Origin of the sequence: Flavivirga eckloniae (assembly GCF_002886045.1) — a bacterium.
Taxonomy (GTDB): Bacteria; Bacteroidota; Bacteroidia; order Flavobacteriales; family Flavobacteriaceae; genus Flavivirga; species Flavivirga eckloniae.
This window is the reverse complement of record NZ_CP025791.1, coordinates 1409043-1466713: the sequence shown is the minus strand read 5'-3', so window position 1 is coordinate 1466713 and position 57671 is coordinate 1409043. Positions and strand designations below refer to the sequence as shown.

General features: G+C 32.8%; 45 protein-coding genes, 5 tRNA genes and 1 pseudogene (2 of these 51 cut by a window edge). 40 read left to right on the top strand and 11 right to left on the bottom strand.

Going from position 1 to position 57671, the window contains the following annotated elements; all coding sequences use genetic code 11:
* Positions 1-635, top strand: partial view of a glycosyltransferase family 2 protein gene (locus tag C1H87_RS06045; protein WP_233783364.1) — the 3' portion only. The gene continues 481 nt to the left of window position 1, outside the view; only the last 635 of its 1116 coding nucleotides appear in the window; the start codon falls outside the window, past its left edge; its stop codon occupies positions 633-635.
* A gap of 111 nt (positions 636-746) precedes the next feature.
* Here C1H87_RS06045 and C1H87_RS06040 read toward each other — a convergent pair whose 3' ends face one another.
* Genes C1H87_RS06040 through C1H87_RS06030 form a run of 3 tightly spaced genes read right to left on the bottom strand, consistent with a single transcriptional unit; the run spans position 747 to position 3258 of the window.
* Positions 747-1685, bottom strand: a complete 939-nt coding sequence (locus tag C1H87_RS06040) for a glycosyltransferase family 2 protein (RefSeq protein ID WP_158655138.1) — start codon at positions 1683-1685, stop codon at positions 747-749.
* Entirely contained in the window at positions 1682-2572 is an 891-nt protein-coding gene (locus C1H87_RS06035; RefSeq protein WP_102754953.1) for a glycosyltransferase family 2 protein, read from the bottom strand. The genes C1H87_RS06040 and C1H87_RS06035 overlap by 4 nt, the downstream gene beginning before the upstream one ends.
* A gap of 2 nt (positions 2573-2574) precedes the next feature.
* Positions 2575-3258, bottom strand: a complete 684-nt coding sequence (locus C1H87_RS06030; RefSeq protein WP_102754952.1) for a cell division ATP-binding protein FtsE — start codon at positions 3256-3258, stop codon at positions 2575-2577.
* A 356-nt stretch (positions 3259-3614) separates the two neighbouring features.
* Between C1H87_RS06030 and C1H87_RS06025 the strand changes: the two genes are divergently transcribed.
* Together C1H87_RS06025 and C1H87_RS06020 are read left to right on the top strand one after the other, a co-directional pair.
* Complete coding sequence (locus C1H87_RS06025; RefSeq protein WP_102754951.1) at positions 3615-6635, top strand: tetratricopeptide repeat protein; 3021 nt, start codon at positions 3615-3617, stop codon at positions 6633-6635.
* 72 nt (positions 6636-6707) lie between these two features.
* Complete coding sequence (locus tag C1H87_RS06020; protein ID WP_102754950.1) at positions 6708-8447, top strand: TonB-dependent receptor; 1740 nt, start codon at positions 6708-6710, stop codon at positions 8445-8447.
* Positions 8448-8533: 86 nt separating this feature from the next.
* Here C1H87_RS06020 and C1H87_RS06015 read toward each other — a convergent pair whose 3' ends face one another.
* Entirely contained in the window at positions 8534-9235 is a 702-nt protein-coding gene (locus tag C1H87_RS06015; protein WP_102754949.1) for a class I SAM-dependent methyltransferase, read from the bottom strand.
* A gap of 124 nt (positions 9236-9359) precedes the next feature.
* Here C1H87_RS06015 and C1H87_RS06010 point away from each other — a divergent pair, with 124 nt between their 5' ends.
* The 5 genes from C1H87_RS06010 to C1H87_RS05990 all read left to right on the top strand — a co-directional run bounded on the left by C1H87_RS06010 (position 9360) and on the right by C1H87_RS05990 (position 13120).
* Complete coding sequence (locus C1H87_RS06010) at positions 9360-9851, top strand: YkgJ family cysteine cluster protein (RefSeq protein WP_102754948.1); 492 nt, start codon at positions 9360-9362, stop codon at positions 9849-9851.
* 23 nt (positions 9852-9874) lie between these two features.
* Complete coding sequence (locus tag C1H87_RS06005) at positions 9875-10711, top strand: sterol desaturase family protein (RefSeq protein ID WP_102754947.1); 837 nt, start codon at positions 9875-9877, stop codon at positions 10709-10711.
* Positions 10712-10833: 122 nt separating this feature from the next.
* On the top strand, positions 10834-11322 hold the full coding sequence (locus C1H87_RS06000; RefSeq protein ID WP_158655137.1) for a DinB family protein: 489 nt from the start codon (positions 10834-10836) through the stop codon (positions 11320-11322).
* Between the two features lie 4 nt (positions 11323-11326).
* Positions 11327-12235: a hypothetical protein gene (locus C1H87_RS05995; protein WP_102754945.1), complete on the top strand. Its 909-nt coding sequence runs from the start codon at positions 11327-11329 to the stop codon at positions 12233-12235.
* A 57-nt stretch (positions 12236-12292) separates the two neighbouring features.
* The gene (locus C1H87_RS05990; protein WP_102754944.1) at positions 12293-13120 is read left to right on the top strand and encodes a glycerophosphodiester phosphodiesterase family protein; all 828 of its coding nucleotides are present in this window, start codon (positions 12293-12295) and stop codon (positions 13118-13120) included.
* Here C1H87_RS05990 and C1H87_RS05985 read toward each other — a convergent pair.
* Positions 13117-14370 (bottom strand): exo-beta-N-acetylmuramidase NamZ family protein, encoded by a 1254-nt coding sequence (locus tag C1H87_RS05985; protein WP_102754943.1) that lies wholly within the window; start codon positions 14368-14370, stop codon positions 13117-13119. The two genes, C1H87_RS05990 and C1H87_RS05985, sit on opposite strands and share 4 nt — an antisense overlap.
* Before the next feature lie 8 nt (positions 14371-14378).
* Here C1H87_RS05985 and C1H87_RS05980 point away from each other — a divergent pair, with 8 nt between their 5' ends.
* From C1H87_RS05980 to C1H87_RS05955, 5 genes are all read left to right on the top strand, one after another.
* A complete protein-coding gene (locus C1H87_RS05980) occupies positions 14379-15614 on the top strand; it encodes an ABC transporter permease (protein WP_102754942.1) in 1236 nt (411 codons plus the stop codon).
* A 1172-nt stretch (positions 15615-16786) separates the two neighbouring features.
* Positions 16787-17836 (top strand): hypothetical protein, encoded by a 1050-nt coding sequence (locus C1H87_RS05970; protein WP_158655136.1) that lies wholly within the window; start codon positions 16787-16789, stop codon positions 17834-17836.
* A 408-nt stretch (positions 17837-18244) separates the two neighbouring features.
* Positions 18245-21577, top strand: coding sequence for a SusC/RagA family TonB-linked outer membrane protein (locus C1H87_RS05965; RefSeq protein ID WP_102754939.1), 3333 nt, complete (start codon positions 18245-18247; stop codon positions 21575-21577).
* Positions 21578-21610: 33 nt separating this feature from the next.
* On the top strand, positions 21611-23017 hold the full coding sequence (locus C1H87_RS05960; protein ID WP_102758187.1) for a RagB/SusD family nutrient uptake outer membrane protein: 1407 nt from the start codon (positions 21611-21613) through the stop codon (positions 23015-23017).
* 139 nt (positions 23018-23156) lie between these two features.
* Positions 23157-25505 carry a zinc-dependent metalloprotease gene (locus C1H87_RS05955; RefSeq protein WP_102754938.1) on the top strand — a complete coding sequence of 783 codons (2349 nt, stop codon included), beginning with the start codon at positions 23157-23159 and terminating at the stop codon, positions 25503-25505.
* Between the two features lie 585 nt (positions 25506-26090).
* On the opposite strand, the gene C1H87_RS05950 is transcribed toward C1H87_RS05955, so the two are convergent.
* The 3 genes from C1H87_RS05950 to C1H87_RS05940 form a co-directional block, all read right to left on the bottom strand.
* Positions 26091-26363: a DUF6520 family protein gene (locus C1H87_RS05950; protein ID WP_102754937.1), complete on the bottom strand. Its 273-nt coding sequence runs from the start codon at positions 26361-26363 to the stop codon at positions 26091-26093.
* 204 nt (positions 26364-26567) lie between these two features.
* Complete coding sequence (locus C1H87_RS05945; RefSeq protein WP_102754936.1) at positions 26568-26834, bottom strand: DUF6520 family protein; 267 nt, start codon at positions 26832-26834, stop codon at positions 26568-26570.
* Positions 26835-26953: 119 nt separating this feature from the next.
* Positions 26954-28492, bottom strand: coding sequence for a MauE/DoxX family redox-associated membrane protein (locus C1H87_RS05940; RefSeq protein WP_102754935.1), 1539 nt, complete (start codon positions 28490-28492; stop codon positions 26954-26956).
* Between the two features lie 197 nt (positions 28493-28689).
* Here C1H87_RS05940 and C1H87_RS05935 point away from each other — a divergent pair, with 197 nt between their 5' ends.
* The 11 genes from C1H87_RS05935 (at position 28690) to rpsU (ending at position 42103) form a co-directional block, all read left to right on the top strand.
* Positions 28690-30051, top strand: coding sequence for a pyridoxal-phosphate dependent enzyme (locus C1H87_RS05935; RefSeq protein ID WP_102754934.1), 1362 nt, complete (start codon positions 28690-28692; stop codon positions 30049-30051).
* 293 nt (positions 30052-30344) lie between these two features.
* Positions 30345-31472 (top strand): FIST signal transduction protein, encoded by a 1128-nt coding sequence (locus tag C1H87_RS05930; RefSeq protein ID WP_102754933.1) that lies wholly within the window; start codon positions 30345-30347, stop codon positions 31470-31472.
* Positions 31466-33205, top strand: a complete 1740-nt coding sequence (locus tag C1H87_RS05925) for a PAS domain-containing sensor histidine kinase (RefSeq protein ID WP_102754932.1) — start codon at positions 31466-31468, stop codon at positions 33203-33205. The genes C1H87_RS05930 and C1H87_RS05925 overlap by 7 nt, the downstream gene beginning before the upstream one ends.
* Before the next feature lie 192 nt (positions 33206-33397).
* Positions 33398-34672, top strand: coding sequence for a DUF2851 family protein (locus C1H87_RS05920; RefSeq protein ID WP_102754931.1), 1275 nt, complete (start codon positions 33398-33400; stop codon positions 34670-34672).
* A gap of 151 nt (positions 34673-34823) precedes the next feature.
* A complete protein-coding gene (locus C1H87_RS05915; protein ID WP_102754930.1) occupies positions 34824-35051 on the top strand; it encodes a PspC domain-containing protein in 228 nt (75 codons plus the stop codon).
* Positions 35052-35141: 90 nt separating this feature from the next.
* Positions 35142-36182: a potassium channel family protein gene (locus tag C1H87_RS05910; RefSeq protein ID WP_102754929.1), complete on the top strand. Its 1041-nt coding sequence runs from the start codon at positions 35142-35144 to the stop codon at positions 36180-36182.
* Positions 36183-36290: 108 nt separating this feature from the next.
* Positions 36291-37892, top strand: coding sequence for an alanine/glycine:cation symporter family protein (locus C1H87_RS05905; RefSeq protein WP_102754928.1), 1602 nt, complete (start codon positions 36291-36293; stop codon positions 37890-37892).
* 9 nt (positions 37893-37901) lie between these two features.
* Entirely contained in the window at positions 37902-38780 is an 879-nt protein-coding gene (locus C1H87_RS05900) for a ComEA family DNA-binding protein (RefSeq protein WP_102754927.1), read from the top strand.
* A gap of 181 nt (positions 38781-38961) precedes the next feature.
* Positions 38962-40131 carry an acyl-CoA dehydrogenase family protein gene (locus tag C1H87_RS05895; protein ID WP_102754926.1) on the top strand — a complete coding sequence of 390 codons (1170 nt, stop codon included), beginning with the start codon at positions 38962-38964 and terminating at the stop codon, positions 40129-40131.
* Positions 40132-40419: 288 nt separating this feature from the next.
* Positions 40420-41826, top strand: coding sequence for an alpha-amylase (locus C1H87_RS05890; RefSeq protein WP_102754925.1), 1407 nt, complete (start codon positions 40420-40422; stop codon positions 41824-41826).
* Between the two features lie 82 nt (positions 41827-41908).
* A complete protein-coding gene (gene rpsU / locus C1H87_RS05885) occupies positions 41909-42103 on the top strand; it encodes a 30S ribosomal protein S21 (RefSeq protein WP_102754924.1) in 195 nt (64 codons plus the stop codon).
* Between the two features lie 161 nt (positions 42104-42264).
* Here the strand turns inward: rpsU and C1H87_RS23725 are convergent, their stop codons facing one another.
* The 3 genes and pseudogenes from C1H87_RS23725 to C1H87_RS05875 all read right to left on the bottom strand — a co-directional run bounded on the left by C1H87_RS23725 (position 42265) and on the right by C1H87_RS05875 (position 43862).
* The gene (locus C1H87_RS23725) at positions 42265-42783 is read right to left on the bottom strand and encodes a T9SS type A sorting domain-containing protein (RefSeq protein WP_394337962.1); all 519 of its coding nucleotides are present in this window, start codon (positions 42781-42783) and stop codon (positions 42265-42267) included.
* A gap of 276 nt (positions 42784-43059) precedes the next feature.
* Positions 43060-43146 (bottom strand): annotated as a pseudogene (locus tag C1H87_RS23720) (thrombospondin type 3 repeat-containing protein); the annotation flags it as partial.
* A gap of 401 nt (positions 43147-43547) precedes the next feature.
* Positions 43548-43862 carry a hypothetical protein gene (locus C1H87_RS05875; protein ID WP_102754923.1) on the bottom strand — a complete coding sequence of 105 codons (315 nt, stop codon included), beginning with the start codon at positions 43860-43862 and terminating at the stop codon, positions 43548-43550.
* 494 nt (positions 43863-44356) lie between these two features.
* Here C1H87_RS05875 and C1H87_RS05870 point away from each other — a divergent pair, with 494 nt between their 5' ends.
* The 16 genes from C1H87_RS05870 to rpoC form a co-directional block, all read left to right on the top strand.
* Complete coding sequence (locus tag C1H87_RS05870) at positions 44357-45247, top strand: tyrosine-type recombinase/integrase (protein ID WP_102754922.1); 891 nt, start codon at positions 44357-44359, stop codon at positions 45245-45247.
* A gap of 34 nt (positions 45248-45281) precedes the next feature.
* Complete coding sequence (hpf, locus tag C1H87_RS05865) at positions 45282-45584, top strand: ribosome hibernation-promoting factor, HPF/YfiA family (RefSeq protein WP_102754921.1); 303 nt, start codon at positions 45282-45284, stop codon at positions 45582-45584.
* Positions 45585-45685: 101 nt separating this feature from the next.
* Positions 45686-45759: transfer RNA gene (locus C1H87_RS05860), tRNA-Thr, on the top strand.
* A gap of 320 nt (positions 45760-46079) precedes the next feature.
* Positions 46080-46161, top strand: a tRNA-Tyr gene (locus C1H87_RS05855).
* A gap of 42 nt (positions 46162-46203) precedes the next feature.
* Positions 46204-46276 (top strand) — tRNA-Gly (locus tag C1H87_RS05850).
* Between the two features lie 140 nt (positions 46277-46416).
* Positions 46417-46488: transfer RNA gene (locus tag C1H87_RS05845), tRNA-Thr, on the top strand.
* A gap of 71 nt (positions 46489-46559) precedes the next feature.
* Positions 46560-47747 carry an elongation factor Tu gene (tuf, locus tag C1H87_RS05840; RefSeq protein WP_102754920.1) on the top strand — a complete coding sequence of 396 codons (1188 nt, stop codon included), beginning with the start codon at positions 46560-46562 and terminating at the stop codon, positions 47745-47747.
* A gap of 60 nt (positions 47748-47807) precedes the next feature.
* Positions 47808-47880: transfer RNA gene (locus tag C1H87_RS05835), tRNA-Trp, on the top strand.
* Between the two features lie 209 nt (positions 47881-48089).
* Complete coding sequence (gene secE / locus C1H87_RS05830) at positions 48090-48284, top strand: preprotein translocase subunit SecE (protein WP_102754919.1); 195 nt, start codon at positions 48090-48092, stop codon at positions 48282-48284.
* A gap of 19 nt (positions 48285-48303) precedes the next feature.
* Positions 48304-48858 carry a transcription termination/antitermination protein NusG gene (gene nusG / locus C1H87_RS05825; RefSeq protein WP_102754918.1) on the top strand — a complete coding sequence of 185 codons (555 nt, stop codon included), beginning with the start codon at positions 48304-48306 and terminating at the stop codon, positions 48856-48858.
* Between the two features lie 77 nt (positions 48859-48935).
* The gene (rplK, locus tag C1H87_RS05820; RefSeq protein ID WP_102754917.1) at positions 48936-49373 is read left to right on the top strand and encodes a 50S ribosomal protein L11; all 438 of its coding nucleotides are present in this window, start codon (positions 48936-48938) and stop codon (positions 49371-49373) included.
* 20 nt (positions 49374-49393) lie between these two features.
* Positions 49394-50083: a 50S ribosomal protein L1 gene (gene rplA, locus C1H87_RS05815; RefSeq protein ID WP_102754916.1), complete on the top strand. Its 690-nt coding sequence runs from the start codon at positions 49394-49396 to the stop codon at positions 50081-50083.
* A 20-nt stretch (positions 50084-50103) separates the two neighbouring features.
* Complete coding sequence (gene rplJ / locus C1H87_RS05810) at positions 50104-50625, top strand: 50S ribosomal protein L10 (RefSeq protein WP_102754915.1); 522 nt, start codon at positions 50104-50106, stop codon at positions 50623-50625.
* Between the two features lie 64 nt (positions 50626-50689).
* The gene (rplL, locus tag C1H87_RS05805) at positions 50690-51067 is read left to right on the top strand and encodes a 50S ribosomal protein L7/L12 (protein WP_102754914.1); all 378 of its coding nucleotides are present in this window, start codon (positions 50690-50692) and stop codon (positions 51065-51067) included.
* A 130-nt stretch (positions 51068-51197) separates the two neighbouring features.
* Positions 51198-55010, top strand: a complete 3813-nt coding sequence (rpoB, locus tag C1H87_RS05800) for a DNA-directed RNA polymerase subunit beta (RefSeq protein WP_102754913.1) — start codon at positions 51198-51200, stop codon at positions 55008-55010.
* 74 nt (positions 55011-55084) lie between these two features.
* A protein-coding gene (gene rpoC, locus C1H87_RS05795; RefSeq protein WP_102754912.1) for a DNA-directed RNA polymerase subunit beta' crosses the window boundary here: on the top strand, positions 55085-57671 show its 5' portion. It continues 1715 nt past the right edge of the window; only the first 2587 of its 4302 coding nucleotides appear in the window; the start codon lies at positions 55085-55087; the stop codon falls past the right edge of the window.

Below are 57671 nucleotides of genomic sequence, written 5' to 3'. Positions count from 1 at the left end.
CGAGAGAAGCTTATGATAATATGAATTTATCAACCACGGGTATGGAATTTGCTTCAGAGGTAGTAGTAAAAGCTTCCATGTTAAATTTAAGAATCATAGAAGTGCCAACCACTGTATTTCCTGCAGGAAGAAGTAGGAAGGCCCATTTAAGAACGTTTCCGGACGGATGGAGACACTTAAGGTTTCTCTTGTTATATAGTCCAAAGTGGTTATTTTTAATGCCTGGAATATTTTTTATGCTTATTGGAGTTCTTGGGACATTTGCAACCATGATTGGAAACGACATGGAGACTTTAAAATGGGTGCCTCTTTTTGCTGGACTGTTTTTAATAAGTTTTCAGTTTGTTGTTTTTTACGCTCTCACAAAAATTTATGCCACTAATCACGGATTAATACCCAGAAAGAAAAGCTACAATAATTTATTCCTGTATTTTACTTTAGAAAGAGGATTAATTGCGGGAGTATTATTTACCCTATTAGGAGTTGTTTTATATTATTTAGGGTTTAAGGAAGAAGTGAATATAGTTTCAACCATAAAAACAATAGTTCCGGCAACCATAGTGGTAGCTCTAGGAATACAATTAATTTTATTTAGTTTCTTTTTTAGTGTTTTAGGGTTAAAAGAAGATAATTAATCTTTTAAGTATTATTTCGGCAAATTTAATTCTTGTAATATTTTTATCAATAAATACTATAGATAGTATTGTCTTTAAATAAAATAGCTATATAATTATAAAAAGCTTAAATCATTTGTAAGCAGTTAAATAGATTTTCTTATCGATTAGTATTTTTTGAAACCATTTAATCGTTATTAATATAGGTTTAGGAAGCATTAAAAGTATTCTTTGTTTACTATTAAGGTTTTTATAATCAATTTCCTTTTTAAGTTTTTTGTAAAGTGTTTTTTCGTTATTCAAAAAACATCTAATAGCAATTGCATATCTATTAATATCTAGGTATTTTTTTAGAGAATTATTTGTTTCTTCTTCTTCTGCATAATTGTTTACTAGGTTATATCTTTCATAATTATACTCAGTTTTAGAAAGACTATTAATATCGAAATTATGATATCTCATGGAAATTTTTGGGCTAAAAGCAATAGCGTACTTTAGGGCATATCTAATCCATAAATCAATATCTTGTCCAGTTCTTAATTTTAAATTGAATTTACCAATTCTTATAAAAGACTCTTTGGTAAATGCTACTGAAGAAGTCCATGCTATTGAATTTATAATGCTGCTTTTAAAATAATCCTTAATAATCATAGGGTAATTATTGTATTCAAAATTGAAAGTAGCGGGTTTAATGAGTTTATTGTTATAGCTTATTTCATAGTTATTGCAAAACAGACCTGCTTCAGGAAATCTTTTAATAAGCTTTTTTAAATCTGATAAATGATTCTCATACCAAAAATCATCAGCATCTAAGAGGGCTATATAACTGCCTTTAGATTCAGCTATGCCGATATTTCTAGCGTGCGAAACGCCTTGGTTGTCTTGATTTATTATTTTGAATCGATTATCAATTAAAGTCTCAATTTTTTTTAGACTTTCATCTGTAGACCCATCATTAACAATAATAACCTCAAAATCTTTGAATTCTTGATTCAAAACACTTTTTATAGTGCCTTTAATATGGTCTTCTTTATTATAAAGTGGAATAATTACAGAAAAAAAAGGCATCATTTTTTCAAATTTATATGGCAAAAGTAACTTAACCTAAATAGATTAAAAACAAATAATAATGGTCTTTCCGAAGTTAAATTCTTAGAGAAAATAGGATAAAAAACTCTATGTATTATAGCAAAAATATAGTTCAGCTTAATTCTTTTTAATTTCTCAAAAATTCTTAAAAAAGTAACAAAACTTGGGTTTATTAATTTATCATTATAAATTAAGTTTAAGTTCTCTATGGCTTTATGTCTTTTCATGAAAAAAACCTCATTCAAGTCGACATCACCGTGTAATACCGGGTTATCGATATGTTTTATAGATGCTTTTATTTTGCTTAAATTGTAAGCAAATAGAGTGTCTTCATGTCCATATTGTTTGATTTTGCTTTCAAAACCTATATTGTTAAATACACTTTTCTTTATAACGGTATTATTGAAAAGGACACATTTGTATTTGTTTTTTTTTCTTTGATTTGAATTTAAATCTTCTCTATAAATACCATATTTCCACCTTAATTTTCTGTTAGATTCAACAGTTTTTGGGTGAATTCTCCCTCCATAAACGACATCAATATTGTCTTTTATAGAATCTAAATATCTTACAATAAAGTTTTTATCAGGTATTAGTGAATCTCCATCAATAAATAATAAATACTTGTATTTTGCGTCTTTTGCTAAAGCATTACGGTTACTACTTAACCCAATGTTTTTTTTAAGAGCTAAAAAAGTTGAGTTAGTTAGTGTATTTATTTTTTCATTTTCATCATTTGTTTTAGAGAGTGAACCATCATCAAAGCAAACAATTTCAAAATCTATAGCAGCTTTAACGGCTTGTTTTTCTAACTCTCTAGCAAGTGGATAAACATTATAATCATATACAGGTATTAGTATTGAGAGCATAATTAATTTTTTCTTTGCACCACTTCATAAACTTGATTCTCATCACACTTAAGCGTTTTACTTGGGTACTTCAACAGCAAAGCATAATCGTGAGTAGCCATTAAAATGGTGTTACCATTTTTATTAATGTCTTGCAAAACCTCCATAACCTCTACACTGGTTTGCGGATCTAAATTTCCAGTTGGCTCATCGGCAAGAATAAGTTCAGGATTATTAAGCAAAGCTCTAGCTATAGCCACACGCTGTTGCTCACCACCAGATAGCTCATGCGGATATTTAAAGCCTTTCGTTTTCATATCTACTTTTGCCAAAACTTCCTCAACCCGGGCATCCATTTTCATTTTATCTTTCCAACCAGTAGCTTTTAAAACAAACAATAGATTATCGTTAATCGTTCTATCTGTAAGGAGTTTAAAATCTTGAAAAACAACTCCCAATTTTCGTCTTAAAAAAGGAATATCTTTTTCTTTAAGGTGTTTTAAATCGTAATCCACAATATTTCCCTCACCCTCAGTTAAAGGTAAATCACCATAAAGTGTTTTCATAAAGCTACTTTTTCCAGTACCAGTTTTTCCAATTAAGTAAACAAAATCCCCTTTGTTAATTTCTACATTAACATTTGAAAGAACAAGGCTGTCACCTTGAAAAATAGAAGCGTTTTTTAATTGTAAAATGGGTTTAGACATAAAGGAATACGTTTTAAGTTACAAGTTTAAAGTTTAAAGTTTAACATAACAAACCTTAAGTAATAATTTTTATTGTAGTGAAAGTGTTTTTGTAGTTTTCAAAGACCAATCTATTTTACAGTTTTCTGTTTCTATTTCTCCATATTTTTAACATTTGATAAGACAGTTTATAATTATAGCACGATTGTTGCGTTATAAGGTTTAGATTTAATAAAAAAGAATTCCATGATGTTTTTATCAAGGTTTCCGTTAAGTTTGCCATTTCCTTATGTGTACTGAACTTGTTTCAGTAAAAATGGGAATCCAAAATAAAGAATTCTGTTTTATCTTTGATTTTAATTAAATATAAATTGTTAATGACTAAAAAAAGCATTGTATCCCTCTTAATGGTTATAAGTTTTGGTTTTCAAATTATAGCGCAGCAATCCGCCACTTACACCAGTAATTTAGTTGATTATCAAAAAGCTTTATCCCTTTATAATAACCAGCAGTATCTAGCAGCGCAAACGCTGTTTGGTAATGTAAAGAAAACAGCAAAAGAAGATATCCTACAATCAGATTGTACCTATTACATAGCGAATTGTGCAGTTCGGTTGAATCAGCAAAACGCAGACCAATTAATTGAAGATTTTGTAAAAGATTATCCAACAAGTACCAAACGAAATACAGCTTTTGTTGATGTGGCTGACTATTATTTTGAGAATTCAAAATATCCACACGCAAGAAAATGGTATGACAAGGTAGATGAAAATGCCTTGGGGAGAAAAGAGAAAGAAAAATACAATTTCAATAACGGTTATTCTGCATTTTCAACAAAACAATATAAAGAAGCTAAAAAATATTTAACACGTGTAGAAAGCTCTCAGGAGTATGGTTCGCAAGCCAAGTACTACATAGGTTTTATGGCCTATCAAGGCGATGATTACGATAAGGCCAATGAGTATTTTGACCAGGTGAGTGATCAGGAACGATACAAAGAAAAGTTATCGTATTATCAGGCAGATTTAAACTTTAAGCTAGGAAATTTTGAAAAAGCTATAAAACTAGCAAAAGAAAGGTTAGATGATAGTGATGAAGATGAGGTATCGGAATTATCGAAAATAATAGGAGAGAGTTATTTCAATTTAAAAAAATATAAAGAGGCCATTCCGTATTTAAAAGAATATAAAGGAAAAAAAGGTAAATGGAATAATACGGATTTTTACCAGTTAGGATACGCACATTATAAGCAAAAGGACTATGAAAATGCTATTTCTGAGTTTAATAAAATTGTCGACGGAAATAACTCCATCTCGCAAAACGCCTATTACCATTTAGGAGAAAGTTATATTAATCTTGGTAAAAAGCAAGAAGCATTAAATGCTTTTAGATATGCTTCTCAGATGAATTTTGATTTAAAAATTCAAGAAGATGCCTGGTTGAATTATGCTAAGATTAGTTACGAAATAGGAAACCCGTATCAATCTGCCCCTCAAGTATTGGCTGGCTATTTGGAAAAATACCCAGATACAAGTTATAGGGAAGAAATAGAAACCTTATTGATAGATTCGTATATCACATCAAAAAATTACAAAGAAGCTCTTAAACTTTTAGAAGGAAAAAAGAGTTTCGAAAATAAGGTAGCCTATCAAAAAGTTGCGTTTTATAGAGGTTTGGAACTTTATAATGATAATAATTATTTAGAGGCAAGATCGCTTTTCGATAAATCTTTAAAAGAGCCGAGAGATCCAAAATATACTGCCCGTGCTACATTCTGGAAGGCAGAAACCGATTATAATTTAACTAATTATGACGACGCACTGGTTGGTTTCAAGCAATTTCAGCAAGAACAGTCATCTGCATCTACGCCAGAAATTGAAAACATAGATTATAATTTAGCCTATACCTATTTTAAGTTGAAAAATTATGATCAATCAACTAAGCACTTCAATCAATTTATTTCAAATAGAAAAGAAGACAAAGTAAGATTGAACGATGCGTACTTAAGATTAGGGGATGGACATTTCGTTTCCAGTCAATACAAAAGTGCTATTAATGCCTATAATAAAGCTATTAAGTTAAATGAGATTGATTCCGATTATCCATTTTTTCAAAAAGCCATTAGTGCAGGCTATATTGGGCAAACGTCAAAAAAAATAAAAGAACTTGAGCAATTTATTTCAGAATATCAGAAATCAAAATTACGGGATGATGCCATGTACGAGCTAGGTAATACCTATGTTAAGACAAATGAAACAGATAAAGCTATAACCATTTACAACCGTTTAAATTCTGAGTATAAAATGAGCTCGTTTGTTCCAAAATCGTTATTACGACAAGGATTGGTTTATTACAATGGCAGTGAAAACGAACGCGCACTAACTAAATTTAAAAAAGTTGCAGCCGATTACCCCGGTACACCAGAAGCCGTACAATCTGTGTCAACAGCCAAGTTAATTTATATAGATTTAGGACGTGTAGATGATTATGCAAATTGGGTTCGAACTTTAGACTATGTAGAGGTTACAGATACAGACTTGGATAATGCGACATACGAAGCTGCCGAAAAACAATATTTAGACAATAATACAGATAAGGCAATTAAACAGTTTAACGGTTATTTAAATGAATTCCCTAACGGATTGCATGCCTTGCAAGCTCATTTTTATGTAGCGCAACTATATTATAAAAAGGACTTAACAGTCAATGCAGCACCACATTACAAATATATTGTTGAAGCATCTCGAAATGAATATACCGAAGAAGCCTTGTCGCGTTTATCCCAGCACTTTTTAGAATCCAAAAGCTGGAATAAAGCCATTCCATTATTATCAAGGCTTGAAGAAGAAGCCGATTTTCCTCAAAATGTAATATTTGCGCAGTCCAATTTAATGAAGGCAAATTATCAATTAAAGAATTATAATGAAGCCGTTTCTTATGCCGAAAAAGTACTCGTAAAATCTAAGATTGATAATAAGATAAAAAGTGATGCTCATATTATCATAGCACGTTCTGCTATAAAAACTGGAGATGAAACCAAGGCTAAAACAGCTTATGCCAAAGTAGAAAAAGTGGCTACAGGAGAAACCGCAGCAGAGGCCTTGTATTACAATGCTTATTTTAAAAATAAAGAAGGAAAATTTGAAGCGTCTAACAAATCGGTTCAAAAATTAGCAAAGGATTTTTCAGGATATAAATATTATAGTGCCAAAGGCTTAGTGCTAATGGCGAAGAATTTTTATGCTTTAAACGATGCGTTTCAAGCCACGTACATTTTAGAAAGCGTTATTGAAAACTTTATAGAATTTAATGATGTAGTTACAGAAGCAAAAGACGAGCTAAAAAGTATTAAAGTAGAGGAAGCCAAGACCAATTCATCCATTGAAACAGAAGATTAGTTTTAAAGTTAAAATGCGTCATGTCGAGTACGATAAAAGCATTTCATCAATCATAAATCAAAAAAAGTAAATATGCGAGAGCACATCAATAATATATTAATTGCAGCCATTACACTAAGCGCTGTACCTTCTTTTTCCCAAGATAAAATAAACGATACGATTAATACAGGCGTTATAGATGTAGTAAAACCATATACACCAACAATATCTGATGCCTTTAAGGTAAAAGAAACACCTTCTTTAGAAGATGAAACCACCGAAACAAAAAAAGAAATTAAATACAATATCTTTTCATTTCCGGTAGCTTCTACTTTTACACCAGCTAAGGGAAAAGCCGCAGTAGTAGAAAAAAGAAAACCAACAAAACTATTTGATAACTATGCGACCTTGGGCGTTGGTTCCTATACGACCATTTTAGGAGAAGTGTATTTAAACCATGCCATTAGCAGAACAGAAAGTGTGGGTGGATATGTAAGTCATCATTCATCGCAAGGAGATGTTGAAAATGTAGTACTTGAAGACAATTTTTCAAACTCAAAAATTAATATCAACTATTCATCTCGTTTACGTGATTTAGCATGGAATGTAGAAGCCGGTTTTCAACATCGAACCTATAATTGGTATGGATTACATGAACCCTATGTAAATAATGAACCATTTACAAGTAGTTTAGATGTGGGACATTCCTTTTTTGATGTACATTTTGGTGGAGATATTACTTTCGAGGATACCTATATTAATTCTGGAAGTTTCTTTTTTAGACGCTTTGGTGATAATCAAGGTTCAGGAGAAAACAGATTTAAGGCTAACGCAATTATTGATATTCCCATAAATAGAGAAGAAATATCAACAGAAATAAGGTTTGACTATTTAGGTGGAACTTTCGAGAGAAATTATTTTACGACTGAAGAACTTATATATGGCAATTTTCAAGTTGGGGTTTTACCAACTTATGAAATAAAGCAAGACGATTTAACTGTAAACATTGGTGTTTCCACATTTTATTTAAATGATAGAGAATCCGGAGATAATAAATTTTATATCTATCCTAATATAACAGCTACATACAGATTGGTTAACGATATATTGATAGCCTATGGAGGTATAGAAGGAGATTTAATTCAAAATTCATATTATGGGTTTGCTACTAACAATCCATTTGTGTCGCCTACTTTAGTGGTTATGCCAACAGATCAGCAATACAATGCATATGTGGGTTTAAAAGGAAAACTATCTAGCAATATGAGTTACAATATTAGCGGGCATTATATCGCCGATAGAGACAAAGGATTATTTGTTAATAATATAGTCTCGTTAGATTTGTTAAATGCAGAAGATTACGAGTACGGAAATTCTTTTGGAATTGTATATGATAATGTTGATACTTTTGGTGTAGCAGGAGAAATAAATGTAGATGTAAATAGAAACTTTAAGTTAGGATTAAAAGCAGAGTATTTTTCGTATAATACCGATTTACAATCTGAAGCCTGGAATTTGCCAGACATAAAAGGTTCTTTGTTTTTAGATTATCAAATAAACGAACAATGGTTTATGGGAGCTAATTTGTTTTATGTAGGAAAGCGTAAAGGTTTATTGAGTATTAATAATGGAATAGCAGGAATTTCATCTATGGCTGTAGATTTAGATAGTTATTTTGATGCCAACACGCATTTAGGCTACCATATTAATGACCAATTTTCGGTTTTTGCAAAAGCGAATAACATAGCTAATAAAGCATACCAACGTTGGCAAAATTTCCCTGTTCAGAGTATTCAGTTTTTAGCCGGGGCTACTTATAAGTTTGACTTCTAATCCCGTGAAGACGCGGGATCTCATGATGATATCTCAAACTTGATTTAACATAAGATTCCTGCCTACCGAAGCAAGTTCGGTACAAGTTACACAGAAATTAATCTAGCCAAATAATCAAAGTGTTCCCCCTCTAAAACAAGTTCACATTTTAAACCAACAGTTTCGCAGGCCAGTTTTAAAGTATTGAAATCTAAATAGAGCCATTTCATTGGCACTTCCTTTTCGCCTTTGTAACTTAGAAAGTAATCAAGTTCACCGTAATAATTGGCATTGGTATCAATCCAGAAACCACCATCTTCATCTTCGTACATGTATTTAATGTCTGAAGAATCAATTAAGATTTGTCCGCCGGATTTTAAAAGATTTTTTAAATGTGTTAGGTATTTGGAAACCTGGGATAACTCTTGAAATATTCCCGTACCATTCATTAAGAGCAAAATAGTATTAAAAGATTCAGATTCGTCTAAAACATTCATTTCTACAGCATGTATAACACCACGTTGTTTAGCAACATTTATGGCCCCTTTAGAAATATCAATAGCTTTTACTTTTATGCCTTTTTTTTGCAAATACAAACTATGGCTTCCAGCGCCGCTACCAACATCTAAAACAGAACCATTAGCTAACTTTAAAGCTTTTTGTTCTAATACAGGCATATCTTTAAAATCACGGAACAAATAGGGTAGAGGTAGTTCATCCTCATCAGAAATACTCGTAGAAGTAATTAGGTCTTCCGTATAATTTCCGTTTTGGTAATCTAATAGTGCTTTTCCGAAAAGGTCTTTCAAAAGTTATGTTTTGTGTCATGTTGAATCTTTAGTCTACGCTCAAGAGAGACTAGAGTCGAAACATCTATTAATAAATTAGATGTTTCACTTCGTTCAGAATGACAAGTTTGTTTATTTTTACGCCATGCAAGATAGTATTAAAAACCTTCCAAAGCTCGCCAAAGATAAGCATAACGAAAACAAAAAATTCTTTGCTAAGCTAAAAAAGAAACCACCAAAAAATCTGGATTATGTTATGCAGGAATTGCATGACGAAGAGTTTGAACGTACAGATTGCTTAGAATGTGCTAACTGCTGTAAAACCACAGGACCGCTATTTACAGATAAAGATATAGAGCGAATTTCAAAACATTTCAAACAAAAACCACAGCAGTTTATAAGTCAATATTTACGTATTGATGAAGATAATGATTATGTATTGCAAAGTGTGCCCTGTACGTTTTTAGGTACCGATAACTACTGCTCCATTTATGAAGTACGACCAAAGGCCTGTAGAGAGTTTCCGCATACCGACAGAAAGAAGTTTCAGCAAATATCAAATTTAACGTTAAAAAATGTAGCTATATGCCCTGCAGTTTTTAACATAGTTGAGGATATGAAAAAAAGAATAAAATAGTATATTTAATAAAAATATGTTATTTGGAAGCTATTTTAAACTACTTTGAAACGATTCCTTCCCTGCATAGAGGAATAATTATTGTTGGAGGATTGACCTTCTTCTGGATTATTGAAGGCATCGTGCCACTATTTGGAATTAAGTATAAAAAGTGGAAACATGCTATTCCTAATATATTCTTTACTATTACCACCATATTGGTAAACCTGCCTTTGGCTTTTTTATTTTTAAAATCATCCGATTGGGTAGTCGCTAATAATTTCGGAATCCTTAATTGGCTTCCGGAAATGCCGTTATGGCTTTATGGTATTTTGGGTATCTTTTTAATAGATTTTATAGGAGCCTACTTGCCACATTTAATAGAGCATAAAGTAAAACCACTATGGATGGTGCATTTGGTACACCATTCAGATCATCATGTAGATACTACTACAGCGAATAGGCACCATCCTTTAGAAAGTGTTATTCGTTATGTATTTACACTTATGGGAATATTTATAATTGGTACACCTATAGCATTGGTTTTTTTATATCAATCGCTTTCGGTAATAGCTACTCAATTTAATCACGCTAACATAAAACTTCCTAAAAGAGTAGATAATATACTAAGCTACATTATTGTGTCTCCAAATATGCATAAGGTACACCATCACTATAAATTACCCTATACAGACTCTAACTACGGAAACATTTTTTCTGTTTGGGACCGCCTTTTGGGAACTTATATGAAACTAGATACTGATAAGATTGTTTATGGTGTTGATGTTTTTCCGGATGAAAAGGAAAATAGTAATATCAAAGATTTACTAATACAACCATTTCAGAAATATAGAAAACCTACTTCTTCAGAAGAAGCATAACCCTTTTATCTGTTTCATAACTTATTATTTTCTTCGTCTAAATGTACTATCAAAAAGAACATTTGTTCTGCAAGCTTTTGGTTTTTAGTCGTAATATTGATCGAATAAAATCAATGAATACTATGAAACTTAAAATCATATCAGTTATAGGTTTTGTAAGCGTATTTCTTTTAATGGCGTTTGCAAATATGGATAAACAGCAATCGGATTATCACTATTTAAAAGAGCGTTTGGAAAAAACAAAATCATTTACAATCGAGGTAATTGAAGCTATGCCGGAAAGTGATTTTGATTATAAGCCAACTGAAAAGGTTCGGTCTTACTCGGCATTGGCATCTCATACCGTATACTCTATCGATTGGAATATAGAATTAATGAAAGGGACTCCTGTTAAATGGAACCCCGGAGACGAAGATTGTTTTAGTAAAGCTGAGTTAGTAACATATGCCAACGATGAGTTTGATAGATTAATAACATTTATTAATAATGCTAAAGAAACTCCCAAACTAACAAATCAGCTTATAGATGTGTTAAACCATAATGCACACCATCGAGGACAAATGATAACATATTTGCGTTTAAAAGATATAACGCCACCTAATTATAGATAAGATCGTGGAACGTATAAGATATATTCTATTAGTTTTAATCCTAGTCATTTGGGGGCAAAAGGGATTTGGACAAGATTCAAAGTATTTACATTTATTAGTGGATTCTATACCAAATGGAAAACCTGTTTTAGTCAATTTCGAGATGGAAAAAGGATTTATGGCAACAGAGCGTATAGCAATTTCCAAGGATGGGAAAACCCTATACTATGGAGTTAGAAACGGATATAATTCAATTTCTAAAGCAGACATTATGAAACTTGAATTTAATAAAGGCAAATGGAGCAAACCTCAAGTGGTTTTTGCAGATAGCTCTGGGGCGCCAGCACTTTCAAGGGATGAGAAAACCATGTATTTTCAATACGACGATACCTTGTCTCCAAAAGGCATTTATTCTAGAAAAATTGGGAATGACTGGTCCAAACCCAAACGATTTATAGAGTCTTTAAAGAAGTCACACTATTTACAGGCGCCTAGAGAAAATAGTTTTTATTATTCCTCTGGAATTCAGGGAGATGATAAGATTCAAGACGTTTTCCATGTTATGGTTACTAAATCGGACACTGTTACTAAAAGATTAAATTTTAATGTAAAGGGCGATTTTATGGATCTCTATGTCGCTCCAGATGAATCATTTTTAATATTATTGATTAATAAGAAAAACAACACCAAAAGCTATAAGTTTTATAGTAATGCCGATCTTTTCATATCGTTCAAAAATAAAAATGGAACATGGTCTAAACCATTGAGTTTAGGTACAGAAGTTCATAGCGTTTCCAAATGGAATTGGGGGCCTTATGTTACCCAAGATAAAAAGTATTTGTTTTTTTCTAGTTGGGGGGAAACTGTTGGAACGTATATGATAGATTTTGAACCAATTTATAACAGACTTAAGTTGGAAACAGAAAACAGATAAATTAGAATGTCTACTTGTTTTAGAGGTATAGTATTTTTACTTTTTATTAGTTTGTTTATGAATTGTAAAGAAGAAAAATTTATAGATATTCAAGGACACAGGGGATGTAGGGGACTATTACCAGAAAACACTATTGAGGCTTTTAAAAAAGCCATCGATCTAGGGGTTCATACTCTAGAGCTTGATGTAGCAGTTTCAAAAGACGGTATTGTTGTGGTGTCTCACGAGCCCTATATAAGTAGAACGTACTGTTTGGATACCGATGGAAATGAAATTTTAGAAGCCTTTGATAAAAAGTATAACCTGTATCAAATGACATTCGACAGTATAAAACAGTTTGATTGCGGTACTAAGTTACATCCCAGGTTTCCGGAGCAAAAAAAGATGAAGACCTATAAACCTTCTTTGGAAGAGGTTATCAGGATTTCAAAAAATAAAAACCCAAACATAAAATTTAATATCGAATTAAAATCAAGACCGGAATATGATGGCATTTATACGCCAGAGCCAAATGAGTTTGTAAAGTTGGTTTTAGACGTTGTAAATAAAAACAATGCTTTTAACGAAACAAATTTGCAGAGTTTCGATTTACGGGTTTTAGAGGAAATTAAAGAACAATCCCCAAAAATAACAGTAGCTTTATTAGTAGATGAAGACGAAAGTATTCAAAGTAAAATGAGTAAAATGTCTTACGCTCCCGAAATTATTAGTCCATACTATAAGCTGTTAGATGCCAAAACTGTTAATACATTACAAGCTAATAACTTTTTAATAATCCCTTGGACGGTTAATACCAATGAGGATCTATTAAAAATGATCGATTTAAATGTTAATGGTATTATTACCGATTACCCCAATAGATTGATTCAAATTTTAAAAGATTAATCGTAAAGCAAATACTTTTTTCTAATTAGTTTAAAAGCGTCTAGGTCTTTTTTCCAAGTGGCCTTTATAGTTTCTTCGCTTAAACCTGCTTCAATTTGTTGTTGCAGTTTATCTGTGCCAGCATGTTTGGTAAAATTGTTAGTATTGAAAAATTTGGATGTGTCGGTGGAATTTTGATAAGCTTCAATGACCCATTTCAATGTCATAACACCATTTAGTTCTTCATCCTTTAAATCTTTACCATAACACATGGTGTTTTTATGTTTGGGGTATTTAGCGCCAAAGTTAGAAACAGGTGTGTAGTTAAAATTAAAGACATCCTTATTCAAAAAAGGAGCACCAAATCGTTGGAATTGAAATTCAGTCCCCCGACCAGCATTTATATTCGTACCCTCAAAAAGTCCAAGACTAGGATATAGTTTTATTGATTGATCGTTAGGCAAGTTGGGAGAAGGTCGTATAGGCAGGCTGTAAAACCTATCGTGGGTGTAATGCTTTACAGGAATCACAGTTATTTTGCATTGAGAACCATTCTTTAACCATTTCTCACCATTAATCATTTGGGCATATTCACCAATCGTCATGCCATGCACCAATGGTATAGGGTGCATACCTAAAAAGCTTTTGTTTTCGATTTTTAAGGTCGGGCCATCAATATAATGTCCGTTGGGGTTCGGTCTGTCTAATATTAAAACAGGAATATTTTGTTCGGCACAAGCTTCCATAATATAATGCAACGTAGAAATATAAGTGTAAAACCGAACACCAACATCCTGAATATCAAAAATAACAACATCCAAACCTTCAAGTTGTGCTTTGGTCGGCTTTTTATTCTTTCCATAAAGCGATATAAGCGGTAGGTTGGTTTTGGTATCTATACCATCTTTAACCAATTCGCCGGCATCAACACGACCTCGAAAACCATGTTCTGGAGAAAATACTTTTTTAATATCAATATTTAGAGCTAGCAGAGAATCAACTAAATGAGTAAAATCATTTTTTCCTGTAAGGCTTTTCTTGAAAATAACGCTTGTTTGATTAGCAACAATACCAACACGTTTTTTTTCTAATAACGGTAGGTAATTTTCGGTTTGATTGGCTCCTACTGCAATAGAACTATCCTTTTCTACGTTTTTTATCGAATAATGTGGTTCATTTTTGGTAATTATTTCATTTTTTGTTTTATAAGCACAAGAAATCATTACAATAACAAATAATAAAAATGTATTTTTGAAAATATTAAACCTCATAATATAATTTGAATTACGAATTTTTTATAGCAAAGCGCATTATTGGTAGTAAAGCGTATAAAAGTAGTATATCGGCACCAATTATAAAAATTGGTATTGCAGCAATTGCCATAGGTATTGTTGTTATGATGATTGCCATAGCTACTGGTATAGGCTTACAACAAAAGATACGTGATAAGGTTGTGGCATTTAATGGACATATAACCATTACTAATTACGATAGTAACAATTCGCAAGAAAGTGTTTTTCCCATATCAAAAGGACATGATTTTTATCCAGAGTTTAAAACTGTAGAAGGGATTAGCCACGTACAAGCAATAATAACAAAGTTCGGAGTTATTAGAACCGAAACCGATTTTGAGGGTGTTTATTTAAAGGGAGTAGGTGCCGAATATAAATGGGACTATTTTAAGGATTTTTTGTTAGAAGGGAGACTTCCCGATTTTACAGGTAAGAGAAATGAAGATGTTTTAATGTCTCAGTATTTAGCCAATAGGTTAGAGCTAAAACTTGATGATACATTTCAAATGGTATTTCGTAAAGACGATCCTGAAAAATTACCAAATATCATTACGTATCGCATTGTTGGAATATATAACTCAGGATTTCAGGATTTTGATGCCAATTATATTATAGGCGATCTTCGTCATTTACAAAGAATGAATCGATGGAAACCAGATCAGGTAGGAAATTTTGAAGTGTTTATTGATGATTATAATGAGATTGATAAAAAAGGTGTTGAAATATATGAGGATATCCCATCCATCCTTAACTCTGAAACCATTAAAAATAAGTACACTTCAATTTTTGATTGGATCCAAATATTCGACACAAACATTTATGGAATTATAGGCATCATGATACTGGTGGCCGGTATTAATATGATAACCGCATTGCTGGTTTTAATCCTAGAACGTACCCAAATGATAGGTATATTAAAGGCTTTGGGTAGTAATAATTGGAGTATAAGAAAGCTGTTCTTATATAATGCTACGTATTTAATCCTTTTAGGGTTATTTTGGGGAAATGTAATTGGACTCGGTTTTCTCTTTTCGCAAAAGTATTTTAAATTATTTCCGTTAGATCCGAGTGTATATTACGTTACAGAAGCTCCGGTATATATAAACTTAAGTTACATTGCAGCGCTTAATATTGGTACGCTTATACTTTGTTTGCTTATGCTTTTAATACCGTCTATCATTATTACAAAAATATCTCCTGTAAGAGCTATAAGGTTCGAATAGTTGCGTATGTTTTTTTAAATTTGATAAAAGTATTTTATCAATTCCAAGATTGATTTTTATTCAAGATATTTTTTAATATGAAATATAAGATGTCAAGTTTTATGACGCTTGAACATATTGGTGATATTTATTCCAAGTATTAGTGGAGATAATTTATATGGGCTATTTAAACTCACCAACTCTTTGTACTTAACACCCATCTCTATCACTAGAGTTTTTTTACTTATTATATTCTAATTTACCTTTGTAATATTTTTCTACCACCCATTTTTGTTTTTTTGTTGTTTAGATAATCTAAAGGTTTTAGGGTTAAAAAGTAACAAAATCTCCTACTTAACTATATCTGAATAAAAGAAACAAAGTTTTTAATGAAACTATTTGTGTTGCGTTATATTCTTTTGGTGAATTTTTATAAGATTCAAAAAGAATAAAGAAGCAGAAAAAGTAGTCTTACAGTGTATTGTGAATAGTCAATATTGCATAAAATTCAACAGTTATTAACCTCTTTTGGTTAGTTATAACTTGATGCAAAGTTTTTATTACCAATTATTCCTGTACTAACCATAAGTTTAAAGCATTTGTGAGTTTTTTTCTGGGTAAATACGTTTGAATTTAAAATATAGAAAAATGAAAAGTAAAATCTCACTACAACAAATTCAGATTGAGAATGAGTCTACTCAAAAACGTTTGACTAATTCGCATAATAGAATCATAATCTTTTTACTAGCATCAAGTCTAATTGAGGTTTTCTGGTCAACGACCATATTCGAATTTAGGATCGTTTATAAACTAAAATTATTTATAACGATTCCTCCAATCTTTAATATTTTTTCATGGTCAATTTACGCTATTAAGCATTTAACACCTTTCTTTTTTGACAAATATCGTTTTTTTGAGAAAGAAAAGGAGGATTATAATAGAGTTGAAAAAAGTACCGTGATTAAAGATTATCAGATACTTAAATACTCACTTTATAGACAAGAAAAGGTTGAAAGATTAATTATTTCTCTATTAATTGTTCAATTCATTTCCATGTCAACGATGATTATAATATTGTTCCAAACTAAATACCGATTATGAGGTGTATATATTCGTTTCTCTTTATTGCATTTATTTATAACTTGGGGTATTCCCAATCTTATGTCCAGCTTAACCTAATTGTCAAGGAAAAAATGTATGTTGATATTAATGTTACTATAGTTGATAGTGTTGTTAATAAATCACCTCTTATGCTTTTACCTTTACCTTTTAAATTAACAGATATGTATTCTTTTGAATCTGCTAATGATGTGAAAGTTTCTATATTATCTAAAGGACAAAACTATACTATTTTATCAGTGATTTCTCCAAATAATCACCCTGCAAAGTTTTCCATTATTAATGGATACGAACTTGGGGTCACTCAGGAAGGAAAGTCAGAATTTGAGTTTAATACTTCTTTTCCATTCATTACAAACCCCGAAAGAGAACTCTTTGAACGTCCAATAACGATAGATACGATTAATATTGCTATTACATTTCCTCAAGAATTTGATGATAAAGAGATTGGAATGTCTGACTTTCTTTTTGAAAAGGTAAGCAAACAAACTTATCAAACTAAGCACTTAAAACTTCATGATAAGGAAAGCAATGAAGAATGGATTGTTTTTCCAAACCCTTTTAAGTCTAAGATAGATATCTATAAACTTATTTTTGCTTTAATAGCTGGATTTATAACTCTTATAATTCACTTAAAAGCTATAAGAAAAAAAAACATTATATGGGCGTTGTCAATATTTATTCTTTCATCAATACTTGTGGGTTTATTTATTTACTTTATTATAACTATTCCAAAACCATTAGAGATAATGATATGGACAGCAACAGCTATACCCCATGCTATATTTGGTTTATTGGCTAGTATTTACATTTTTACTGCAAGTAAACTTCAATGCACACTAACGGGGCAAGTAACAATAGATGCACGTCCTGCACAAATTGCTAATATTATGCTTTATAAAATAGAAAGTAGTGGGACTAGAAAAATGGTCGCAAAAAAACATCAATTAGATGATAGTGGAAGATATACTTTTTCTAAATGGCTAAAAAGGGGTACTCACAAGTTTATAGTCCAAGCGAATATGGACATATCAGATGAAGTTGAAAGTAGTCTTATGGAAATAAGTAGAGGAAAGAGAAAAGAAATAACACCTATAAATTTAACAAGTTTAGAAGTGAAATAAAGAGAATAAAGAATTCATTCCAGATTTTGATTGTTCTGTATTTGGTTTCTATTTAGTCCCTTCTAATTAATTATAATAAAAAAACAAACTGATAATGTACCAACTTTGTTGATTGCAGAGATTAAGAATTTTAGAGGTAAACTATTGGTAATCAGATTTGTGTTTATAGAAAACAATGCTGAAAATTTTAGGTTATAGTTGACTTATGTATTATATGTTACTACCCGGTTTAATGGTTTAGGTGTTATTAGTTTAACGTTGTTTATTGTTTTTATAAAAACAATAATAATATCCCTTAAAAAATGTGTAATGATGTTTCAATGCAAATTGTATTACTAAACGTTTGCGAAAATTATTTTTTATAGGGAGATAATAATTGAAAAAGTTTCCCTCTTAATAAAACTAAAAATGACCACTAGATTTAATGAAATTAAATTAAAACACACAAAATATGTCTTGCTTATAATTACTGTGTTCGCTTTTTGCAATTCGGTGATTGGCTTACCATCAAAATATCATATATCACAAAACGATAAAATTGTTATAAAAAAGGATGCTTCTGTATCTTTAGATGAGGTCTTTGAGATCGTTAAAAAACAAACAAATTATATGTTCGTGTATCACCATAGTTTGTTTAAAGACTTTCCCGATATAAATCTTAGAAAAGGAGTTTTTAGTTTAAAGAAGTTATTGAGTCATGTTTTGACTGGAAAAAATGTCAGCGTGGTTTTTTCGACTAATAATACCATCCTTATAAAAGAAAAAATAAATAATTTAAAAAGACAACAGTTTAGTGTATCAGGAATCGTTACAGATGAATCGGGTGTGCCAATATCTGGTGTTACGGTTTTAATTAAAGTAGCTAATAAAGGTACGATCACAGATTTTGATGGACAATACACCATCTCAGTTACAGATTCGGCTAATGTATTGGTCTTTTCATATTTGGGTTATAAGGAGCAAGAAATCGTAGTAGGTAATCAAACCATAATTAATGTAACTCTTAAAGAAGAAATAGATCAACTAAAAGCAATAACTATTAACGCTGGTTATTACAATACTAACGAACGAGAACGAACAGGGAGTATCAGTAAAATTGATGCAAAAAACATAGAAAAACAACCTGTTAATAATCCATTAGCAGCGATGCAAGGACATTTGCCTGGTGTAAATATTACGCAAAGCACGGGGCTTCCTGGAGGAGGGTTTCGAGTTAGAATTAGGGGGCAAAATTTTATCGATATAAACAAGGGCGGTAGTAATGGTAGTACTAATGACCCTTTGTATGTGGTAGATGGAATACCCTATGATTCCTCTACATTAGAATCAACTGCCGTAGGTGATCAAATTATCAATTCTAGAGGGGTAAGCCCTCTAAATGCCATCAACCCTACGGATATTGAGAGTATTGAAGTATTAAAGGATGCAGACGCTACAGCAATTTATGGCTCCAGAGGAGCTAATGGTGTGATACTTATTTCAACCAAAAAAGGTAAAGAAGGTAAAACGCAGATTAAATTCAATGTTAGTACAACATTAGGACAAGTTGCTAATTTTATTGAGCTTTTGAATACCGAACAATATTTGGAAATACGTAATGAAACCTTTGTCAATGATGGCTATACCCTTGAAACTCTCCCCGATCTTTATAGTTCTCAAGTACGTGATTTAAACTTCTGGGATCAAAGTAGATATACAGATTGGCAAAAGGTATTATTAGGAGGAACTGCTTACCGACAAAATGCACAATTATCGTTTTCAAGAGGGAATAAACAAACCCAGTTTTTGTTAAGTGGTGGGTATCTGGTAGAGACTACGGTATTTCCAGGAGATTCTAAATATAGTAAAGCATCGATGCGTGTTAATATTAATCATCAATCTGAAGACAGTCGTTTTAAGTTGAATTTTTCAGGTAGTTACAATGCAGATATAAATAATTTGCCAACAATAGATTTCACAGGAAATGCAAGGAGATTGGCCCCCATCGCACCCGTACTTTACGATGATCAAGGGAACTTAAACTGGGAAAACTTAACGTTTCAAAATCCTTTGGCTTTATTAGAAACGAAATATCGAGCTAATTCTAGAGGTCTTATTGCAAATACTACCTCGTCCTATCAGCCTATTCCACAAAAGCTAGAGTTTAAAGTTAACCTAGGTTATACGAATTACAATTTGGATTCATATAAAGCAGAACCGCATACTGCACTGAATCCGGGAATAGCTTTTTATGATAGTCGTCATTCCAATATTGTTATTAACAATGGAGTTCGAGAATCCTGGATCGTGGAACCTCAAATTAATTGGCAGTATGATGGGGAAAATACAGTTTTAAAATTACTAGTTGGTGCTACTTTTCAACACACTAAAGAGCAACAACTGGTTCTGTATGGGAAGGGTTTTCCAAGCAATGATGTGTTACTTGATATATCACAAGCAGATGTCCGCAGTACCGTTCAAGATATAGTATCAGAATATAAATATCAGTCTTTCTTTAGTAGAATCAACATTAACTATCGAGACAAGTATATTTTAAACCTTACAGGCCGTCGTGATGGTTCTTCCCGTTTTGGACCTGGAAAGCAATTTGGTTATTTTGGAGCTATAGGGAGTGCCTGGTTATTTTCAGAAGAAACGTTTTTAGAAGATAACAATATTTTAATTTTTGGTAAATTACGGGCTAGTTATGGTATTACAGGAAGTGATAATATTGGGAATTATAACTTTTTTGACACTTACGAATACAAGCTAAATGGTATCTATAATGGTTTAAGTTTAGCACCCACTCGATTGTTTAACCCGGATTTTGCTTGGGAAGAAACCAAGAAATTGGAAGTTGCATTAGAGTTGGGGTTTTTTAAGAAACGTATCTTACTTTCAACCGCTTGGTATCGTAACAGGTCTTCCAATCAGTTGATTAATATGCCCTTGCCGGCTATTACGGGTTTTGTAGGGGTTAACAGCAATTTTGATGCTATTGTAGAGAATACCGGAATAGAGATCGACTTGAATACTATAAATATTCAAAATGACCATTTTACATGGAGTACTACCTTCAATATCTCAGCTAATAGAAATAAATTGGTGTCATTTCCAGGGCTGAAAGGTTCTACTTTTCAGAGTCGTCTGGTTATAGGACAACCTTTAATAGTAAGCCAACTATACCATTTTATTGGCGTAAATCAGGAGACCGGGATGGCTCAGTTTGAAGACTATAATAATGATGGATTTTTAGATTTTAATGACCGTAGAAGGTTTGAGGATCTCACTCCAAAATATTTTGGAGGTTTGGGTAATACATTCCAGTATAAAAACTTACAATTGGAGATGTTTTTCCAATTTACAAAACAAAAAGCTTTCAGTTATTTAAGTCGGGTTACTTACCCAGGAAGGTCTGTGAGCAATCTGCCTGTATCGGTATTAAACCGTTGGCAACAAGTTGGAGATATAAGTCCTATCCAGCGTTATTCTATCACAGATAATAATGTGTTTGATGCTTGGGATGATTATAAGAGAAGTGATGCTGCTATAGTGGACGCCTCATTTATTCGATTGAGGAATGTATCATTGAGTTATATAATTCCTAAAACTGTAACAAAAGAAGTAGATTTAAGTATTTATTTACAGGGGCAGAACCTATTTACTTTTACCTCATACGACGGAGCAGATCCAGATGTACAGGTTTCTAATAAATTTCCTACATTACGTCAGTTTACATTAGGACTGAGTTTAAGTTTTTAAAAAATAATGATATCGCTTAATAAAAATATAAAAATGAGATACACAATTGAAACTTTAATTAGTTGTAGGTGCTATTCTATAAAAGTATTACATGCATTTTTATTCATCCTACTTTTTAGTAATTGTGATGATTTTGTTGAGGTGGATCTTCCCCAAAATCAATTAACATCATCAGATGTTTTTCAAGATGCTGCAACAGCTACAGCAGCTATAAGAAATATATACGTTGAAATGCGAGATGGAGGTTTGATGTCTGGATATGAAGGAGGAAATAGTTCTGAATTGGGTCTGTATGCTGATGAAATGGATCAATTTAATATTCAGAATCCATTTTTTGATCATTCAATATCTGCAACAAATTCAAGAATATCTGGTTGGTGGAATCATACCTACAATTTGATTTATACTGCAAATGCAATTATAGAAGGTGTTGAGAATTCCGCGACTTTATCTTTAGAAGATCACAATCAATTAAAGGGAGAAGCTTTATTTATTAGAGGGTATCTCCACTTTTTGCTAGTAGAACTTTATGGTCCTGTTCCCTATATCAGGACAACCGATTACACAGTAAATGTAATAGCGTTTCGTGATCCTATAAATAAAGTATATGATTACATTATAAAAGATTTAATAGAGGCAGCCAATCTGTTAAGTGAAGATATATCAGGTGAACGCATACGCGTATATAAAGGTGTTGTGAAGGCATTACTAGCTAGGGTATACCTGTATACACACCAGTGGCATCTTGCAGAAACTATGGCAAGCAACATAATTAATAGTTTTGTATTAGAACCAGACTTAAATAAGGTGTTTTTAAAAAACGCATCAAGCACTATATGGCAATTTAGACCTTCTGTAGAAGGTGAAAACGCAAGCTATGGCGGCAGTTTTATTTTTACAGTTAATCCAGGTATTAAACCCACCTTAAGTGAATCAATGGTAAAAACCTTTCAGCCTAATGATTTACGTAAGTATAGTTGGACGAGAAGTGTTAACAGTGGTTCAAATACTTGGTACCATGCATATAAATATAAAGAAGCAGGTTCTACTGAAAATTTAGATGGAGAAGCGGAATCAAAAGAATACCCAGTTGTATTTCGATTGGCAGAGCAATATTTAATACGGGCAGAAGCTCGGGCTCAACGTGGTGATATATCGGGTGCACAAGAAGACTTAAATGTAGTTAGAACCCGGGCAGGATTACCAAATACAATAGCAGCAAGTACCGATGCGTTGTTAGGAGTAATTTTACAAGAACGTCGTGTGGAGTTGTTTACAGAACATGGCCACCGTTGGTTCGATCTAAAAAGGTTAGGAAAAGCTGCCGAAATATTAGCGCCAGTTAAGTCGAATTGGCAGGATAAAGACATTTTATTGCCTATTCCGGAATCTGAAATTTTATTGAACCCGAATTTAATACCACAAAATGATGGGTACTGATTAGTTAATTTGTCATACTCTCGAAGGAGGGAAAAACAAAGCATTTACAATTTTTCTATTTAGTGAAATAAAGTAAATGAGTAATCTCTCAAGAAGAAAGCTCAAAACTAAAAATCAAAAAACATTTAAAATCTGAACAATGAGAAGTTATATTAAAATAGCAACCTTAATGCTATATATAATAAGCGTACAAAGTTATGCTCAGAAAATAATGAATAATGTAAAACCATATCAGGAAGTCATTACATCTGAAATCATGACTCAAAAAGGTTTTTTATTAACACACCTTCTAAATAATAAACTCTATTTAGAAATCCCTTCAGCTATATTGAACAAGGCAATGTTATTTGTAGAACATCATAAATATTCTAACCCTCAGCAGGTTAAGTGGGAAAAAAGAGGAAATAGAATTCATTTAATTATTTCTGAAATCGAATCGAAAGTAGGAGGGGTAATTCCGGTAACTAAAAAAACTTCAAAAGATAAGTTTGATGTCAAGATAACACCAGCCATATTTCCAATATTAACAATAGGAGCTAATGGATCAAGTTATGTTATTGACGTTAGTTCTTTATTTTTAAGTACGCCTAAACCTCTTTCAGGAAGAGGGAAAGTATATCAGGATTTGGCATTTATTGATAAGGTACTAACATTTGATAATGTGATTGAAGTAAAAACAAGCAAGACATTTTCCTCAGAGCAAGGCCCATTAACGGTTAATATAGATTTTAGTTTGTTCTTGCTACCAAGCCCTATGATGCCAAGATTATATAATTATCGAATAGGTTTTGGAAAGGAAGAAGATTATTTAAATCCGGTAATGGAGAGAGCATCAATTACGCGATGGAGATTAGTTAAAAAGAATAAAGAACAGGTTTTAAGTGAACCAATAAAACCCATTACCTTTTATTATGACCCGGCAACACCAGAAAAGTGGAAACCATATTTAAAAGCAGGTGTAGAAGAATGGTTGCAGGCTTTTGAAGCAGCAGGGTTTAAAAATGCAATTGTTATAAAGGAGCCTCCTATAAATGATAGAAATTTTTCAATAAATAGCTTGCGATACTCCTTTATTCGCTGGTTAGATAGAACAAACTATAGAGGGTATGGGTCTGGAGGGGCAGGAAGTGTAAATAATTATATAGATAAAAGAACAGGAGAGATTCTTAAAGGGGATATACTAATTGGTGCACCTTATGAGTATTTATCTGATAAATATTTTATAAGATGTAGTCCACTAGATAAGCGTGCTCAACAATATCCATTTCCAGATGATTTAATGGGGGAATTAATCCAAAGGATTACTGCGCATGAAGCAGGACATGTTTTTGGGTTAAAAGATGGTCATTATGGTGAATATGCTTACCCTTTTGAAAAGATGCGCGATAAGGAATGGTTAGAGAAGATGGGACATACTCCTAGTGTTATGAATTATACTCAGCAAAACTCAGTAGTACAACCTGAAGACAGCATACCTCCAATATTGTTAAACCAAAAAGTAGGTCCAACAGATGTTTACTCAATTCGTTGGGGGTACACATCATTTCAAAACATAAAAACACCCGACGACGAGTTACCATATTTAGAAAAAATAATAAAAGAACAAGATTCCATACCTTGGTATAAATACAAACTAGATGTCAGAGATAGAAATAGCCGTTTTGGTCCAGATGCTACGAGCCAAGTCGTAGATTGTGATAACCCAATAAAGGTGACTACTCTTGGGTTGGAGAATTTAAAAAGAGTTATAAAGTTATTGCCAAAGGCAGTACATAATGAAAGAGATAACATAGCCTTAAAACGATTATATTTTAAAACGCTTAACCATTGGGTAAATGAAATGAAATCTATTGTGTCTTTGGTAGGAGGTTATACCACACAGCATAAAGGCAGCAACCAGAAAGGGGCAGTTTATAATGCTATATCAACAGAGATTCAAAAGGAAGCTGTAGAGTTCCTAATCAAAGAAGCTTTTAACAAACCTGATTGGTTGATCTTGCCAGAAATTACAAGAAAGTTTGAAACAAACTCTACTTTAGAAAACATAACTAATAGGCAATTAAGGGTGCTAAGAAGTTTGTTTTTTCATCAGCGCCTAAGAAACTTGGAAGAAATGGATTTGACGATGAAAAGGAGTTATAAAATAATCGATTTATTAAATGATTTACAGGTGGGATTGTGGCATGAGTTGGATGAAAAAACTGTAAAAATAAATCCTTATCGTCAACAAATACAATTGGCATACATCATGATATTAAAGCAATCTTTAGAAATAGACAATAAAAAAAGATTGGTTGTAAATAGTGGGCTAGATAAGGCTTTTGTTCAATATAAATTAAGTAATTATACACGAGCCATTTTGTTTAATGCCTTGTTTGTTGTTAAAAAGGCTATTAAAAAAGTAAAAAATACTATTAAGGAACCAATAACAAAAAAGCATCTTGAGTTGTGTTTAATGGAAATAAATAAAACCCCGAAAATAGATTAGAAATTATGAAAGAGATAATGCCTACCAATTGGTTTTAAGATATATATGTTCCATAAATACTTTTGAAACATATAACTTTATTGTAAGTAAGTTATTTTTTTAACTCAAAATCATATTATTCTTAGTGTTTTTTCCTTGTAAAAATTGCTAGAGCTTTTTGTTGTATTAGTAACGATTAATGAAGTAATTAATGTTGTAAAAACAGAATCAAATCTAACAAATAATTAGCTTATCACAGAAATAAAAGAATCCTTTTGGGAATTTTTCTATCAGATAATTAAGGCTATTGATAAAGTCGTGATTATTAATAAAACGGACTGTTAATACCATCTAATGAATCGATTAAAAGTGATGGTTAATTACTTTAATATATTATTTACATTTTCTAATAGCGAAATGGAAGGAGCTTTGACAAAGGGTCCAAAGGAGTTTCCTTCTTATACTCAAATTATACGATAAAATTTAGAATTTCTTTTCAATTATAGCTAATACTTAAAAGGTCATGCATCTTTAAAAATTCAAGTTGACTTTAATGAATTTCTAATATATAGAATGAAAATCAAATGTGTTTAATACTAAGGGATGTTAGCACGAACACTTTTTTAAAACGATAGTACATTGAGAAACTTTTAGATATACTTCTGTCTGGCCTGCTCCGAAAATGAAAACAGTACAATCTTCACAACCAGTTTCACAACAGTCAATAGGTGTTATATATTGGCATTCATAATTAGAATCTAAATATTTTCCTTCAGTAATATAGCTTGCAACTTTGTTAGTTGTAAAAGCAAGCGAAGCTGTTATAGCAAGTATTAAAGTAATAGCCGATAAAACGATTTTAAAAATTTTAGACTTCATGATATAGATATTTAAAAATTAATGATCTACTCTATTTTACAGGTTTTCGATTTTTCCCTGATTACAAGTATTATTACCGATGGATAATTAACATATACTAGATACTGATTGTTAGAAAAACAGGCATCCAAAATCAAACCTATTTATATTGAGACCTAAAGGCGTTCATAGTGAACGCCTCTACATTTTTTTGGTTCTAGAAAATTATTGTGCTGGCCTTTTCAATGGTATAAGGCATTGTGATTCCTGATGTATTATTGTGTTAGGTCCTGTTCCGAAAATAAACATGGTACAATCTTCATCACCTGTTATATCACATTCTTCAGGAGGAGTAATAAATAGACACTCCTCATTAGAATCTAAATACCATCCATCAGTAAGAGCTTCATTAGCGGTAAAAGCAAGTGAAGCAGTTATAGCAAATATTAAAGTAATTGCTGGTAAAACGATTTTAAAAATTTTAGATTTCATAATATAGATATTTAAAAATTAATGATCTACTCTATTTTACAGGTTTTCGATCTTACCCCTGACTGCAGTATTGTTTAATTTTATTTAGTATATTTATTTTATTTTTTATGGTTTTAATTTTATTGCTTTACAGCTAATGACTGTACCTCATTAAGAAGGTTTTTTAGCTTATAAGTAACTAAATGGTTTCCAATAAGACCAATAAATGTATTATCAACTACACAAAATGATCTTAGTTTACTTTTGTTAATATCTTCAACATAGAAGCTAAACTGGTAACCGTTGTTTACAATATTATAGACATCAATAACAGAAGATTTTTTCCATAATACCAAAGGTTCCTTCTTTCCTAACAGGTTGGAATTTACAAAAAGATAGTTCCCAAAGGTTGCACTGTATTTGTTAATTCTCAGGGGAGGAGCTGCCATTTTGCGTTGGTTTTTAGAAACTATGGTGTCCACTTTTATCTTAGCTTGACTGATGGTATCTATGGTTTTACCCAAGACTTGTAATTCCAGATTATTATTAGCCACGATATATTGATTACGATATCGGTATGTATAAATTAATTGTTGTTTTTGTTGGTTATATTGTAGGGTCCCGTCAACATCAAAAAGGCCATCCACCTGTTTTTTTAGTAGTTTATGAGAAAGTGTCATGGCTCCAGAGTCCGATAGATGTATGGTGCCCAATGAAAATTCATTAGTTTTGTTACTCATAGCACGAATAGCTAGAGTAAGTGAATCTATAGGTTGCACATTGGTAAAATAAAATGGTTTTTCCAACATGGAATATCCTTTCCATTCTTTGATGTTCCCTCTAAGGATATAAGGGACTGTGCCATCCATCAAAAAGAAATAAGGAGGAATTACCCTAAGTTGTGGAGAACGTGTTAGTAAACTGTCCAAATCCATTGATAAGTGAATGACTTTTTTTCTTTGAAGTGACGAGTCCACTACTGTGAGATATAAAGGAGATTTAGGGTTACCGAGATAGATGTTTTTTTCATCTGCTCCAGCAATATAATACCCACTATATTCAAGATCCAACTCATGTGTTTTATGTGGCGGATCATGTAGAAAACCACGATGAAAACTCATATCTCTTTCTGTACCTTTATGTGTAAAGGCAAACAAAATCGTTATAAAGCAAATACCTCCAATGGCGTTGATTGAAAGGGGTTTATAAAGATTTTTTTGTGTTATAAGAAAACTGGTTTTAGCGTGAAGTGATTTTTTTTGTCCATTTAATATATAGATCCCTATAGAAGCTAAAATAACAAAAACAATATTGAAGATTAAATGCTCGGTCCACCCTAGTTTTTCAATAACGCCACCGCATGAGCATGGTATGTCATCACTAAAATTTAGAATAACAAAAATATAGACAGAAAACATAACCATGAGGTTAAAGGCTGCATACATGCCTAATAATCTAAATCGGGGAATAAGTAACAGTAATGCAATTAGGATTTCAAGGCAGGGTATTATCCAAGCAACAATACCTGCAAAAGAGGTGAGCATGGTTGACTGACCTATTTGAATTTTAAATTCGTCGAAAACGACTAATTTACTTAAAGCTGCATATACAAATAGAAATATATACAGAAGGCAAATAACTTCTATCAGAACATTTTTGTGCTTATTGTGAATTTTCATAAATATTAAATAATTGGAGTTTTTATTAACAGTATAAAGTTGCGAGATAAAATTTATTTTAGACGGATAAATACTTGTACTAAAGGGATTTAATTAAAACTAAGGATAGCTTGATATTCATGTTTTAAAAGGTTTCATTTTGAATAATACAACAAAAACTAACTTTTAACCTAAATTTGTAAAATAAAACAACGTACATGGAATACGCAGAAAATATATTAGGAACCATTGGTAACACACCATTGGTTAAATTAAATAAGTTAGTTGAAGAGTTACCTTGCTTGGTTTTAGCAAAATATGAAACCTTCAACCCAGGTAATTCTGTAAAAGATAGAATGGCTGTAAAAATGATTGAAGATGCCGAGGCAGATGGGCGATTAAAGCCAGGAGGAACCATTATTGAAGGTACATCGGGTAACACAGGAATGGGGTTAGCTTTAGCTGCCATAGTAAAAGGCTACAAAATGGTTTGTGTGATTAGCGATAAGCAGAGTAAGGAAAAAATGGATATCCTAAGAGCCGTAGGAAGTAAAGTTGTAGTATGCCCTACTAATGTAGAACCAGAAGATCCAAAATCATATTATTCAACCTCAAAACGACTAGCAGAAGAAACACCAAATTCTTGGTATGTAAACCAATATGATAACCTGAGTAATACCGCAGCACATTACGAAAGCACTGGTCCGGAAATATGGAAACAAACAGAAGGTAAAGTCACCCATTTTGTAGTAGGAGTAGGAACAGGAGGTACCATTTCTGGGGTGGGAAAATATTTAAAAGAACAAAACCCTAACATAAAAATTTGGGGTATAGATACTTATGGTTCTGTTTTTAAAAAATATCATGAAACAGGGTTGTTCGACGAAAACGAAATTTACCCTTATATCACAGAAGGCATTGGAGAAGACATACTACCAAAGAATGTCGATTTCGATGTTATAGATGGCTTTACTAAGGTTACCGATAAAGATGCAGCAATTTATACCCAGAAACTGGCAAAAGTAGAAGGTATGTTTTTAGGGAATTCAGCCGGTGCAGCTATAAAAGGACTTTTACAATTAAAGGATGAATTTAAGAAAGACGATGTGGTAGTGGTATTGTTTCACGACCATGGAAGCCGTTATGTAGGTAAAATGTTTAATGATGAATGGATGCGAGAACGTGGATTCATTGAAGATGAATTAACCAGCGCACATGACATTATTAAAAAGAATCATTTAGATAAGACTTTAATAACAGTTAAAACTGAAGAGTTAGTATCTCATGCCATTGAGCGTATGATGACATACAAGATTTCACAAATACCGGTTGAAGATTCGTCAGGATTTGTAGGTGCGGTTGATGAAGCAGATTTATTGAGAAAGTATATCGAAAACAAGGATATTTCAGATTTACCTATTAAAGAAGTCATGCACAAGCCATTCCCAATAGTCGGTGAAAATACGCCAATAGAAGAAGTGTCCAAATTAATTGACAGAAGCAATAGCGCTGTATTAGTAAAGCTAAAAGACGGTACCCATCAAATTATTACTAAATACGATATAATTAGTGCTTTGTAATTGGTCGAAAAAAATTACAAAAGATACATGTTTGCATTCAAAAGTTCTATATTTATGAAAATCAGCAAAAAATACTGAAATATTTTTTCCAGTATTTTTTTATATGAGCTATGTCTTGAAGGTGCGATTATACTTACGAATAGGTTGTGTGTTAGTATTTTTTCCGTAACTATCTGTAGTTAAAAACTTTAAAAAAATTTTGTTTATATGGAATTTCTTTATATTTTCGACGAAATGTATTTTTTCATCGATTAAATGCATTTACCCCAAATGCTAACCATAAAATACCAGTTATGAAAGTTCAACAAATATCCTTAGAACAGGATAATTGGCTAGAAGATATTTCAGTTTTAAATATTGAAGTCAGTATATTTCTGCTTTTCGTTTCCCCAGATTTTACTCCCAAAGAGGATGTGTTAGATTTTATAAATAATAAGTATCCAGATACGACCATAATAGGGTGTTCAACAGCAGGAGAAATATCCGATATAACTGTTAAAGATGAAACTATATCGTTAACGGCTATACAGTTGGATAAAGTGACCTGTAAAAAAACATCGATCAAAATCGTTGATATGGAATGTAGTTATAAGTCAGGACAAAGCTTGGCAAAGAACCTTTTTAATAAGGATTTAAAGCACGTACTGGTTTTAAGCGACGGACTTAATGTTAATGGAGCCGATCTGGTATCTGGTTTAAAATCGGTGATCCCCGATGTGAGTATTACAGGAGGGTTGGCTGCAGATGGTTCTAATTTTAACAAAACATTTGTTATTAATGGTAATGCCATTGTCGACAAAACCATTATCGCTTTAGGCTTTTATGGCGAGCATTTAAAAGTTGGTTGTAGTTCCAAAGGCGGATGGGATAGCTTTGGTATTGAGCGTTTAGTTACAAAGTCTAATAAGAATGTGCTTTACGAATTAGATGGTATGCCAGCCTTAAAATTATATAAATCCTTTTTAGGAAAACAGGCAGAAAACTTACCAAGTTCGGGATTATTGTTCCCATTAAGCATGCGGATAGACGAAGATTCTACACCGATTGTGAGAACTATTTTAGCTATAAACGAGGAAGACCAAAGTTTAACATTTGCAGGTAATATTCCAGAAGGATCTTATGTGCGTTTAATGAAGGCTAATATCGATAGATTAATAAATGGCGCTGCAGATTCTGCAATAGGAGCTAAAAAAGATAAGAATGAAGACTCTGAGCTAGCCATTCTAATTAGTTGTGTAGGCAGGCGCCTGGTTTTAAAACAAATGGTAGAAGAAGAAGTAGAAGCAGTAAGAGAAATAATAGGAGAAAAACCTAGTATTACAGGGTTTTATTCTTACGGAGAAATTGCGCCTTTTGGTGAGTTTTCACCCTGCGAATTGCACAATCAAACAATGACTATTACAACGCTTTCAGAATGCTAGGCAAAGATTACCATAGACTTTTAAAACGTCAGTTAAAAAAAACAGGGTTAGACTCTTCTGAAAATCCAGAATTTGTCAAGTTTTTTAATATGGTTAACGAAGCTTACAAAAGTTTCGATAATGATATAAAGCATATTGAAAATATTCTCGAAGAAAGTTCTAAAGAGCTCTATGTAGCCAATCTAAGACTAAGAAAAGAAAGAGATCATACGAACAAAAAATTAGAGCATTTAGTAGATAATATTGGAGGTGTTCTTTTTGAAACAGATCTCGATGGTAATTTTACTTTTTTAAATAATGCTTGGGCAGAATATTCAGGAATTCCTATTGAATATGCTGTTGGTAAAAGTTTTAGACATTTTTTACACGGAGAGAATATAGACGGTTTTAAGCGGTTTGATGAGTTGTTTTCTAAAGAAAAGGAACACATTAAATTTATATTTAAGCATCAGAGAAATGACGAATTAATGTGGTTTGAGGTTAAATCAAAACTTATAAAAGATGGAAAGGGTAATTCAACAGGCTTTATAGGTACTATTACAGATGTAACAAACCTAAAAGAGACAGAAATTGAATTACAGAGAGCGAGTAAATCCAAAGATGAGTTCTTATCTACAATGTCTCACGAAATTAGAACACCATTAAATGCAGTTACCGGTTTAACCAACATATTATTGATGGAAGATTTTTTACCACATCAGTTAGAAAATCTAAAAGCACTAAAATATTCCGGAGAACATTTACTAGGGTTGATAAACGATTTGTTGGATTTTGATAAAATTAAATCCGGTAAATTAAAACTGATAGAGAAAGATTTTAGCTTAAATTATTTTTTAGAAAGTATAAAATCCCATTTTGGTTTAAGAACAGAGAAAAAAGGCTTGATCTTTAATGTTATAAAAGAAAACGATGTCCCCGATAATATTATTGGAGACAAATTAAAACTCACTCAAATAGTTAAAAACTTATTGAGCAATTCCTTAAAGTTTACCGAAAATGGATGTATTAATCTTAGCGTTAAAAATTTAGGAGTAAAGGAGAATAAAGTAAAGCTTGTTTTTAAAGTAATGGATACTGGAATAGGTATATCGAAAAGCAGGCAGGAATCTATTTTTGAAAGCTTTATGCAGGCAAACTCAGAAACTTCCGTAAAGTACGGAGGTACAGGTTTAGGTTTGTCTATAAGCAAAAAACTGTTAAACCTTCAAGGGAGTGATTTAGTTGTAGAAAGCGAGCTTGGTAAAGGCGCAACGTTTTCATTTGAAATAACTTATAAGATAAGCAACAGGCTTAGTGTTTATGAGCCAGATATGATTAAAATGCAGCCAGATTACAGTCCTATTGATATAAACGTACTGGTTGCCGAAGACAATAAGATGAATGTACTCATACTTAAACGTTTTTTTAGTAAATGGGGCATTACGTTTACAGTTGCAGAGAATGGGGAAGAAGTTCTCGATTTGTTTGAAAAATTTGACTATGATTTAATACTGATGGATCTGCAAATGCCTAAGGTAAACGGGTATCAGGCCACTAAAATTATTAGAAAGTATCAGGATAAAAATAAAGCGAATGTACCCATAATAGCTTTAACTGCCTTTGCTCAAACCGATGTAAAGAAAAAAACAGAATTATATAAAATGAACGGGTTTATGGGGAAACCTTTTAACCCCGAAAAGTTATATAAATTACTAAAATCGTATAGTAAAGATTATAATAAAAAAGCTATGTAATGACTGCAATTTGTCTATGGGAAACACACTTTTAAGTTTAGAGGCAAACATCAACTTCAAGTCAACTATTTGTTCGAAACATGTTATTCATAAAACTAATTAAGTAGTTTTTAATTAAACAAAACCACTAAAAATGTAAGTTATTTCTTAATATTATTTGGAATTTACGTACAGTGGTTTTAATTTAGTTGCATGCAAGAAGATTTTCTACATTATATCTGGAAACACAAAAAGATTGAAATAAATAATCTTAAAGCCGTTACAGGAGAAACAGTTACAATTAACACGGTAGGGCAGCATAACCAAAATTCGGGACCAGATTTTTTTAATGCCCAACTTAATATAGATGAACAACTCTGGGCAGGAAATGTTGAGATTCATGTAAAATCATCAGATTGGTTTTTGCATAATCACGAACAAGACAAAGCATACGATAATGTTATTTTACATGTGGTTTGGGAGCATGACACCGATGTTTATAGAAAGGATAATACCGTAATTCCAACTTTAGAACTAAAAGGGCTTATCGATAAAACAATCTCGGAGAATTATGAAAAATTGTTTGTCGAACAAGACAAATGGATTAATTGCGAACATGATTTTATGAGTACCGACAATTTTGTTTTGCAGAATTGGTTAGAACGGCTGTTTTTGGAACGTTTAGAACGAAAAGCTAAAACCATAGAATTACTTTTAAAGGAATCTCAAAACGACTGGGAAGCAGTGTTGTTTAAAATGCTGTCTAAAAATTTCGGACTTAAAGTAAATGGAGATTCGTTTTTTAGTATGGCAAAATCCATTGACTTTTCAATAGTAAGGAAAACACAATCAGATCAAAAAACCTTAGAAGCATTGTTTTTTGGGCAAGCTGGTTTGTTGAACAAGGATATCGAAGATACTTACTATTTAGGTTTGGTTAAGGAGTATCAATTTTTAAAGCAAAAGTTTAAATTGGAAAATAAACGGGTCTTGCCATTCCAGTTTTTCAGGTTACGTCCGTCTAACTTCCCAACCATTAGGTTGTCTCAATTAGCTGGGTTGTACTACGAGCATCAGAACTTATTTTCTAAGATTATAGAAACAAATCATATAGGAGATTTTCATAAGCTGTTTAAAGTAACAACGTCAAAATTTTGGGAGACACATTATACCTTTCAAAAAGAGTCAAAATCATTAAAAAAAACACTTACCAGATCGTTTGTAGATTTATTGGTTATCAATACAATTATTCCGCTTAAATTCTGTTACGCAAAACAAAAAGGACAGAGGATGGATTCAGAAATTTTCAAAATTGCAACCTCGATTATTTCAGAGAGAAATGGCATTATTGATGCCTTTAATGGTTTAAAAGAGATTTCTAAATCAGCATTAGATTCGCAAGCGCTCATTCAGCTTAAAACAGAATACTGCGACAAAAATAAATGTTTGCAATGCGCAATTGGCAATTCTCTAATCATTAAACAGTAATAGCTTTACTTTTCAGTAAGTTTCTTTTAGATATCAATTAAAACCTTCCGTTCAATAATGTCCGTTTTAGTTTGTCTTTAACGAAATTGAAAGGTTCAAGATAAACTTCAGTTGAAATCTAAAATATTAAATTTTATATTTAAATTGCGGTATGAAAAGTATCTATAAACCATTACTGTTTTTTCAAAAACATGGTTATTATGTTTGTCAGCGTATAGCCGAAAGATTTGGTATTAGAGCTAAGGTAGTAAGAACATCGTTTATGTATGTAACGTTTGTAACTGTTGGCTTTGGCTTTGCACTGTATTTGTTCTTAGCTTTTTGGATGCGTATTAAAGATTTAGTCTATACCAAACGGTCATCTGTTTTCGATTTATAATTTACAGGATGAATAAAACAAGATTATTAAGCTGTTGTTAATACTATTATATGAATTACATCTGTCCATCAAAAAAATAAAAGCTACCAGATGAATCCGCTTATAAAGAATCCACTTATAAAGTTTTTTAAAACCAAAATATATACAGCAGTATTACTACTCGTAATCATTGTATCTATTGGTGTTACTGGTTATAAAGTAATATCTGGTTACTCATGGGTTGATGCGTTATACATGACGGTTATTACCATGACAACTGTCGGGTATGGCGAAGTGGTGCCATTAGATGAGCAATCTAAAGTTTTTACAATATTTTTAATATTAGGAAGTGTGGTTATTGTAGGGTATGCGCTCTCAATAATAACGGAGTATATTTTGAGTAAGAATAATATCGATGAATTAATATATAAGAAGATGCAAAAAAAGATAGATAGTTTTAAAGGTCATATCGTTATTTGTGGTTATGGCAGAAATGGAAAACAGGCAGCTAGAAAACTTTCGGCTTATAAAAAGCATTTTGTAGTTATTGAAAAAGATAAAGAAATGGAAGACCGTCTTCAAATGGATGAGGTGCCTTATGTAATTGGTAATGCCAATGAAGATGAAACACTCATGCAAGCAGGAGTCGATAGAGCATCCTGTTTAATCTCAGCTTTGCCTAATGATGCCGATAATTTGTTTGTTGTACTTTCAACCAGACAATTAAATAAGGCTATAAACATAATAAGTAGGGCATCTTTAGAAACATCGTACGATAAATTGAAGTTAGCAGGAGCCAACAATGTTATATTGCCAGATAAAATAGGGGGCGATCATATGGCGTCCTTAGTTGTAATTCCTGGTTTAATGGAGTTTGTTGATAACCTGTCTATAGTAGGGAAATCGAATATAAACATAGAAGAAGTTGCTGTAGAAAAGTTATTTACTTCAAATACAAAAGAAGCAAGAACGATTAAAGATTTAGACCTTCGTAGAAAGACTGGTTGTACCGTTATTGGTTATAAAGACGAAAACGATGAGTATCTAGTAAACCCTGAGGCAGAACTAGAATTAGCTACAAATTCCAAGATTATTGTTTTGGGTAGACCCGAACAAATAGAAGCCTTAAATTCTGCATACAATATAGATTAGCGAAATTTACGATTTTAACAAGCATTGTTTTAAAAAATCATTTTTTTTTAGCATCTTGCTAGCTTTTAGTACGAATTTTCAATAAAAATTAATTAATAAAGTTTTCTTATGAAGAAATATCTTCTTTCAATATTTACATTAATTCTACCATTTATAACATTTGCACAAGAAGCAGTCGAAAAAGGACTGGATCAACGAATAGATGAGGGATTTAAGCCTTTTTCTGATGCAGTTTTTAATATTATTTTCTTCCCTGTTTTTGGTGTTCCGTTTGTACTGATTCTACTTGTATTCAGTGCATTGTTTTTTACTATATATTTTGGTTTTCCAAATATTAAATATTTTGGAAAAGCTATTAATACAGTAAGAGGTAAATACGACGAAATTGAAGGAGGACATGAAGCAGCAGACACTCCAATGACTATTGATGGTGATATACGAGATACCATAAGAGACGAAAGTCAAGAAGGAGAAGTGAGTCACTTCCAAGCTCTAGCAACAGCTGTTTCCGGTACAGTAGGTAACGGTAATATAGCAGGGGTTGCCTTGGCAATTGCTTTAGGAGGTCCTGGGGCAACATTTTGGATGATTGTTTGTGGGTTATTAGGAATGTCTTCAAAATTTGTTGAATGTACGTTAGGGGTTCAATATAGAGATGTTGGAGAAGATGGAACGGTTTACGGAGGGCCTATGTATTACATTAGTAAAGGTTTAAAAGAAAAAGGGTTTGCTATGCTAGGGAAAATTGCCGCAGTGCTTTTTGCAATTTTTTGCATCGGAGGATCTTTTGGAGGTGGTAATGCAGCACAATCAAATCAAGCAACCATAGTTTTAAAAGATTTATTAGGATTAGATAATACAGGCGCAGGTTTTTGGATAGGGGTTATATTAGCTGTTTTAGTAGGTATTATTATTATAGGGGGGATTAAAAGAATAGCCTCAGTTACAGAAAAAGTAGTGCCTTTTATGGCAGTTTTCTATTTACTAGCTTGTTTATATATAATTTTTAGCAATTTTTCATTAGTCGATGATGCTATAGGTTTAATATTTAAAGAAGCTTTTAACCCTACAGCAATTGGAGTTGGTAGTATTATAGGTGTATTGCTAGTAGGATTTAAACGTGCAGCCTTTTCAAATGAGGCAGGTGCAGGTTCTGCTTCCATTGCGCATTCTGCAGTAAAAACAAATTATTCGGCATCTGAAGGTTTAGTAGCTTTATTAGAACCTTTTATTGATACAGTTGTTATTTGTACAATGACAGCTTTAGTTATTATTATATTTAATTTTGGAGGTGAGTTTCAATACGGAGGAGACGGTCTGGGAGCAGTTATAATTGATGGTGTTTCTTATGAAGGAGCAGGAATTACTTCAAAAGCATTTGCACAATACATACCATATTCTAATGTGTTTTTAACAGTTGCCGTTGTGTTATTTGCAGTTTCAACAATGATTTCATGGTCTTATTATGGCTTACAATCTTGGAAGTTTTTATTTGGTAGAGGTAAAGTAGCAGATTTAGCTTATAAGGTTTTATTCTTAATGTTTGTTGTTATTGGAGCAGCAGCAAGTATGGGATCTATCTGGCAATTCTCTGATGCTATGATTTTTGCAATGATATTCCCTAATATGATAGGATTGTTCTTCTTATTCCCAGTAGTTAAAAAGCAGTTGAAAAGATATTTGGATGCTATAAAAGCAGCAAAAGCATAATAGCATTATATGCAAAATTTCAAATCCCATTTCACGTTTACTAAAGAACAGCGAAATGGGATTTTTTTATTAATCCTACTCATTTTAGGATTGCAATGTGTTTATTTTTTTGCAGATTTTTCGCCAGAAGCTATTTTGGTAAATAAAGAAGAACTCGAAAGATTCAATAAGGAAATAGATTCGCTTAGATTGGTACAGTTAGAAAAAAGCAAACCTAAAGTATACCCATTCAACCCAAACTATATTACAGACTTTAAAGGAGCAGCTTTAGGAATGTCTAATATAGAAATTGACAGGCTGCTAGCTTTCAGAAAGCAAAATAATTGGATTGTTTCAGCAAAGCAATTTCAAGAAGTTACTAAAGTATCAGATTCAATTTTAAGCCGAATATCTCCATATTTTAAATTTCCAGAATGGGTTACTAACCCAAAAAGAAAACGAGCACCAGTTTTTAATCGTAAAAATATTGCAAAAACCTTTGAGGAGAAGCAGGATTTAAACAAAGCAACGGCAGAGCAATTACAAACCATAAATGGTATTGGAAAAGTGCTATCTAAACGTATTATAAGATTTAGAAATAAATTTGTTGGAGGCTTTATTGACGATGTACAACTTCGGGATGTATATGGTTTAACTTCAGAACTAATTGATCAACTAACAAAGAATTTCACCGTAAAAACTCCAAGACAGGTTCAAAAAATAAACATAAATAAAGCAACAATAGAAAGTTTAGTAAATGTTCAGCACATAGATTATGATTTAGCCTATAATATAGTAGAACAACGTAAATTAAGAGAAGGATATAAATCTCTTGATGAATTAACAAAAGTAAAGGACTTTCCAGTAAATAAAATCAATATAATTAAATTATATTTGTCCCTCGATTAAAAAACATTAGTATTTACGAAATAAATATACGCCTAAAATTAACTTGGTTAGGGGAAGAAGCTAATTCGTAAATAATGAGGTAGGTCGCTAAAAAGTAAACTCAATATCAATAAGATAGATAAAGTAGTAGAGACTTTTTATATAACCTCCTAACAGATAAAAAAATAATAAATTTAAATAAATGAATAGTATGTACTTCACAGAAGAACATAACCTTTTTAGAAAAAGTCTTCAAGATTTTTTAAAGAAAGAAGTAGTTCCTAATATAGAAAAGTGGGAAAAAACAGGAACTATAGATAGATTTATTTGGAAAAAGTTTGGAGACATGGGCTTTTTTGGAATTAACTATCCAGAAGCTTATGGTGGAATGAATTTAGATTTGTTTTACACGGTTATACTTTTGGAAGAACTTCAAAAAATAAACTCAGGCGGTTTTGCTGCTGCGATTTGGGCTCATGCTTATTTGGCCATGACACATTTAAATGCGGAAGGTGATGAAGCCATTAAGGAAAAGTATTTAGCACCGAGTATTTCTGGCGATAAAATAGGATGTTTATGTATTACAGAACCTTTTGGAGGTAGTGATGTGGCAGGCATACGGACAACAGCTGTAAAAGAAGGCGACCATTATATTATTAACGGATCCAAAACGTTTATTACTAATGGCGTTTACAGTGACTATTTGGTTGTGGCTGCAAAAACGAATCCCGAATTAGGAAATAAAGGTATTAGCATTTTTGTTATAGATAGAGAAGTAGAGGGGGTTTCGGCAACCAAACTGGATAAGTTAGGTTGGAGAGCATCAGATACCGGAGAGATAGCATTCAATAATGTTAAAGTACCCGTTGCAAATTTAATGGGAGAAGAAAACAAAGGGTTTGGCTATATATTACAGCACTTTTCTTTGGAGCGTTTAATAATGGGGGTAAATGCACATGCGCGTGCCGAATATGCCCTCGACTATGCTTTACAATACATGTCCGAACGTCAGGCTTTTGGAAAATCTATAGATTCATTTCAAGCTCTAAGGCATAATATTTCAGATTTATATACCGATATGGAAATCTGTAAAACTTTTAATTACGCGGTTACATATAGATTGAATAAAGGCGAGTATGTAGTAAAAGAAGCATCGATGTCAAAGTTGAAGTCTACAAAAATGGCAGACGATGTTATATATCAATGTCTTCAGTTTCTAGGTGGTTATGGTTATATGGAAGACTACCCGATGGCTAGACTTTTAAGAGACAGTAGGCTAGGACCTATAGGAGGTGGTACATCAGAGATTCTTAGGGAAATTATTGCTAAAATAATTATTGATAAGAAAGAATATAAACCTGTATGTGACTAAACGAACCTCTTGGATTTTTGATGAAAATCAAAACGATTATCATCAAAATAGTCATAGGAAAGAAGGGGTAACTTGGTACAAGTTAGAATATCTACTGTTGCAAAACGCTAGCTGTTGTATTATTTAGTTAAATCAGCTATGTGTTTGTAAGTTAGTTTTTTACTTCATTAATCTTACAGGATAAAATTATTTAATAAAGTTATAAACACGAAAACGTTTTCGTGTTAATTGTGATTTTTAGGTTAGGTGTTTAATTTATAATTTGAAGGAAATTTAAACCTAAATATCATGAAAATTCTTCTAAAACGATTAAAATTGATTTTGCCAATATGCTTATTGCTTATTGGCTGTTCAAAAGAAAGACTATTGGATGATCAATCATCCAATGAACGATCTCCTAATGCAGAACTCATAAAATCTGCACCATCTAAAGCAACAAAAGCTAGTAATTTAAAACAGATAGGTTCCGGTGTTATGATGCAAGCCTTTTACTGGGACGTGCCAGCTGGCGGAAATTGGTGGAACACACTGAGTGGAAAAGTACAAAATTGGAGCAATGCAGGTATAGATGCGATCTGGTTACCACCCGTAGCTAAAGCGCAAAACGGACCTTTTTCTATGGGGTATGACCCATTTGATTATTTTGATTTTGGTAAATATAACCAAATGGGGAGTGTGGAAACACGCTTTGGATCTGAAGACGAGTTAACATCGCTAATTACTTCTGCCCATAATGCCCAGTTAAGTGTTATTGCAGATATTGTGATTAATCACAATAGTGGAGGGCAGAATGAAGTAAATCCAGTTAATGGACAAAGTAATTGGACTAAATTTACGCCTCTATCAGGGAAATTTAACAGAGACTATAATGATTTCCACCCTAATCATAATCATGGAAGTGATTCTGGAATTTTTGGTGGATTTCCAGATTTATGCCATCATCAGGTTAGAGTGCAAAACGAATTGTGGAAAAATTCCGAATCTGTAGCAAAGTATTATAAAAACGTAATGGGGTTTGACGGTTGGAGATTCGATTATGTAAAAGGCTTCGAACCATGGGTTGTAAAAGACTGGAAAAATGAAGTTGGAGGATTTGCTGTAGGAGAATATTGGGATGGTAATGCAGCGACATTAGATTGGTGGACAGGACAAGCAGAAGTGAGTGCTTTCGATTTTGCATGTTATTATAAAATGAGAGATGCTTTTGAAGGGAATAATTTAAACAAATTAAATGAAGATATGCTATGGAAACGCAACGGTACAAAAGCAGTAACCTTTGTTGCTAATCATGATACCGACGAGATCTTTAATGGAAAAATGTTGGCTTATGCATATATACTCACACATGAAGGCTATCCTACTATTTTTTATAGAGATTATGAAGAATGGTTAGATAAAGAGCGTCTTAATAACTTAATATGGATTCATAATAATTTGGCAGGAGGAAGCACCAGTATATTGTATACTGACGATAATGAATATGTCGCTAAAAGGAATGGGCATAATAATGCAGGATTAGTGGTATACATAAATAATGCGGATTCTTGGCAAGAACGTTGGGTAGAAACGAATTGGTCTAACACAGTTATAAAAGATTATACCGGACATTCTGGATGGCAGCCAATGACGCAATCGGGAAACTGGGTGAAAATTCAAGTGCCTCCAAAGAGTTACACCGTTTGGGCACCAAAATAAAAATTAAAAAATTAGTTGTTAATTCTTGATTTAAATTTATATTTGCATCCTGAAAATCTAAAAGAGAGGAGGTTAAGACACTATGTTAATAATACCAATTAAAGAAGGAGAAAATATAGATAGAGCGCTAAAGCGTTTTAAAAGAAAGTTTGATAAAACTGGAACTAAGCGTCAGTTACAAGTTCGTAAGCAGTTTAACAAGCCTTCTGTTTTACGTAGAGCCCAGATTCAAAAAGCTCAGTACATCCAAGGATTAAGAGATGCAGAAGATATATAAGTTGTACTAAATAATATTAAAATCCCGCTATAAGCGGGATTTTTTTTTGCTCCCTATTTATATAGGGCTTTAAAGGAAACATTGCAATAATAGTTTATAAACAAAAACCACCTGAAAATAGATGTTTTCAGGTGGTTTGCTTAAAAGTGCATATATCAATTTTATTCTTTAATAATTTTTTTTGAAATGACCTCTCCGTTTTTAAGTGTCGTTTTAAGAATATACATGCCCGTTGGATAATCACTTAAGTTTAAAGAGAATGATCTTACATCTTGATATTTTGCGTTTTCTTTAATATAAATGGTGCCAAAATTATTGCCTAATACCCAAGACGCTATGTTCTCTGTACTTGAAATATTTATGATGCTTGATGTAGGGTTAGGGTAGAGTTTTATGATATTTTCTATTTCATCATTAATTCTTTGAAAAGTTCCCACTGTTTTATTACTCGAAGAAGAACATTCTTGAATTTTACCTATAAATTCACCTCCACTTGTACGAAAACCATTTCCAAGAATAATTGAATTACCAGCATAACATTCTACAATAGCATTAGTATATAGAGATCCATAAAAATTAATAGTATTGATTGCGTTGATTATATAAGTTCTACCTCCTGGATGTTGTTGAGAAGCTGGTACTGTGTAATTTTCAGGACAATTAGGATATGTTGTATACACAAAAATATCATACCCATTATTCCAAGGTCCTTTACTTCCGTTAACACATTTTGCTGCAATTCTGAATCTATAACTCGTTTCAGGTTGTAAATTTGAAGCAAAATAATTTGTTGTGTTTACAGGTAAAATAACACTACTCCAAGAAGAAGCTGAAAGGGGTTTGTATTCAAAAACATAGCCATTATTTCCTTGTAAATTATCCCAATCAAAACCTATCTTCGTTGAAGATTCATAAATAGGGCCAAAACTTTTTACATCATTTAAAGCACAAATGTTTTCAGGGCAACCATTATTAGATGCTGGTCCTACTTCATTGGGGCAATTATCTTGTGAGTCAGGAATACCATCACCATCTGTGTCAGGGTCACTATTAGTATAAGTAACATTGATATATAAAAAACCAGTATGATAATTATTAGATTCGTCATACCATTCTTGCTTAAAAATATAATTTGTAGTTGTAGTGGCAGATACCGTTCTTTTAAATCGAAAAGTTACAGTTTTCACATCACCAACATATATAGCACCTGTTCCAGGACTATGGTTAAGATACCCATTATCTGGAATTTGATATGTATTGATAAACCAACTACTAGCACCGGACGCATTTCCATAGCCATTTAATTGAATTGTTACTTCAGTTTCTACACCAGAATTAACAGATACAGATTGAGTTGTTGGAGTAAAAGTGATACTATTCGCATCAATATTATTACTGTATAATAATGAGATACCAGTAATTATTAAATATTTTAAATATTTCATTATAATATGTTTTTATAGTTAACAAAAAGCATTATTCTATTTGTAATCCCATTTACAGGGTTGTCTCCTTTGCTTAAATGAAACGTCTTTTTTTGATTATCAATCCAAATTCTTGAAGTTAACTCCCTTGAGTTTGTCCATAAATTTATTCCTTGACTTACTTCATTACCATTTGTTTCTATTTCTATCGTATTTCCAATGGGGATAGGAGTTCCGCTTATGTAAGTCATATCAGATATGGTTACAGTTTGTGCATCTATAATACTTGTAATTGTTATAAATAGTATAGTAACATAAAGTTTTAGGTATTTCATAATAACATGTTTTGTGGTTTAAGGTTTAATAATAGTTTTGGGGATTAGTTCTTATAAAAAAGTAAGAATTTTATTTAATATAAAGTTACAGGATATACTTGATAATTCGCTAAGGTTTTTCATTATAATTTATAATGAAAAACCTTATTTAACATATAAGAAAGTATGTCTGAAAAAATCAGTAATAATGGATGCAATTTTAATGCTCATCACATCTATAGTTAAAGAGAAATTTTTACAAAGAAGAATCTATCTGTAGCACTGTATTCTTACCACAACAAAGTTGAATTAACCATATTCCTGTTCTTTAGTCTCCTTCATATATTTAAGAAGTTGCTTTAAATGTTATTTCAATACGTGCTATAGGGAAGTTATTAATATAGAATACACGTTAGTAATTGTTTAACAGGTAATTCATTTTTTAAAAAATTATAAGGCTATGTAATTAATTAAAACTTTGTACTTTTAGCTTAATACAAGCAAGTCATATCAAGATGCCATTAAAACCATTCATAGACTATTTATTACTCGAAAAGAATTATTCAGCTTTAACGGTTAATGCCTACCAAAAAGATTTGGAAACTTTTTCAGAATTTATAAAGGAAGAATACGATATGGATAGTATAAAAGGAGTAAACTATTCGCAAATAAGAAGTTGGATTGTTAATATGGTAGAAAAAAATTTGTCGAATAGAAGTATCAATAGGAAGGTATCTGCATTAAATACATATTTTAAGTTTCTTTTAAAAACAGGAGATATAAATCTGAACCCATTATCAAAGCATAAAGCTTTAAAAATGAGTAAAAAGATTCAAGTGCCTTTTTCAGAATTGGAAATGACCACAGTTTTGGATGATTTAAATTTTGACGATGACTTTGAAAGTATTCGTAATAAATTAATTATAGAACTATTCTATTCAACAGGGATTAGAAGGATAGAACTGGTTGAGTTGAAACGGTCATCTATAGATTTAGATAGCAAAGCATTGAAGGTTTTGGGTAAAAGGAACAAGGAGCGTATTATTCCATTATTAGGTTCTGTAATTGAAACAATAAGTAAGTATTTGATTTCAAGAAATAATTTAGAACGTATTATAGATACTGATCATCTCCTTTTAACGAAAAAGGGGGTTAAAATTTATGAAACACTTGTTTACAGAATAATAAATGACTATTTTAGTGAGGCATCAACAAAGGTGAAAAAGAGTCCGCATATTTTGCGCCATTCTTTTGCAACCCATATGTTAAACCAAGGTGCTGATTTAAATGCTGTTAAAGAGCTTTTAGGACATTCAAGCTTAGCTGCTACACAAGTTTATACACATAATAGTATAGCAGAATTAAAAAAGGTGCATATAAAAGCACACCCTAGAAGTAAAAAATAGTATAGTGAACAATTATTAACCAAAAACCAAAAGGATGAAAGTAAACACGCAATCGGTGAATTTTAATGCTGACCAAAAGTTAATAGATTTTATTCAAAAGCGTATGGATAAATTAGATATGTTTTATGATAAAGTGATTCAATCAGATGTTTATTTGAAAGTTGAAAATACCAGCGAAAAAGAAAATAAAATATTCGAAGCGCGGGTAAGTGTTCCAGGAGATAGTTTTATAGTAAAGAAACAATGTAAAAGCTTTGAAGAAGGCGCAGATATAGCTGTATCGTCGTTAGAAAGACAGCTAAAAAAGAGAAAAGAAAAGTTAAGACCACATTTATAGTAAAAATTTTTAAAAAATGTTTTGATTAAAAAAATAAATCTATACATTTGCAGTCCGTTAGAAATAGCGGACTTTTTTTATGCGTGAAAAGTATAAAAAACGCCGATGTAGCTCAGCTGGCTAGAGCAGCTGATTTGTAATCAGCAGGTCGTGGGTTCGAGTCCCTCCATCGGCTCTTGAAATTTTGAAAGACGTATCAGGTAATTAACTGGAGTTTGTTTTTAGACAAAGGTTAGTAGGGGCGAGAAGTTTACCCTGAGCGTAGTCGAAGGGAGTCCCTCCATCGGCTCTTGAAATTTTGAAAAACGTATCAGGTAATTAACTGGAGTTTTGTTTTTGAAACAAAGGTTAATAGGGACGAGAAGTTTATCCTGAGCGCAGTCGAAGGGAGTCCCTCCATCGGCTCTTTAAGTTTCTGCGGAGGCAGGAATCTTCAGATAGAAAATTAATATCTGTTTGAAGGAAGTTCTTTTAAAAAATGAAATAAGTTTAATTGGGGAGATACTCAAGCGGCCAACGAGGGCAGACTGTAAATCTGCTGACTATGTCTTCGCAGGTTCGAATCCTGCTCTCCCCACACCAACAATTTTAGAATTCAAAACTCTAAAATTAAACAATTGCGAGAGTAGCTCAGTTGGTAGAGCGTCAGCCTTCCAAGCTGAATGTCGCCGGTTCGAACCCGGTCTCTCGCTCTAAGCGAATGTTGTCACGCCAAAAGCGTGATCTCTCGCTCAAAATTCCTGCGGAGGCAGGAATCTCTTCTTTTGAGAATTGTCTTAATGTTTGTAAATATTAAGATGTATTTAAAAAGAATAGGAAATAAAAACTTTACGCCGGTGTAGCTCAGGGGTAGAGCGTTTCCTTGGTAAGGAAGAGGTCACGGGTTCAATTCCCGTCATTGGCTCTATTTTAATAGCTAAAGAATTAGAATACACTAATATTATTATATAACTAAGATTAAATTATTTAAAAAACATGGCAAAGGCAACTTTCGATCGTTCAAAACCACACTTAAATATTGGTACAATTGGACACGTAGATCACGGTAAAACAACTTTAACTGCTGCTATTACTAAAGTATTAGCTGATGCAGGTTTATCAGAAGCAAGAGATTTCGATCAAATTGATAATGCTCCAGAAGAGAAAGAAAGAGGTATTACAATTAATACATCTCACGTAGAATATCAAACAGAGAATCGTCACTATGCTCACGTTGACTGTCCAGGTCACGCGGATTACGTAAAGAACATGGTAACAGGTGCTGCTCAAATGGATGGTGCAATATTAGTTGTAGCTGCTACAGATGGTCCTATGCCACAAACTCGTGAGCACATCTTATTAGGTCGTCAAGTAGGAATTCCTCGTATCGTTGTTTTCTTAAACAAAGTAGATATGGTTGACGATGAGGAGCTTTTAGAGTTAGTAGATATGGAAGTTAGAGATTTATTAAACTTCTATGAATATGATGGAGATAATGGTCCTGTAATTTCAGGTTCTGCTTTAGGTGCTTTAAATGGAGAGCAAAAATGGGTAGATACAGTATTAGAATTAATGAAAGCTTGTGATTCTTGGATTGAAGAGCCATTAAGAGAAGTTGATAAAGATTTCTTAATGCCAATCGAGGATGTATTCTCAATTACTGGTCGTGGAACTGTTGCAACAGGTCGTATCGAAACTGGTATTGCTAACACTGGTGATCCTGTAGAGATTATTGGTATGGGTGCTGAGAAATTAACATCTACTATTACAGGTATTGAAATGTTCCGTCAAATCCTAGATAGAGGAGAAGCTGGAGATAACGCTGGTATCTTATTAAGAGGTATTGAGAAAACTCAAATCTCAAGAGGTATGGTAATCTGTAAGCCAGGTTCTGTAACACCACATAAAAACTTCAAAGCTGAGGTTTATATCCTTAAAAAAGAAGAAGGTGGACGTCATACTCCATTCCATAATAACTACCGTCCACAGTTCTACGTACGTACAACTGACGTAACTGGAAACATTGCGCTTCCTGATGGAGTTGAAATGGTTATGCCTGGAGATAACTTAACTATTACTGTTGAATTAATCCAACCAATTGCATTGAACGTAGGTTTACGTTTCGCAATCCGTGAGGGTGGTAGAACAGTAGGAGCTGGTCAGGTAACTGAAATTTTAGACTAATACAGTTGAATACATAATAAGCTAAGGTATTCCGTTTTCGGAATACCTTGACTTATATTTACGGGTTTAGCTCAGTTGGTAGAGCACTGGTCTCCAAAACCAGGTGTCGGGAGTTCGAGTCTCTCAACCCGTGCGAAGCAAAGGATTGTGAGCAAAGAAGTTTATGCAAAGCGTAGTCGAAGAGAGTCTCTCAACCCATGCTTAAAAGAAGCTAATATTTATAATTGGCTTTTTTAGATAAAAATAATGAGGATAGTTTTTTACTTAATCACTACAAGGCAAGGTGGTCAGGTTAAAAAACTTTAAGAACAGAGGGATTTAATCCGTTCAAAAAAATAACAAATGGCTGGAATTGTAAATTACGTAAAAGAATCATTCGGAGAACTTAAGAACAATGTAAGTTGGCCATCATGGGCAGAAGCACAAAGCTTAACAGTTTTGGTTGCTGTATTTTCAATTTTATTCTCCTTAGCAATTTGGGGAGTAGATACAGTATTTAGCAAAGTTGTTAGTTATTATTTTCAGTTAATTAATTAATAGATTAATTGTTGAATTTATGTCAGAAGTAAGCGAAAAAAAGTGGTACGTAGTAAGAGCTGTAAGTGGTCAGGAGAATAAGATTAAAACTTATATCGAGAATGAAATAGCTCGGTTAGGTCTTCAAGATTATGTCGATCAAGTATTAGTTCCTACAGAGCGTGTGATTCAAATTAGAAATGGAAAAAAAATACACAAAGAAAAAGTGTTTTTTCCAGGGTATATTATGGTCCAAGCTAATTTAACAGGAGAAGTGCCTCATATAATACGTTCGGTTACTAATGTAATTGGGTTTTTAGGAGAAACTAAAGGAGGCGATCCAGTACCGCTTAGACAGTCTGAAGTAAACAGAATGCTAGGTAAAGTCGATGAGTTATCTGTAGAAGAAACAGCAAATGTTGCTATACCTTTTACTAAAGGAGAAACAGTAAAAGTTATCGACGGACCATTTAATGGATTTGATGGTACTATTGAGAAGATAAATGAAGAAAAGCGTAAACTAGAAGTAATGGTTAAGATTTTTGGAAGAAAAACACCATTGGAGCTAAGTTATATGCAAGTTGAAAAAGTATAATAATTGTTACACTATATATGAAGATACGTTCTTTTGCTTCCAAACTATAAGAATCGTATCTAACTAAATTATTAAAAATGGCAAAAGAATTAGGTAAAGTAGTTAAGTTACAAGTTCGGGGAGGTGCTGCGAATCCATCGCCACCGGTTGGACCCGCTTTAGGTGCTGCTGGAGTTAACATCATGGAGTTCTGTAAGCAATTTAATGCTAGAACACAGGATAAGCCTGGTAAAGTATTACCGGTTGTTATATCTGTTTACAAAGACAAGTCATTTGACTTTGTAATTAAAACTCCTCCAGCTGCAGTACAATTATTAGAAGCGGCCAAGGTGAAGAAAGGTTCAGGAGAACCAAACCGAAAGAAAGTAGCTAAAGTTTCTTGGGATCAGATTAAAACTATTGCAGAAGACAAAATGGTAGATTTAAATGCATTTACTATAGAGTCTGCTATGAAAATGGTTGCTGGTACAGCAAGATCTATGGGAATAACCGTTACAGGAAAATTTCCTAATTAATCTTTTAAAAGACATTAGAAATGGCAAGATTAACAAAAAAGCAAAAAGAGGCTGCAGCGAAAATAGAAAAAGGAAAACTTTATTCTGTTGATGAAGCATCAGCATTAATAAAAGAAATTACTAATACTAAGTTTGATGCATCTGTAGATTTGGCTGTGCGTTTAGGAGTAGATCCTAGAAAAGCAAACCAAATGGTAAGAGGTGTTGTATCACTTCCACACGGTACTGGTAAAGATATGAAAGTATTAGCATTGGTAACACCAGATAAAGAAGCAGAAGCTAAAGAAGCTGGTGCAGATTACGTTGGTTTAGACGAGTACCTTGATAAAATTAAAGGTGGTTGGACAGACGTAGACGTAATTATTACTATGCCAAGTGTTATGGGGAAATTAGGTCCTTTAGGACGTGTATTAGGTCCAAGAGGTTTAATGCCTAACCCTAAAACAGGTACAGTAACTATGGATGTTGCTAAAGCTGTAACAGAAGTAAAAGCTGGTAAAATTGACTTTAAAGTTGATAAAACCGGTATTGTACACGCTGCTATAGGGAAAGCTTCATTTAGTGCTGATAAAATTGCAGGTAATGCAAATGAATTATTACAGACATTAATGAAATTGAAACCAACAACTGCAAAAGGTACTTATGTGAAAAGCATATTTATGTCTAGCACCATGAGTCCTAGTGTTGCAATTGATCCTAAAATTGGTTAATCAGTTAAAATACTTTTATTATGACAAGAGAAGAAAAATCACAAGTAATTGAGGAATTAACTGCAGAATTAGCTAACTGTTCAAATATTTATTTAACAGATATTTCAGGATTAAACGCAGGGTCAACCTCAGATTTACGTCGTGCTTGTTTTAAAGCCAACGTAAAAATGGCAGTCGTTAAAAATACATTGCTTGAAAAAGCTATGGAAGCGTCAGATAAAGAATTTGGTGAGCTTCCTTCAGTTTTAAAAGGGAATACATCTGTGATGTATTCTGAAACAGGTAATGCACCAGCAAAGCTAATTAAGAACTTCCGTAAAAAATCAGATAAACCTTTATTAAAAGGCGCATTTATTGAGGAAGCTGTTTATATTGGCGATGAGCAATTAGACGCATTAGTAGATATCAAGTCTAAGGATGAGTTGATTGGAGAAATTGTTACATTATTACAATCTCCTGCTAAAAATGTTATCTCTGCACTTAAATCGGGTGGAGGAACACTTGCTGGTATTATTAAAACACTATCTGAAAAAGAAGGATAGTATTAAGCAGTACGCACTTATTACAATTATATTATTATTAAAAAATTATTAAAACGATAGAAAAATGGCAGATTTAAAAGATTTCGCAGAACAATTAGTTAACCTAACAGTAAAAGAAGTAAATGAGTTAGCTACTATATTAAAAGATGAGTATGGTATCGAGCCTGCTGCTGCTGCTGCAGTTGCTGTTGCTGGTCCTGCTGCTGGTGGTGGAGACGCTGCTGAAGAAAAAACTGAGTTTGATGTAATCTTAAAAGCAGCTGGTGGTTCTAAATTAGCAGTTGTAAAATTAGTTAAAGAATTAACTGGTTTAGGATTAAAAGAAGCTAAAGGATTAGTAGACGAAGCGCCAAGCCCAATCAAAGAAGGTGTAGCTAAAGACGAAGCAGAAGCTTTAAAAGCATCTTTAGAAGAAGCAGGAGCTGAGGTTGAGCTTAAGTAAGCTTACCAACTCAAAAACATAAAGGTTTAGGTCTGTTACGCAAAAGCGTAACAAGACCTAAACCATTTTGCGTATATAACAATTACATACGCCAATAACTATTATTTTTTAATCATAATTCCGTCCATTGATGTTATCAACACAAGCTGAAAGATTAAATTTCTCGTCTATTGTAAATAGAACAGAATATCCGGATTTCTTGGATATTCAGATTAAATCCTTCCAGGATTTTTTCCAACTAGAAACAAAATCTGAAGAAAGAGGTGATGAAGGTCTTTATAACACCTTCATGGAGAACTTCCCTATTACAGATTCTCGTAATCAATTTGTTTTAGAATTTTTAGATTACTTCGTAGATCCACCAAGATATGCTATTGATGAGTGTATTGAACGAGGACTTACTTACAGCGTTCCGCTAAAAGCAAGGTTAAAGTTATACTGTACAGACCCTGAACATGAGGATTTCGAGACCATTGTTCAAGATGTGTACTTAGGAACAATACCTTACATGACACCAAGTGGTACTTTTTGTATCAACGGTGCTGAACGTGTCGTAGTTTCTCAATTACATCGTTCACCAGGAGTATTTTTTGGTCAATCTTTCCATGCAAATGGAACAAAACTATATTCAGCTAGGGTAATTCCTTTTAAAGGATCTTGGATTGAATTTGCTACAGATATTAATCAGGTAATGTATGCTTACATCGATAGAAAGAAAAAGTTACCTGTTACAACATTATTTAGAGCAATAGGTTTTGAGCGTGATAAGGATATCTTAGAGATTTTTGATCTTGCTGAAGAAGTAAAAGTATCTAAATCTGGATTAAAGAAATATTTAGGAAGAAAATTAGCAGCACGTGTATTAAACACATGGCATGAGGATTTTGTTGATGAAGATACAGGGGAAGTAGTATCTATTGAGCGTAACGAAATAGTACTTGATCGTGATACTATTTTAGATAAAGAGAATGTAGAGGAAATTATTGAAGCAGATGTAAAAACAATTCTTTTACATAAAGAAAGTGCAGAACAAGGTGATTACGCCATTATTCACAATACGCTTCAAAAAGATCCAACAAACTCAGAAAAAGAAGCTGTAGAGCATATCTACAGACAATTACGTAACGCTGAGCCGCCAGATGAGGAAACAGCGCGTGGTATCATTGATAAATTATTCTTCTCAGACCAACGTTACTCTTTAGGAGAAGTAGGTCGTTATAGAATGAACAAAAAATTAGGTCTTGATATTGGAATGGATAAGCAAGTGCTTACCAAAGAAGATATCATTACCATTATAAAATATTTAATCGAGCTTATCAACTCTAAAGCAGAGATTGATGATATTGATCACTTATCTAACCGTCGTGTACGTACAGTAGGTGAGCAATTATCACAACAATTTGGTGTTGGTTTAGCACGTATGGCACGTACGATTCGTGAGCGTATGAACGTTCGTGATAACGAGGTGTTTACACCAATAGATTTGATTAACGCTAAGACTTTATCGTCTGTAATTAATTCGTTCTTTGGTACAAACCAGTTATCTCAGTTTATGGATCAAACAAATCCATTAGCAGAGATCACTCACAAACGTCGTTTATCTGCATTAGGACCAGGAGGTTTATCGCGTGAAAGAGCAGGTTTCGAGGTACGTGATGTACACTATACGCACTACGGACGTTTATGTCCTATTGAAACACCAGAGGGACCAAATATTGGTTTAATTTCATCACTTTCTGTATATGCAAAAGTGAATTCAATGGGATTCATTGAAACACCGTATAGAAAAGTAACAGATGGTGTTGTTGACATAGAAAATAAGCCAACATATTTAAGTGCCGAAGAAGAAGAAGAAAAACTAATTGCACAAGCAACAGTAGAAGTTGATGATAGCGGTAAAATATTACACGACAAGGTAATTGCTCGTATGGAGGGGGACTTCCCGGTAATAGAGCCAACTTCTGTAAACTATACAGATGTAGCACCAAACCAAATATCGTCAATTTCGGCATCTTTAATTCCTTTCTTAGAGCATGATGATGCGAATAGAGCGTTGATGGGATCTAATATGATGCGTCAAGCAGTACCATTATTATTACCACAAGCTCCAATTGTAGGAACAGGATTAGAGCGTCAAGTAGCTTCAGATTCTCGTGTATTAATCAATGCCGAAGGAAAAGGAGAAGTACTATATGTTGATGCAAACGAAATAAAAATTAAATACGATCGTACAGAAGACGAGGCTAAAGTAAGCTTTGATAGCGACGTTAAAGTATATCAATTAGTTAAGTTCAGAAAAACGAATCAAGGAACATCTATCAACCTAAAACCAATTGTAACCAAAGGTGATATTGTAACTAAAGGTCAGGTTTTATGTGAAGGTTATGCTACTCAAAAAGGCGAGTTAGCATTAGGTAGAAACATGAAAGTAGCTTTCATGCCTTGGAAAGGATATAACTTTGAGGATGCGATTGTAATTTCAGAAAAAGTAGTAAGAGAAGATATCTTTACATCTATTCATATTGATGAATATTCGTTAGAAGTTAGAGATACCAAATTAGGTAACGAAGAGCTAACAAACGATATCCCTAACGTTTCTGAAGAAGCTACTAAAGATTTAGATGAAAACGGAATGATTCGCGTAGGTGCTGAAGTAAAACCTGGTGATATTCTTATAGGAAAGATTACTCCAAAAGGTGAATCTGATCCTACTCCGGAAGAAAAATTATTACGTGCAATCTTTGGTGATAAAGCAGGCGATGTAAAAGATGCCTCTTTAAAAGCATCACCATCTTTAAATGGTGTTGTAATTGAAAAGAAATTATTTGCAAGAGCCGTAAAAGATAAGCGTAAGAGAGCACAAGATAAAGATGATATCTTACAATTAGAAGGTATTTACGATGCTAAGTTTGATGATTTAAAGAATGTGTTAATCGAAAAACTTTTCACTATCGTAAATGGTAAAACAGCTCAAGGTATTTACAATGATTTAGGTGAAGAAGTATTGCCAAAAGGTAAAAAATTCACACTTAAAATGTTAAATGCTGTTGATGATTATGCACATTTAGTATCAGGTAAATGGACAACAGATGAGCATACTAACCAACTTGTAGCCGATTTAATTCACAACTATAAGATTAAAGAAAACGATTTACAAGGTTCTTTAAGACGTGAGAAGTTTACAATTTCTGTAGGTGATGAATTACCAGCAGGAATCATCAAATTAGCAAAAGTTTACATTGCTAAAAAACGTAAGCTTAAAGTAGGAGATAAAATGGCGGGACGTCACGGTAACAAAGGTATTGTTGCTAGAATCGTTCGTCAGGAAGATATGCCTTTCTTAGAGGACGGAACACCTGTTGATATTGTATTAAATCCACTTGGTGTACCATCTCGTATGAATATTGGTCAGATATACGAAACAGTATTAGGATGGGCAGGACAAAAATTAGATCGTAAATATGCGACTCCTATTTTTGACGGAGCAACTATAGATCAAATTAATGGATTTACAGATGAAGCTGGAATTCCAAGATATGGGCATACTTATTTATATGATGGTGGAACAGGTCAGCGTTTCGATCAACCAGCAACAGTTGGTGTGATTTACATGTTGAAACTAGGACACATGGTAGATGATAAGATGCACGCACGTTCTATAGGACCTTACTCATTAATTACACAACAACCATTAGGTGGTAAAGCACAGTTTGGTGGTCAGCGTTTTGGAGAGATGGAAGTTTGGGCACTTGAAGCTTATGGAGCATCAAGTACACTACGTGAAATCTTAACAGTAAAATCTGATGATGTAATTGGTAGAGCAAAGACATACGAAAGTATTGTTAAAGGAGAACCGATGCCAGATCCGGGACTACCTGAATCTTTCAACGTACTTATGCACGAATTGAAAGGATTAGGATTAGATATTAGATTAGAGGAATAATAAAATAGTTAGCAGTAATCAGTCAGCAGTAGGCACTGCGCACTGAACACTGAACACTGAATACTATAAAAGAAATGGCGAGAAAACAAGATAAGAATACGGTAAAGAGGTTTAATAAAATCTCAATTGGTTTAGCATCACCAGAATCTATTTTGGCGGAATCTAGAGGTGAAGTTTTAAAACCAGAAACTATCAATTATCGAACTCACAAACCAGAACGAGATGGTTTGTTCTGTGAGCGTATTTTTGGTCCTGTAAAGGATTACGAATGTGCTTGTGGTAAATATAAAAGAATTCGCTACAAAGGAATCGTTTGCGATCGTTGTGGTGTAGAAGTAACAGAAAAGAAAGTACGTAGAGACAGAGTAGGGCATATTAACTTAGTTGTTCCTGTAGCTCACATCTGGTATTTCCGTTCGTTACCAAATAAAATAGGTTATTTATTAGGTTTACCATCTAAGAAATTAGATATGATTATTTACTACGAGCGTTACGTAGTAATTCAGCCTGGTAATGCCAAAAATGAAGAAGGCGAACCATTACAAAAAATGGACTTCTTAACAGAGGAGGAGTATTTAAATATTCTTGAAGAACTTCCTCAGGACAATCAATATTTAGACGATACAGACCCTAATAAGTTTCTTGCTAAAATGGGAGCAGAATGTCTTATTGAATTGTTAGCTAGAATTGATTTAGAATCATTATCATACGAATTACGTCATAAAGCAAATACAGAAACGTCTAAACAACGTAAAACTGAAGCTTTAAAACGTTTACAAGTTGTAGAATCATTACGTGAATCAAATCAAAATAGAGAAAATCGTCCAGAATGGATGATTATGAAAGTGATTCCAATTATTCCGCCAGAATTACGTCCGTTAGTGCCGTTAGATGGAGGTCGTTTTGCAACATCAGATTTAAATGATCTATACAGAAGAGTTATTATCCGTAACAACCGTCTAAAAAGATTAGTTGAGATAAAAGCTCCAGAAGTAATATTACGTAACGAAAAGCGTATGCTACAGGAATCTGTAGATTCATTATTCGATAATACACGTAAGTCTTCTGCTGTAAAAACAGATTCAAACAGACCACTTAAATCACTATCAGATTCGTTAAAAGGTAAACAAGGACGTTTCCGTCAAAATTTACTTGGTAAACGTGTTGATTACTCAGCGCGTTCGGTAATTGTTGTAGGACCAGAATTGAAATTATTCGAATGTGGTTTGCCAAAAAATATGGCTGCAGAGCTTTACAAGCCTTTTGTAATTAGAAAACTAATAGAAAGAGGTATTGTTAAGACTGTAAAATCAGCTAAGAAAATTATAGACAAAAGAGAGCCTGTGGTTTGGGATATTCTGGAAAATGTTCTTAAAGGACATCCAGTATTACTAAACCGTGCGCCTACTTTACATAGATTAGGTATACAAGCGTTCCAACCAAAATTAATTGAGGGTAAAGCAATCCAACTACACCCATTAGTATGTACTGCATTTAATGCGGATTTCGATGGGGATCAAATGGCGGTACACTTACCATTAGGACCAGAAGCTATTTTAGAATGTCAATTATTAATGTTGGCATCTCATAATATCTTGAATCCAGCTAACGGATCACCGGTAACAGTACCTTCTCAGGATATGGTACTTGGTTTATACTACATGACCAAGTTACGTAAGTCTACTCCAGAAGTACCAATTAAAGGAGAAGGTTTAACATTCTACTCATCAGAAGAAGTTGTAATTGCTTTTAACGAGAAACGCGTAGACCTAAATGCAGGTATAAAAGTAAGAACCATTGATATTAATGAAGATGGTAAATTAGCACCAACTATTGTAGAGACTACTGTAGGTCGTGTGTTATTTAACCAAAATGTGCCACAGGCAGCAGGTTATATCAATGAAGTATTGACTAAGAAATCTTTAAGAGATATTATTGGAAAAATTCTTAAAGTAACTTCTGTTCCAGAAACAGCTGATTTCTTAGACGCTATTAGAACATTAGGATTCCAGTTTGCATTCCAAGGGGGATTATCATTTAGTTTAGGTGATATCATTATTCCACCGGAAAAACAAGGAATGATCGATAAAGCTAATGGTTTAGTTGATGGTATTATGGGTAACTATAACATGGGACTTATTACCAACAACGAACGTTATAACCAGGTTATTGATATATGGACTTCAACAAATGCTGAATTGACAGAATTGTCAATGAAACGTATTAGAGAAGATCAGCAAGGATTTAACTCGGTGTTTATGATGCTTGATTCTGGAGCTCGTGGATCTAAAGAACAGATTCGTCAGCTTACAGGTATGCGTGGATTAATGGCAAAACCTAAAAAATCTAATGCAGGAGGTGGAGAGATTATTGAAAATCCAATTCTTTCTAACTTTAAAGAAGGACTTTCAATTTTAGAATACTTTATCTCTACGCATGGTGCACGTAAAGGTCTTGCAGATACCGCTCTTAAAACAGCAGATGCAGGTTACTTAACACGTCGTTTAGTTGATGTATCTCAAGATGTAATTATAAACACAGAAGATTGTGGTACATTAAGAGGTGTAGAAGTTGAGCCATTAAAGAAAAACGATGAAGTTGTAGAAACACTTGAAGAAAGAATCGTTGGACGTGTGGCTTTAAATGATGTTTACGATCCAT

Coding starts and splice junctions, on each gene's coding strand:
- hpf (WP_102754921.1), top strand. CDS start 45,282: ATGAAAGTAAACACGCAATCGGTGAATTTTAATGCTGACCAAAAGTTA.
- C1H87_RS05960 (WP_102758187.1), top strand. CDS start 21,611: ATGAGATACACAATTGAAACTTTAATTAGTTGTAGGTGCTATTCTATA.
- C1H87_RS06010 (WP_102754948.1), top strand. CDS start 9,360: ATGCAAGATAGTATTAAAAACCTTCCAAAGCTCGCCAAAGATAAGCAT.
- nusG (WP_102754918.1), top strand. CDS start 48,304: ATGTCAGAAGTAAGCGAAAAAAAGTGGTACGTAGTAAGAGCTGTAAGT.
- C1H87_RS06000 (WP_158655137.1), top strand. CDS start 10,834: ATGAAACTTAAAATCATATCAGTTATAGGTTTTGTAAGCGTATTTCTT.
- C1H87_RS05990 (WP_102754944.1), top strand. CDS start 12,293: ATGAATTGTAAAGAAGAAAAATTTATAGATATTCAAGGACACAGGGGA.
- C1H87_RS05875 (WP_102754923.1), bottom strand. CDS start 43,862: ATGAAATACCTAAAACTTTATGTTACTATACTATTTATAACAATTACA.
- C1H87_RS05935 (WP_102754934.1), top strand. CDS start 28,690: ATGGAATACGCAGAAAATATATTAGGAACCATTGGTAACACACCATTG.
- C1H87_RS06035 (WP_102754953.1), bottom strand. CDS start 2,572: ATGCTCTCAATACTAATACCTGTATATGATTATAATGTTTATCCACTT.
- C1H87_RS05910 (WP_102754929.1), top strand. CDS start 35,142: ATGAATCCGCTTATAAAGAATCCACTTATAAAGTTTTTTAAAACCAAA.
- C1H87_RS05945 (WP_102754936.1), bottom strand. CDS start 26,834: ATGAAATCTAAAATTTTTAAAATCGTTTTACCAGCAATTACTTTAATA.
- C1H87_RS06030 (WP_102754952.1), bottom strand. CDS start 3,258: ATGTCTAAACCCATTTTACAATTAAAAAACGCTTCTATTTTTCAAGGT.
- C1H87_RS05925 (WP_102754932.1), top strand. CDS start 31,466: ATGCTAGGCAAAGATTACCATAGACTTTTAAAACGTCAGTTAAAAAAA.
- tuf (WP_102754920.1), top strand. CDS start 46,560: ATGGCAAAGGCAACTTTCGATCGTTCAAAACCACACTTAAATATTGGT.
- C1H87_RS05965 (WP_102754939.1), top strand. CDS start 18,245: ATGACCACTAGATTTAATGAAATTAAATTAAAACACACAAAATATGTC.
- C1H87_RS05890 (WP_102754925.1), top strand. CDS start 40,420: ATGAAAATTCTTCTAAAACGATTAAAATTGATTTTGCCAATATGCTTA.
- C1H87_RS05905 (WP_102754928.1), top strand. CDS start 36,291: ATGAAGAAATATCTTCTTTCAATATTTACATTAATTCTACCATTTATA.
- C1H87_RS05985 (WP_102754943.1), bottom strand. CDS start 14,370: ATGAGGTTTAATATTTTCAAAAATACATTTTTATTATTTGTTATTGTA.
- C1H87_RS06020 (WP_102754950.1), top strand. CDS start 6,708: ATGCGAGAGCACATCAATAATATATTAATTGCAGCCATTACACTAAGC.
- C1H87_RS05870 (WP_102754922.1), top strand. CDS start 44,357: ATGCCATTAAAACCATTCATAGACTATTTATTACTCGAAAAGAATTAT.
- C1H87_RS05955 (WP_102754938.1), top strand. CDS start 23,157: ATGAGAAGTTATATTAAAATAGCAACCTTAATGCTATATATAATAAGC.
- secE (WP_102754919.1), top strand. CDS start 48,090: ATGGCTGGAATTGTAAATTACGTAAAAGAATCATTCGGAGAACTTAAG.
- C1H87_RS05915 (WP_102754930.1), top strand. CDS start 34,824: ATGAAAAGTATCTATAAACCATTACTGTTTTTTCAAAAACATGGTTAT.
- rpoB (WP_102754913.1), top strand. CDS start 51,198: ATGTTATCAACACAAGCTGAAAGATTAAATTTCTCGTCTATTGTAAAT.
- C1H87_RS05940 (WP_102754935.1), bottom strand. CDS start 28,492: ATGAAAATTCACAATAAGCACAAAAATGTTCTGATAGAAGTTATTTGC.
- rplL (WP_102754914.1), top strand. CDS start 50,690: ATGGCAGATTTAAAAGATTTCGCAGAACAATTAGTTAACCTAACAGTA.
- C1H87_RS06025 (WP_102754951.1), top strand. CDS start 3,615: ATGACTAAAAAAAGCATTGTATCCCTCTTAATGGTTATAAGTTTTGGT.
- rplK (WP_102754917.1), top strand. CDS start 48,936: ATGGCAAAAGAATTAGGTAAAGTAGTTAAGTTACAAGTTCGGGGAGGT.
- rpsU (WP_102754924.1), top strand. CDS start 41,909: ATGTTAATAATACCAATTAAAGAAGGAGAAAATATAGATAGAGCGCTA.
- C1H87_RS05920 (WP_102754931.1), top strand. CDS start 33,398: ATGCAAGAAGATTTTCTACATTATATCTGGAAACACAAAAAGATTGAA.
- C1H87_RS05970 (WP_158655136.1), top strand. CDS start 16,787: ATGTATGTTGATATTAATGTTACTATAGTTGATAGTGTTGTTAATAAA.
- rplJ (WP_102754915.1), top strand. CDS start 50,104: ATGACAAGAGAAGAAAAATCACAAGTAATTGAGGAATTAACTGCAGAA.
- C1H87_RS06040 (WP_158655138.1), bottom strand. CDS start 1,685: ATGATGCCTTTTTTTTCTGTAATTATTCCACTTTATAATAAAGAAGAC.
- C1H87_RS05900 (WP_102754927.1), top strand. CDS start 37,902: ATGCAAAATTTCAAATCCCATTTCACGTTTACTAAAGAACAGCGAAAT.
- C1H87_RS05895 (WP_102754926.1), top strand. CDS start 38,962: ATGAATAGTATGTACTTCACAGAAGAACATAACCTTTTTAGAAAAAGT.
- C1H87_RS05950 (WP_102754937.1), bottom strand. CDS start 26,363: ATGAAGTCTAAAATTTTTAAAATCGTTTTATCGGCTATTACTTTAATA.
- C1H87_RS05930 (WP_102754933.1), top strand. CDS start 30,345: ATGAAAGTTCAACAAATATCCTTAGAACAGGATAATTGGCTAGAAGAT.
- rplA (WP_102754916.1), top strand. CDS start 49,394: ATGGCAAGATTAACAAAAAAGCAAAAAGAGGCTGCAGCGAAAATAGAA.